This window comes from Aggregatibacter kilianii, assembly GCF_003129965.1.
GTDB classification, from domain to species: Bacteria; Pseudomonadota; Gammaproteobacteria; order Enterobacterales; family Pasteurellaceae; genus Aggregatibacter; species Aggregatibacter kilianii_A.
The window spans coordinates 1-44,163 of sequence record NZ_NRCJ01000020.1; the positions used below are offsets into that span (position 1 = coordinate 1).

The following is a 44,163-nucleotide window of genomic DNA, read 5'->3' on the forward strand; positions in this document are numbered from 1 at the left end:
TATTCCCGCCGGTTTAACAATATTGATGAATTAGAACGGGCAATACATGACTATATTCGTTATTATAACGAGGAACGCATTAAGCCTAAGTTAAACAATTTGAGCCCTGTGCAATACAGAGCTCAATATTTAACTGAAGTTTAGTTATCTGTCCAACTTTTGGGGAGCAGAGCACTTTTATGCCACTAACTCCGTTTGCATGTAAGTTAAGCGATCAATGTCGGTGATGAAGCGGCTGAGATCCTGCTCTTCAGGTTTATGGATGTAAGCTACCTCACCTAGCAATGGGGCGTCCACTTTTTGTTTTAGCGTTTCGATAACTTCGGCGTAATGTCCTAAACCGGGATTGATTCGGTTTGCTACCCAGCCTAATAACGGTAAGCCTCGCTCAAGAATAGATTGCACGGTTAATAAGGTGTGATTAATGCAACCTTCTTTGATACCCACCACTAGAACCACCGGCATTTTTTGCTCGTAAACCCAATCGGCAAAGCTGTAATCTTTATTAATCGGCGTGAGCCAACCAAAAGCACCTTCAACCAAAACAGATTGGTAGCGTGAAGATAAACGCGCCAGATCTGCGTTGAGTTTGCTAATTTTCACGCGTTTGCAACTTTCATTCAGAATGGGCATGGAATGCAAGAAAGTATAGCTGTTTACGTCCTCATAACGCACTTTTTCTTTAGTGCTGTTGATTAACGTTAATACATCCGGGTTATCTTTGGCATCGTAATCGCCCGGCGTCTGCGTTTGATGATCGGGATAAATTACGTCTTCTTGCCCGAATGCAATGGGCTTATAACCGACTACTTGGATGCCGATTTTTTGTAAAGCCTGCATAATGGCTCGGCTGACGACGGTTTTGCCGACATCGGTGTCTGTTCCGGTAACAAAAAAACTGCTCATTGTATTCCCCTTCTCATAATATGGGCTAAATTCTAAAGGAAATTCCAATGAGCAATATTGAGCTAAAACAAAATTTTAGAAATTTATGCTGTTTTCTTCGCTTTTTATTAAAGAAGTCAGCAAACTTCCATCATAAATGCCTTGCTTAATCGCTGAAGCTGCGACAATCGGGCTATTCCACTCATATTTGCCTGTAATCACCGAAACTTCGCCGATGTTATCCGGTAAATATAATTTTAATTTACGGTTAAGCTGTTCGAGTAGCAAATCTTTCAGTTGCAATAGGCTGGAGTTAAGCATAACCCTACGGGCTGAAAAAATATGAACCAGATTCATTAAAATATACGCCAAGCAATCGGTAATATGCTCCAAAATCCGCAAGGCATTTTTATCCTTCAATTGAACCTGTTCACATAGAAAGTTAATTTTATCGGAATTATTGCCGAACACATTATTGGGATAAAGCGCATCGACAAACTGTGCAATAGCCCGATGCGTGATTTGGTGTTGCACCTGATAGCGTTCAATTTCAGGTAAATCGTGATTAATAAGCGCCTGTAATTCATTTAATCGCGGCACAATTAAATGATTAATGTTGATTTTGTCCTGCTCCCGACTAAACAACAGCTCGCCTTTTGATAAAACACTTAAATTAATTTCGTCATCCAACTGCAAAAACAATACGTCATCGCAGTTAATCACGTTCCCCAAGGTGGACTCCGCCAATAGCCAGGTTTTGAAATATTCGGCGATCAAAATAGGAATGTTGAAATAAGGAGTAAATAAAGATTTTAAATCCAAAGGAGTAAACTGCTTGCGCCCGAGCTTAATCAGATGCCCGTTTTTATCCAGCTCGCCGCCCACCGTGACAGAAAAAGTTATCGGGCGGGCAAGAGAGAGGCTTTCTGCCAAAAATTGTTTTACGCTTCTTACTAAAAATTTATCCAAGTGTTTTAAGTCATTTTTTAGCAAAGGAAAAACACTTTGTTCAATAATTACGCCATCCAATTCACTTAAAATAATTTCAAAGCGATCTTCCATTAAGGTGGCGCACAATGCCTGCCAATAAAAAGGCGAAACACACAAAGCAATGGCCGGGCGCCCGCGATTGTCGGTATTTCTTGAGGTTTTCTCCATAATCAGGCGTTTTTCAATAAGAGAGCGACTCAACGAAGTAATAGACGCCGGCGCTAAGCCGGAAAGTTTGGAGAGTTCAATGCGTGAAATTTCTTCAAATTGTTCGATGAGACGATAAATTTTACCAAGTTGAACCAGGCGTGATGGGGTTTTATCTTCCTTTTTCATTAAATCATTCCATATTTTTTATAAATAATTCATTTAATAAAATTATTTATACCAGTTCGTTACTTTTACTCAAGGAATTTACGTTAAATCTGTGCCCCTTGTCACAAAAATAAAAACTTCCGATAGATTTTGGCAATTTTTCTAACTTGAGGTAAACTAATCCGGTTTTCAAAAAATGTATTGATTTTGAGGTATATATGACAAAAATTGCATCAATTGTAGATGTGCTGCAAGGCAAAATTGCAATTGGCGAAAAAGTGACTGTGCGTGGTTGGGTGCGCACCCGTCGCGATTCCAAAGCAGGCCTATCTTTCCTCGCCGTTTATGACGGCTCTTGCTTCGCCCCCATCCAAGCTATCGTAAATAATGACATCGAAAACTATGAAGCCGAAGTTTTGCGCCTAACCGCAGGCTGCTCCGTGATTGTAACCGGCACGCTGGTGGAATCCCCGGCGGAAGGCCAGGCGGTTGAACTACAAGCGGAAAAAGTGGAAGTAACCGGCTGGGTAGAAGAGCCGGAAACCTACCCGATGGCGGCAAAACGTCACTCCATCGAATATTTACGCGAAGTGGCGCATTTACGCCCGCGTACTAATATTATTGGTGCGGTTGCCCGCGTGCGTCATTGCTTAGCACAGGCAATTCATCGTTTCTTCCATGAACAAGGTTTTTATTGGGTCGCTACCCCGTTAATTACGGCGTCTGATACGGAAGGTGCAGGCGAAATGTTCCGTGTTTCCACGTTAGATTTGGAAAACTTACCGCGTACCGACAAAGGTGCGGTGGATTTTAGCCAAGATTTCTTCGGTAAAGAATCTTTCTTAACGGTTTCCGGTCAGCTAAACGGCGAAACTTACGCTTGTGCATTAAGTAAAATCTATACCTTCGGTCCGACATTCCGCGCCGAAAACTCCAACACCACCCGTCACTTGGCGGAATTCTGGATGATTGAGCCTGAAGTGGCTTTCGCCACGCTCGCCGATAACGCAAAACTTGCCGAAGACATGTTGAAATACGTTTTCCGTGCTGTGTTAACAGAACGTCGCGATGATTTAGAATTCTTTGCCAAACACGTTGACGGTGATGTCATTAATCGTTTGGAGCGTTTTATTAACTCTGATTTCGCCCAAGTAGATTACACCGATGCCATTGAAATTTTATTGAAATCCGGCAAAACCTTTGAATTCCCGGTTTCTTGGGGTATTGACCTTTCTTCCGAACATGAACGCTATTTGGCGGAGGAGTATTTCAAATCCCCTGTTGTAGTGAAAAACTACCCGAAAGACATTAAAGCCTTCTATATGCGTTTAAATGACGACGGCAAAACCGTTGCGGCAATGGACGTATTAGCACCGGGAATTGGTGAGATCATCGGTGGCTCACAACGTGAAGAACGTTTAGATGTGTTAGATAAACGCATGGAAGAAATGGGCTTAAATCCGGAAGATTATTGGTGGTATCGTGATTTACGCCGTTATGGCACTGTGCCGCATTCCGGTTTTGGTCTAGGCTTTGAACGTTTAATTGTTTATGTGACAGGGTTACAAAATATTCGTGATGTGATCCCGTTCCCACGGGCACCTCGTAACGCGAATTTCTAAATTCATTACTAAAACAAAAATCGCCTTGCTATTCAAACAAGGCGATTTTTTTATATCAGTAAAAACACTTTAAGAAACAACCGCACTTTTGAGGTTTCAGGTAACAAAAAAGATACCAAAGTGCGGTATCTTTTTTTAGTGTTTTTTTAATTTGGTGACCGAACGGCTATTTGATAATGCGTAAGTGAGAGGTAGATTTTTTCTCTGTGCTTTTTGGCTTTTCAGTTTTATCCACCACATGCTCAAAACTTGTCGGTTGTTCTTCAGTTTGCTCCGGATGATCATAAGCGACTTCCGGTTCAAACATCACGCCGTCACCATTCTCTCGAGCATAAATTGCTAAGGCGGCGCCAAGGGGGATATAAATATCTTGTGGCACACCACGAAAACGTGCGTTAAATTGAATAAAATCATTGGTCAACTGCAGGTTTCCGGTGGCATTAGCAGACAAATTCAACACGATTTGCCCGTCTTTGACATACTCTACCGGTACTTTCACGCCCCAGTAAGTAGCATCCACCACTAAGTACGGCGTGAAGTCATTATCAATTAACCAATCGTAATAAGCCCTTAATAAATAAGGGCGTTTTGGGGATGATTTATATTCCATTCAATGACCTATTATTTCTCATCCATTAAATTTTTCGGTGCCAATTCGCCTACAGATTGCAGGAAAGAATCACGTTCAAACACACGGGACATATAGGCTTTAATCGCTTTGCTGCCTGCGCCGGTGAACTCCACACCCAGCTCCTGCATACGCCATAATAACGGTGCTACATAGCAGTCGATTAAACTGAACTCATCGCTCATAAAATAAGTGTGCTGGTTGAAAATCGGCGCCACGGCAAGGATTTCTTCTTTCAATTGTTTCAATGCACTCGCGCGTTCCGCATCGGACAAATCGTTTTGCGCTTTTTCTAAGGTCGGATACCAATCTTGTTCAATTCGTAACATCAGCAAACGGCTCTTACCACGCGCCACCGGATAAACCGGCATGAGCGGCGGATGCGGAAAACGCTCATCCAAATATTCCATAATAATGCGGGAGTTAAATAAAACAAGATCGCGATCAACCAAAGTCGGTACGGTGCCATACGGATTGAGTTCCATTAAATCTTCTGATAATACTTGCGGATCTACAATTTCCGTTTCATAAGCTACGCCTTTCTCTGCTAATACGATGCGCACTTGGTGGCAATAAATATCGGTTTTGTTTGAAAATAGCGTCATTACAGAACGTTTATTTGCAGAACTTGTCATCTATTCCTCCGACGACTCAAAATAATTTAAACTATTCGATTGGTATCACCCGATACCAAGAAAAACGGTCGCTTATTCTAGCATAAAGCGACCTATCTTTTCCAAGAAAAGCACGAGATTTTGCGTTTATCCAATAAAAAATCTCCGTTTCATCGAAGAAATGGAGATTTTTTGCTGAGGTCTAAATAGATTATGTGTTATTTCCATTTATCGGCAGCGGCATAATCACTGTCGCGCCCTTCAATCCAACGCTCGCCTTTTTCCGTTTGTTCCTTTTTCCAAAACGGCGCTTTGGTTTTTAAATAATCCATAATAAATTCATTGGCATGATACGCATCGCCGCGATGTGCCGAAGCCGTTCCCACCAACACGATTTCATCACCGGTTTGTAACAAACCAACCCGATGGATAATAGAAATCTTCTGTAAATCCCACCGCACTTTTGCCTGTTGCGCAATGTCCATCAGCGCCTTGTGAGTCATAGCGGGATAATGCTCCAGATACAAACTGCTGACCTCATCGCCCAAGTTCATATCGCGCACTTTACCCACAAACATCACTGTGGCACCTACGGCATTATCCTCGCTCAACCAGCGATATACCGCATTTTGATCGAACGATTGTTCCTGCACGGCAATTTGAATATCGTCCATTTAGCCTCCGGTCACCGGCGGGAAAAAGGCAATTTCATCACCATTGTTGACCGCACTTTCCAGCGGCATAAGCGTCTGATTAATGGCGACCAACAATTTATCCGATTGCAACGCCAACGCCCATTTATCACCTTTTGCGGCTAAATGTTGGCGCAATGCTTCTGCCGTCGTGAAATTTTCTTCAATATCAAGAGAATCCAAACCGATTAACTCACGGGTTTGCGCAAAAAATAACACGCGTAACATTATTTTTCCTCCGCGATAAAATGCCCGGATTTTCCACCGCACTTTTCCAACAAACGCACGGTTTCAATCACCATATCTTTTTGCACCGCTTTGCACATATCATAAATGGTCAATACGGCGACACTGGCGGCAGTTAAGGCCTCCATTTCTACACCAGTTTTACCGGTTAATTTACATAGGCTTTCAATGCGAACCTGATTGGTTTCAGGCAATGCGGTCAGGCTGACTTCCACTTTGGAAAGTAACAGCGGATGACACAACGGAATCAGCTCCCAAGTACGTTTTGCCGCTTGAATACCGGCGATTCGGGCGGTGGCGAACACATCGCCTTTATGATGTTGTCCGGACAGGATCATTTGTAGGGTTTCCGGCGCCATACGAATATAGGCTTCGGCGCGGGCTTCACGGACGGTTTCGGCTTTGGCGGAAACATCCACCATGTTCGCCTCGCCATTCGCGTTAATATGAGTAAATGTGGTCATGATAATTAAAAAGTGCGGTTGTTTTTAGACATGTTTTTAGTATCGGCGAGAATTAACCGCCGATACTGGCTAAATGATTACGAACGCCACTGTCGCCGATATGCAGATAATGATGTTCTCGCTTACCTTGTAACGCAGAGAAAATTCTTGATTGCAAAAGAACTTGTTGCTCATCTGATTGTAACAAATCGCGCAAATCAATACCTTCCTCACCAAATAAACAGAGATGCAGTTTCCCTTTAGCAGAGACCCGCAAGCGATTACAGCTGGCACAGAAATTTTTCTCATAAGGCATAATCAAACCGATTTCCCCCACATAATCGGGATGGCGGAAAACTTTCGCCGGGCCATCAGAACGGGCTTTGACCTGTAATTGCCAGCCTGCGTCTAATAATTTCCGCTCCAGAACCAGCCCGGATAAATGATATTTTTGGAAGAACGTATCCATTTCACCGGTTTGCATTAATTCAATGAAACGCATTTGGATCGGTTTATCTTTAATCCATGCCAAAAATCCGGAAAAATCTTTATCATTCAAGTCCTTCATTAATACGGAGTTGACTTTGATTTTTTGATAACCGCATGCGAAAGCACGATCAATCCCGCGCATAATGTCATCAAATTTATCTACGCCGGTGATCCGTTGGAACATTCTGGCATCTAAGCTGTCAACACTGACATTAATGGATGTGATCCCGGCATGTTTCCAGCGTTCGACATCTTTGAATAAGCGAAAACCGTTGGTTGTTAAAGCGATTTGTTTAATGCCGTCGATTTGGCTGATGGTTTCGACAATCGGTAGGAAATCTTTGCGTAAGGTTGGCTCGCCACCGGTAATACGGACTTTTTCCGTTCCCATAACACTAAAGCCACTTACCACGCGACGAATTTCGTCCAACGTTAAAAAGCTCGGTTTATTGGGCTCAGGTTGATAACCGTTAGGCAGACAGTAATTGCAACGAAAATTACACATATCAGTAATCGACAGTCGCAAATAATAGTATTCGCGTTGGAACGCATCAACAAGTTGAGTCGTTCCAACATTTTTGATTGGAATGGTTTGCATGTGACACCTTTCTAAAAACGGAGAGGATAAATCGTTTCCAACGTATCCCTGAATAATACAAACGTCGTATTATTGGCATTACCACCCTATTTTGTGGCCAAAACGTAGGTGAAGTAAGCTCGGAGTTATATGCGTTAAGTTAAATTTTCTGTATTGTAAAAGATAAAATTTAGCAAATGCAATCAATTAATTTGATCTAGATTATAAAATAACAAAATTCTTTAAAATCAATTATATATAAAAATATATAGCGTTAATAAAAATAACAAGAAAAAGGTATTTATCTACCCCATAATAATTATAAACTTGCTACTTGAAATAAATTCTTAGCATTGCCGGAAATAAAATAAAGGAAAATAAAAATGGCGGACTTCAACGGCTATCAACAACACGAAAATCTAAGTAAAATCAAAAAAATCGTGGCGATTGGCGGAGGACATGGATTAGGTCGGGTAATGTCCGCATTAAGTTTTATGAACGAACGTCTCACCGCCATTGTCACCACCACCGATAACGGCGGTTCCACAGGACGCATCCGCTCCGATCAAGGCGGCATTGCCTGGGGCGATTTACGCAACTGCCTCAACCAAATTATCACGCAACCCAGCACCGCTTCCGCTCTTTTTGAATATCGATTCAGCGGCAATGGCGAATTAGCAGGGCACAATCTCGGCAATTTGATGTTAAAAGCGCTGGAAGATTTACATATCCGTCCCATGGAGGCCGTTAACCTGATTCGTGATTTGCTTAATGTCAAATCCTTCATTGTTCCTATGTCTGAACAACCTGTTCACCTCGCCGCCGTTTTAGGCAGCGGTTCCAGCGTGGTGGGTGAGGTGCGTGTGGATAGTTTAACCGAACTGCCGAAATCTATTTTTCTCCTGCCTCATGTGCAAGCTACGCCGGAAGCCATTAACGCACTAAAAGAAGCAAAAGTTATCCTGTTCGGACCGGGCAGTTTTCTAACCAGTATTCTGCCGCCGATTTTGTTGCCTGAGGTTATCGAACAATTACAACAAAGCCGTGCCAAGAAGATTTTTATTGATAATCTTGGTGTCGAACACAGCCCCGCCGCAAAACTTTCCCTTGCCGATCGCATTCAATGGATAAACAATATCATCGGCAAACCGATCATTGATGCCGCCATCGTGCCATTCGACAGCGTGTCCTTGAATTGCCCTCAAGAAAATCAATCTAACATCAAAATCCTCGCTGGTCGCCTCAATGCCGACGATATTTCCTACCGCCACGATCGCTCCCTCCTCTGCTCCGCCATTGACGAGCTTTTAGGCGAACTACTGGAATCACAAGAATACGAAGAGCACCCGGAGGCGATTAATATTTAATAAAAAGTGCGGTGAAAAAACACTGAGAATTTTCACCGCACTTTTCTGCTGAAAATCAATCCATCAAGCTTTCAATAAAATAAAATGCTCAATAAGCTTAATCATGAGTTCTTTCTGTTCAGGCAAACTTTCCGCCACAAGCAAGGCTAGCGCCACTAGTGTATTATCGTTAATCAGCTGTTCCACCGGCTTTGCTAACAAATGCTGATTCAGACGCAAATACCATAAAAACAAAAAAGATCCGGTGCGCTTATTGCCGTCGGTTAACGGATGATTTTTGATAATAAAATACAACAAATTCGCTGCCCGAGCAGCAACGTTCGGGTAAAAGAGCGTATCGCCGAAGCCTTGTTCAATGGTTGCAACGGCGGAAGCCAGTCCGGAATTTCGTTGCTGTCCGAATAACGCCGTCGCCTCGCCTTTCGCTATTAACGCCTGCTTTAATTGGGAAATCGCCTGTAACACATTATCCAAAACTAACGGAACCATATTATCCTGCTTATTTTGATTCGCGGTTAAACTTTGTTCGTCATAAGCCTGTAACAAGCTCCAACTGCGCGCATACTCCCGCACCACCACTAATACCGCTTTACCCTCATCGGATAATAATGCTTGATTATTTAACGTTTGCCCAAGCAACCTAATCACTTGCTCAAATTCAATGCCGCGTTCTTGTAACCGCCGTTCATTTAACGCATAACCCAGCACCAAATATTGCTTCAAAGTTTGTGTCGCCCATTGTCGGAATTGCGTCGCCCGCTTAGAGCTGATGCGATAACCGACAGAAATAATGGCATCGAGGTTGTAATATTTTCTCTTACGTTTAACCTGACGCTCCCCTTCTTGCTGAACTTGTAAGAAATCCTTACAAGTTGAATTTTCCTCTAGTTCTAATTCCTCATAAATATTTTTAAGGTGCATCGTAATGTTCTGTACCTTAACTTCAAACAATTCTGCCATTTGCGCTTGTGTCAGCCAAACCGTCTCCTTCTCAAAAGATACAGTTAACGAAACCTTCCCGTCCTGACTGGTGTAAATCTGAATTTGGTTAGTCATTTCATTTATCCTTTGTCGCAATATCGACCCAACAATCGACAATAGATTACAAGAAAAATAAAACACCGCCAAAACGCACCGCACTTAAATCGCTACGCAGATCACAAAATTCACATTTTTTACTTAATAAAAACAGATAATTAAGCATAATGATGAAGTTTATTTCATCAGGAGGTTTATCATGCAAAAAATGTTACTGCTCAGTGGTTCAAGATATGGCAATACGGGTTATTTGGAACACGCGATTCCGTGGTTACGGGATTTTCTCGCACCGTATCAGGGCAAAAAAATCGCCTTTGTACCTTATGCCGGTGTGCGCCAAACTCACGATCAATATGAACAAAAAGTGCAACAAATTTTGGCGCCGTTAAATATGGACATTCAATCGGTACACCACGGCAAGCCGCACCGCGCCATTATTGAGCAGGCTGACGTTATCGCTATCGGTGGCGGGAACACGTTTTGTCTGTTAAAACAAATGTATGAGCATGATTTGTTAGGGATTATTCGTGAGAAAGTAAAAAGCGGCACGCCGTATTTCGGTTGGAGCGCCGGTGCCAATATGGCGAGCAAATCGATTATGACTACCAACGACATGCCCATTACTTACCCGCCGTCTTTTGATGCGCTGAATTTGTTCCCTTATCAAATTAACCCGCATTTTATTTCCGGTAAAATGCCGGGGCATAACGGCGAAAGCCGTGAAGAACGTTTTGAGGAATTTTTACTGGTGAATCCGACAGCGCAAATCTATGCTATGCCGGAAGGCTCGGCGTTTTTGATTAGCGGTAATCAAGTTAAAATTCTCGGCGAACATAATATTGTGCATTTTAGTGAAAAGATGCTGCGTCGTGAAATTCCTGTCGGATCGGTGTTTGAAATTTAATCGTTAAAAAAGTGCGGTTGGTTTTCAGATTGTTTTTCGGAGATGAAAAACGCGTTGAAAACCAACCGCACTTTACTCGTCTAAAACCTAATCCGCCAGGCTTTCATCATAATACACCTCGCCTATCATTAACGGACGTGCGGTGCGTACAAGCGCGGCGCGGGTGAATTTATAGCCCGTAACATCATCCGGCTCACATAGCATATCCACGCTGATAAAACCCGACGGATGCTCAATCGTGATTACGCTGCCGGTGTCTTTATACAGTTCGGCGGCAATCGTGCCTTCAATTTTAGCGGCGGCGGAGACGCAAATGGAACCGGTAACCGCATGGCTGGCATGGCATTTGTCCGGCACGAAATAGCGGGAGGTAATGTTGCCTTTGCCGGCGGGGCGGGAAAGAATACCGATCTTCGGAATCACTTTATTCGACACATCGCCCAAGCCCATCAATTCGCCCGCTTTGCGTCGGATCGGTTCGATAATCTCAAACAAGGCGGGATTGGCGTCCAGTTCCGCCTTGCTTTCTTTCCCCGTTAAACCTAAATCTTCGGCATTAAACAACACCATCGGCATGGCGACATCAATACAAGTGACGCGATAGCCGTTAATCTCATCCTGTTTATTGCCGGTAGGGAAAATTTTGCCGGTTTTCGCCCCTTCGATTTGGCTGAAATTCAAGTTTACCGGTGAGCCGGAACCCGGTACGCCCGAGACTTCAGCCGTGCCGTCATACTTCAACTGCCGATTCGGACTTTGTGCCGACACTTCAATTAGGCTGCTGGTATTCACGTTGTTTACCACCACGCTGGTGATGCCGTCCTGCAATTCAATCAGCCCTTTTTCAGCGGCGAAACAAATAATGCCGGAGAGAATATTGCCGCATGACGGCGCGGTATCAACGACTTTTTTATCAATGCCGACTTGAGCAAAAAGATAGTCTAAATCCACCCCTGCCTGTTGTGATTTAGACACAATCGCCACTTTGCTGGTGACGCTGGTTGCGCCGCCTAAGCCGTTTATTTGCGTAGCATCGCCGGAACCCATGACGGTCATCAGAAATTTATCACGTTCCGCAATATCTGTAGGTAAATCTTGTTTTAAAAAATACAACCCTTTGGATGTGCCGCCGCGAATAATCATACAAGGAATTCGTCTCACGCTAGTCTCCTGTTCAATAAAAAAACGCAAGAAAAACGCACCGCACTTTATGACGAAACATAAAAAAGCGGTGCGAGACTCAATTAATTAAATAAGCCCATATTGTATAAGGCAGACCACCAGCCGAAGCCGATAGTGATATGAATAAGCAAGGTGACTGCCGCGCATACGGCGCCTGTAATCCAGAAGGATTTTACGTCGTGATAACCTAATCCATAAATGACCGCAGCAGGTGCAGAACCGTAGTGTGTCACCATACTGCCGTAGCTGTTGGAAAAGAGTAAACCGAGGGATAGTAATATCGGGTCGGCACCGGCGGCTAAGCCTACGGCTGAAAAAACAGGGACCATCGACGCCACATAAGCCCCGCCCGAAGCGAATAAATATCGCACCAGCACGCTTAACACCAAAAGCAGAATTGTCACGAACATCGGGTTAACGCCTTCGCCGGAAATAATGTTCCCCATGGTGACGGATAACCAGCCGAAAAAGCCCGCTTTATCCAATACCGTCGCCAATCCCAATAAACCGCCGTACCAAGTGAAGGTTGTCCAGCCGCCTTTGTTTTTAAGCATATCTTCCCAGCTCAATACGGAAGTGAGGATAATCAGCGCCATCGCCGTAATCGCGACCGTCGCAGCGGAAATGCCCAAAAAGTCGGAGAAAACCCAACCGAATACCGCACCGAAAAAGAGCACGATAAGCGTTTTTTCACGGCGACTCATCGGTCCCATTTCTTCCAAGCCTTTTTGTGCAATTTCTTTGTTATTCACTTCTTTTAACTCAGGCTTATAAAGGAAATACACCACCACAGGCATGAGAAGCAGCGCGATAAACCCCGGTATGCACGCAGCGAGAAACCATTGTGTCCAGTTATAATCAATATGCAAAATCGGGCGCATAAGCTCCAACGCCACCGCATTCGGCGCCATGCCGGTTAAGGTAATGTAACCGGTGGTTTTTACCACCATATAAGTGTTAAGCAAAAGATAATGCCCGGCTTTGCGCGGAGTGGTTTCCGGCTCCGAACCTAAGGAAACCGCGGTAGATGCCATAATCGGTGCCATGATGCCGCCCCCACGTGCGGTGGTTGAAGGCATTGCGGGAGAAATCAGCAGATCTAAAAAGGCGTTCACATAGCCCAAACGTAATGTAGTGCTACCGAACGCCCCGATCATTTTATACGCGATTCGACGCCCAAGCCCGGTTTGAACGAAGGCTCCGCTCATGGCAAAGGCGGCGAAAATCAACCAGGTTGTACCCGATTTATACCCGTCTAATACCGCGCCCTCTTTTAACGCGATTTTCGTGCCGTTCACCGTTTCCGCCGGTGTGTTGGCAATAATAATGGAGGCTAAGGCAACCGCCGCCAATAAAATCGGCGGTGCGGGAAAAGGCTTAAGAATTAAGGCGATAATCGTGCCGATATAGACACCAAGCAAATGCCAGCCAATCAGCGACAAGCCCTCCGGCGCGGGAAAAAGATAAGTTAACAGCGGAAATGCCAGAATAATGGCATAGTGAATAAGCTTTTTGGTATTCATAGATACACTCCGACAAGAAAAATAGATAGAAACAACTAGTCATATAGTTGAATTATTTATACCTACTGTCAATGTGGATATTTATCTTTTTTATGAATTTGTGATTTATGTCAAAAAAAGAGCAACCTTACGGCTGCTCTTAAAGAGGTTTGAGTTGTAACGACAATAAAAAGTGCGGTTAAAAAAACATGTATTTTTTGAACCGCACTTTTCCGCCTACGCACTACGTAATGATCGTTTCGTAGTAATAATTCTCCGCCAAGCCATAGGTTTCGCGGTATTCCACCGTGCTACCGTCCAAACCTTTTGCGGCACGACAGACACGAACGACGGCGTTTTCTTCATTGTCGGTTAAATACGGATCGGCATGTTTAAGCAGAAAATTCATCTGTTCTTTTGCCGAAATCACCATTTGTCCGCAATGTTCAAAATAAAACGGGTAAAGGCGGGATGGAAATTGTTCCGGCGACAATTGGAGAAAACTGCCGAATTTTTCTTCGGACAACCAGATTTTATCACTCAGAATCACGCGCTCTCCATCCACACGAACCCGCTCCAGATAAATCAACGGCGCGTCAACCGCTAATCCTAAAATCGCATTAATCTTTTCATCAGAGGGAACGCGTTTTACAACTTTAACCACACCCGAGAGTTTATCATTTTCATTGTCTTCCTCAGTGAAAGCGTAAAAACGAATCAGAGAAGATTTAATAAATGCGGGATGCTTCAAAAACGTGCCCTTGCCTTGATGTTTAATCAGAACGCCTTCTTCCACCAAAACTTCCACCGCTTTGCGAATGGTGCCGATTGATACGCCGTATTCATTCGCCAATTCCTGTTCGCTTGGAATAGCTTTGTCAAATAGCCAGTTTTGATTTGCCAAAAATTGTTGAAGTTCATATTTGATCTGGATATAGCGAGGCATTTTGTACGCATTGGCATAATTCGCGTCGTAACTTTGTATCATGTAATAACCTTAAAAAATGTGTTGACATACACGATAAAAGGGATTACCGTGCATGACATATAGTCATATATATGTTTAATTGATTTCCTTGCGTTTATTCTATATTGGAGTGGTCATTATGTCTAATTTCTTAGCACAATATCAATCTCACGTTGCCGAACGCGCCGCTTTGGGCATCGCGCCTAAGCCGTTGGATGCACAACAAACCCGAGCGCTTATCGAATTGCTTAAAGCGCCTGTTGCCGGCACGGAAAAAGAATTACTTGCCTTATTTGAAAATCGCGTACCGCCCGGTGTTGATGAGGCGGCGAAAGCCAAAGCGGAATTTCTCACAACACTTGCCAATGGCACGGAATCCTGCCCGTTAATTTCTAAAAAACGCGCCGTCGAATTGCTTGGCACCATGAGCGGCGGCTATAACGTTCAGCCGTTAATTGATTTACTGGACGATAATGAGCTCGCTCCGCTTGCCGTTAAAGCCCTTTCTTTCACGCTGCTGATTTTTGACAGTTTCCAAACGATCGCCGAAAAAGCCAAACAAGGCAATGCCTTTGCGCAACAAGTGTTGGCGTCGTGGGCGGCGGCGGATTGGTTCACTTCACGCCCGAAATTAGCGGAAAAAATTACCCTCACCGTATTTAAAGTATTAGGCGAAACCAACACGGACGATCTATCTCCGGCGCAGGAAGCTTGGTGTCGTTCCGACATTCCGCTACACGCCAATGCCATGCTGAAAATGCCCCGTGAAGGCATCGAGCCGGATCAGCCGGGTGCGGTCGGTCCGTTAAAACAACTTGCCGCATTAAAAGAAAAAGGCTTTCCGTTAGTTTATGTGGGCGATGTGGTCGGCACCGGTTCCTCCCGTAAATCCGCCACCAATTCCGTGTTGTGGCACATGGGCGAAGATATTCCGTTCATCCCTAACAAGCGCACCGGCGGCTTTATTTTCGGCGGTAAAATCGCGCCGATTTTCTTTAACACGGCGGAAGATTCCGGCGCATTGCCGATTGAATTAGACGTGACCGCACTAAACATGGGTGATGTGATTGATTTCTACCCTTACGCGCAAAAAATCTGTCAACATGGCACCGATGACATCATCACGACATTTGCTTATAAAACGGAAGGCTTACTGGACGAAGTGCGCGCAGGCGGTCGTATCCCGCTTATTATCGGTCGGGCGCTCACCGCCAAAGCACGCGCAGAGCTTGGTTTGCCGGAAAGCGATATTTTTGTGAAAGCGGCAACAATGCCAGATACCCATAAAGGCTTTACTCTCGCCCAGAAAATGGTCGGCAAAGCCTGTGGCATAAAAGGCGTGCGACCGGGGCAATATTGCGAACCTAAAATGAATTCCGTCGGCTCGCAAGATACCACCGGCACCATGACGCGCGATGAACTCAAAGATCTCGCCTGTTTAAAATTCTCCTCGCCGCTTGTGATGCAATCCTTCTGCCATACCGCGCCGTATCCGAAACCGAGCGATATTGAAACCCATAAAACCCTGCCGAAATTCATTACCGAACGCGGTGGCGTTGCACTGCGTCCCGGTGACGGCGTCATCCATTCTTGGCTAAACCGAATGCTGCTGCCGTTTAGCGTCGGCACCGGCGGCGATTCGCACACCCGCTTCCCTATCGGCATTTCATTTCCGGCAGGATCCGGCTTGGTTGCCTTTGCCGCCGCCACCGGCATCATGCCGTTGGATATGCCCGAATCGGTGTTAGTGCGCTTCAAAGGCACAATACAAAAAGGCATTACCCTACGCGATTTGGTGCACGCCATTCCGTACTACGCCATTCAACAAGGTTTACTCACCGTTGCCAAAGAAAACAAGAAAAACATCTTTTCCGGTCGGATTCTTGAAATTGAAGGCTTGGAAACGTTAACCCCGGAACAAGCCTTTGAATTGGCGGATGCCACGGCGGAACGTTCAGCCGCCGCTTGCACGGTGAAACTCAACGAAAGCGCCATTGCCGAATACTTACGCTCCAACATCGTGCTGTTAAAAACGATGATTGCCGACGGTTACAGCGACGCCAACACGCTGGAAAATCGAATAAACGATATGGAAGCCTGGCTGGCAAATCCGGAAATGTTGGAAGCGGATCCCGATGCGGAATACGCCGCCGTCATCGAGATTAACCTTGACGACATCAAAGAACCGATTCTTTGCGTGCCGAACGACCCTGACGATGCACGCTTACTTTCCGACGTACAAGGCAACAAAATTGATGAAGTGTTTATCGGCTCCTGCATGACGAATATCGGTCACTTCCGCGCGGCAGGCAAATTACTGAGTAAATTGAACGGCGAACTCCACACCCGTTTATGGTTGGCGCCGCCGACAAAAATGGACGCGGAAAAATTATGTGAGGAAGGCTACTACAACATTTACGGACGTGCCGGCGCGCGCACCGAAATGCCGGGCTGTTCGCTCTGTATGGGAAATCAAGCTCGGGTGCATGCCAATTCCGCCGTTGTTTCCACCTCAACGCGCAACTTCCCGAACCGTTTAGGGCAAGGCGCGCAGGTGTATCTTGCCTCCGCCGAACTGGCCTCCATTGCGTCCATTCTCGGCCGATTGCCGACGGTCGAAGAATATTTCGATGCCGTTGCGGATTTGGATAAACAAAAAGACGAAGTGTATAACTACCTCAACTTCGATCGCCTGCCAAGTTATGCGGAAAAAGCGGGACAGGTGATTTTTCAGACGAGAGTATAAGCCGCTTAACAGCATATCTTAATAAAAAAGTGCGGTCGTTTTACAACATGTTTTTCAGCTCCGAAAAACAAACTAAAAACCGACCGCACTTTTTGTGGAATGCGCTAGAAAATTATTTCTTGAACACCCTCACGTTATAAAACCCGCTTTCTTTCAAATATAACGCCTGCAATTTGCTCATCACGCCGCGTTCGCAATACAACACATAATTTTTGCTTTGATCCAGTTCGGCGAATTGATTGGAGAGCTTATAAAACGGCAGCAGAATGATCGCCTGATTTTCAATATGTAACGGTTTTTCATCAATTTCTTCCGGGCTACGGATGTCGATAATCACGTCATTGGCGTCCAATACGGACACCGTATCCACGGCAATCACCTCTTTTTCCGCTTGTTCGGCGATTTGGCGAATGTCCAAATATTGCGCGTTTTCCACCGCACTTTCCAACACGGCAAAATTGAAATTGCTTTCTTCCTGTTCAATTTTCGCTTTAACCGCTTTCACCGTCGGATTTTTGGAAATGACGCCGCAAAATTCCGGCATGGATTTGGCAATGTCATCGGTGCCGATGTGTTTTGCCATGGCGATAATTTGCTCTTTATCGTGAGTGATTAACGGGCGCAACACCAACACCTCGGCGGCTTCATCAATTAAACGCAAATTGGTTAAGGTTTGGCTGGAAACCTGCCCTAACGCCTCGCCGGTGACAATCGCCTGAATGTCGAAACGTTGGGCAATTTTCGACGCGGCGCGCACCATCATGCGTTTAAGCACCACGCCCATTTGCCCGTTATCCACGTTTTCCAGAATCTCGCCCACCACACCTTCAAAATTGATCGCCACGAAACGCACTTTGTGGGAACTGCCGTAACGCTGCCAAATGTGATACGCCATTTGTTTTACGCCGATTTCGTGCGCCGCGCCGCCTAAATTAAAGAAACAATAATGCACGCGCGAACCGCGACGCAACAGCATATAACTGGACACGCCGGAATCAAACCCGCCGGAAATCAGCGACAGCACGTCTTCCTGTGTGCCGATTGGATACCCGCCGATACCTTCGTAACGGGCGCGCACCAGCATCATTTTGTCGTCTTCAATTTCAATACGCACCGTCACATCGGGATTTTTCAGCTGCACTTTGGCGCTGGCGATATGCTGATTCAACCCGCCGCCGATGTAACGTTCCGCCTCCAACGAGTTAAATTCGTGCTTACCTTTGCGTTTCACCCGCACGCAAAAGGTTTTGTTTTCCAGTTGCGGCGCCATATCGGACAGGGTTTGTTCGAAAATATCATGCAGGCTGGTAAACGGTTTTTCTTCCACTTGCAGAAAATGATGAATCCCCGGAATGCGTTGCAGTTGCTCGATGAGCATCGGCAAATTCGCTTCGATTTTCGACCGCACTTCAATGTAATCCCAGTGCTTCACCACCGCGATGGTGTCATCGTGTTTTGCCAGTACATTACGAATATTGCCAGTCAGTATTTTTACGAACCGTTTCCGCACGGATTCGCTTTTAATCATGATTTCAGGAAAGAGTTTGACGATAAATTTCATGTTCATTCACTTTTATCTAATAGAAAAATGGGGCGTATTTTAGCAGATAGCGCGGAAATTGCTATTCCGTGAATTGGGTTTTAAATTCACCCAATATAAACATTTACATAATGATTATTTATAACGTGACCCTCATCACAAAAATAGAAATAGGCTCATGATTTCTAAGGGAATCAAGAAAAAGAGTGAGTTTCGCTTGATTGAAATCAAGGTATTTTTCTTGGGACAACTTAGAATCCATGCTAACTCATTGTAGTTATAAATTCTTTTTAGTTATTTAAACGATGAAATGTCGGAGTGATTATGTCAAAAACAACAAAAATTGTGACCGCACTTTGCCTGATGGGGATCGGCGCGGGTGCGTTATGGGGGACACAATTTGTCATGCACGAAACCAGCTCGCCTGAATTTTGCGTGAGTTGCCATTCTATGGAACATCCGCAAAAAGAATGGGAAGGCTCCAGCCATTTTGCCAATGCCAAAGGCATTCGGGCGGAATGTGCGGATTGCCATGTGCCGCAGGAAGGCTGGCATTATGTGAAAGCCAAATTCATTGCGTTGAAAGACGTTTGGTATGAAATGCAAGGCAAATTGGACAGCAAAGAAAAATACGAAGCACACCGTGCGGAAATGGCGCAACGGGTGTGGGACGACATGAAAGCCACGGATTCGGAAACCTGTCGTAGCTGCCATAGTTTCGACGCTATGGAATTGTCCCGACAATCCAAGTTGGCAAAACAAACCCACATAGACGCCAAAGCCAACGGACAAACCTGTATCGATTGCCACAAAGGCATCGTGCATTTTCTGCCTGAAGTACATGCGGATCAATCGGCGACAGCCTCCGGTGCACCGAAAGGCGGTCAAATTACCGAAAACACCGCTTTATACGCCACTGAAATGGTGAAAGCGCAAGGCGCGAAAGGCGGCGAGGTGCGTCTCATGCCGTTTGCCGAAGTGACGCAATGGCAGGCACAAGGGGATCAAATTCACGGCACGTTGCACGGCTGGCAACAAACCGGTGCGGAATCTGTGGTGTATTTGGATTTAGGCAAACGTATTACCGTGGCGTTGGTGGACGAAGACGCGCGCAATAATGCACAAGTGCTGCAAACCAAACATGATGAGGTGACCGATTCCGAATGGAAAGAAGTGAATTTTGCCGTCAATGTGGCGAAAGAAAAAATGTCTTCCGATTTGACCGCACTTAATCAATACGGTAACAATTTGAATCAAACCCATTGTAGCGGTTGTCACGCAGCAATCGGCGCGGATCATTACACCGCAAACCAATGGATCGGCGTGGTGAATTCCATGAAAGATCGCACTTCCATGAATAAAGATGAAGTGCGCGCTCTAACAATTTATTTACAACGTAGCGCCAAAGATATGAATTTAAAACAATAGGGATAGTCATCGAAAAATCCCACATCTTGGTAATGTTAAGTTTAATGACGACAAAACGAGGCTTAAATGAAAAACAACGTTAATCAAACCCGCCGTGACTTTTTGAAAAAAACCTCTCTCGGCGTAGCAGGTGCATCTCTTTCCGGCGGCGTAGTCGGTTCTGTGATTTCGCCGAACGCCGCAGCTACGGAAAAAAGTATGCAAACCGTAGTGACCGCCGCCCACTGGGGACCGCTTGGTGTCGTTGTGCAAGACGGCAAAGCGGTGAAATCCGGCCCGGCGATTGAACCTGCCGTACCGAACGAATTACAAACCGTGGTGGCAGATCAACTTTACAGCGAAACCCGCGTGAAATACCCGATGGTGCGCAAAGGCTTTTTAGCCAATCCGGGCAAAAGCGATACCACCATGCGCGGTCGCGACGAATGGGTGCGCGTGTCTTGGGATGAGGCGTTGGATCTCGTTCACAATCAATTGAAAAAAGTACGTGATGAACATGGTCCGACAGGCATTTTCGCCGGTTCTTACGGCTGGTTTAGCTGCGGTTCTCTGCACGCCTCCCGTACGCTGTTGCAACGTTATATGAATGCCACCGGCGGTTTTGTGGGTCACAAAGGCGACTACTCCACCGGCGCGGCGCAAGTGATTATGCCTCACGTGCTCGGCACCATTGAAGTGTATGAGCAACAAACCAGCTGGGAATCCGTGTTGGAAAACAGCGATATTATCGTCCTTTGGTCGGCAAATCCGCTCACTACTATGCGCATTGCGTGGATGTCCACCGACCAAAAAGGCATTGAATATTTCAAAAAATTCCAAGCCACCGGCAAACGCATTATTTGTATCGACCCGCAAAAAAGCGAAACCTGCCAAATGCTGAATGCGGAATGGTTGCCGATCAACACTGCCACAGACGTGCCGTTAATGCTAGGGATTGCGCACACTTTGGTGCAAGAAGGCAAGCACGATAAAGACTTCCTGAAAAAATACACCGCAGGTTATAGCAAGTTTGAAGATTACTTATTAGGCAAAACCGACGGCGTGCCAAAAACCGCCGAATGGGCGAGCAAAATTTGTGGCATTCCGGCAGACAAAATCAAACAATTGGCGAACGACTTCTCTAGCAAACGCACTATGCTCATGGGCGGCTGGGGGATGCAACGTCAACGCCACGGCGAACAAACCCATTGGATGCTCGTCACTCTTGCTTCCATGCTCGGACAAATCGGCTTGCCGGGCGGCGGTTTCGGTTTGAGCTACCATTATTCCAACGGCGGCGTACCGAGTGCAACCGGTGGCATTATCGGTTCTATCACTGCCAGCCCGTCAGCGGAAGCCGGTGCCAAAACTTGGTTGGACGACACCTCCAAATCCGCGTTCCCGTTGGCGCGTATCGCCGATGTATTGCTCAACCCGGGCAAAAAAATCCAGTATAACGGCACAGAAATCACCTATCCGAACATCAAAGCCGTGTATTGGGCGGGTGGCAATCCGTTCGTTCATCACCAAGACACCAACACCTTGGTAAAAGCCTTCCAACAACCGGATGTAGTGATCGTCAACGAAGTGAACTGGACACCAACCGCACGTATGGCGGATATTGTGTTACCTGCCACCACCAGTTACGAACGTAACGACCTCACCATGGCGGGCGACTATTCCATGATGAGCATTTACCCGATGAAACAAGTGGTGCCGCCGCAATTTGAAGCGAAAAACGACTACGACATTTTCGTCGAATTGGCAAAACGCGCCGGCGTGGAAGAACAATACACGGAAGGCAAAACGGAAATGGAATGGCTAGAAGAATTCTATAACGCCGCCTTCACCGCCGCGCGTAACAATCGCGTTGCCATGCCGCGTTTTGATAAATTCTGGGCAGAAAACAAACCGTTGAATTTTGAAGCCGGTGACGCGGCGAAAAAATGGGTACGTTACGGCGAATTCCGTGAAGATCCGTTACTCAATCCGCTCGGCACGCCGTCAGGCAAAATCGAGATTTATTCCGATGTGGTCGCCAAAATGAACTACGACGATTGCAAAGGCCATGCCAGCTGGATGGAACCGGAAGAATTTGCCGGCAACGTGACGGAAGAATACCCGCTCGCCTTGGTGACACCGCATCCGTATTACCGCTTGCATAGCCAATTGGCGCATACTTCCCTACGCCCAAAATACGCGGTGAACGATCGTGAACCGGTGATGATTCACCCGGAAGATGCTGCAGCGCGTGGCATTAAAGACGGCGACATCGTGCGCATTCACAGCAAACGCGGACAAGTGCTTGCCGGTGCTGTGGTAACGGAAAACATCATCAAAGGCACGGTAGCGCTTCACGAAGGCGCATGGTATGACCCGATGGATCTCGGCGAAAGCGAAAAACCGTTATGTAAAAACGGCTGCCCGAACGTGCTCACCCGCGACGAAGGCACCTCCAAACTGGCACAAGGCAACTCGCCGAACACCTGTATCGTGCAAGTGGAAAAATTCACCGGCACAGCGCCTGAAGTGACGGTATTCAAACAACCGAAACACGCAGCATAAAAACGCCGTAAAAAATAACCGCACTTTTCATTCGTAGGGGCGGGTCCTGTGCCCGCCCGAATTTCAACGGGGCATTCACGGGCGGGCACAGGGTCCGCTCCTACAAAATTCTGTTTGTTTTTAGCGTGTTTCATAACCCCGCCACCTTCTTCCATTTCCGGATCTTACTGCGAAAATTGGTAAATGGCGCCACCGTATTTATATGAATCCATTTCCATAACGCCCATTTGGCAGATGTAGTTGCCCAACGACGTTGTTCAGGTTGAAATAATTCGGTTTCACTTAAGGTGTCGATCCAAGTGTATAATTTCGCCACGGACTGTTTCAATAAACGCTGTTGTTCCGCTAAAGAATATTTACTGTAAACATGATAAAAATGTTGATACAGCTCGCCGAGATGATTCCATTTATATCCCTCCGCCGGCGTATGTACGGTTTTTCCTACCTGTTCATCACGTTCCCAACCGAGCAACGAATTCACCCAACCCAATTGATAAGACAAATGTTCGGAAGGTGTTTTATCCTCAGCGATCAAACGCTGATCTTTCATTGATTCGTCAATATCTTCAAATTCAAGCAAATATTTTTGTAACGATGTTTGAATAGCTTCAATCAATTCACTTTTGTCTTGATAACTTCGCATAATGTCTCCTTGAAAAACGCCGTAAAAAACGACCACACTTTATCTATACGTAGGGTGGTGGGTTAGCAAACCCACCCTACAAGTGCGGTTTGTTTTCAAAACGTTTTTTAGCGCTCGTCCCCTTCCTTGCTCAACTCCCCGCTCAACGCCTCAATTTCCTGCTTCAACGCATACGGCATATGTCGTGGTCCGCGGACGGCGGTGACGCCGAATTGTGCTATTTTTGCGCGGGGGATCAGGGTTTTGTCGTATTCTTTCAGACAACGAATTTTCATGACTCGTTTCACCTGTAAATCGTCCGTGCGTTTTTTGCGGTACGGAATATTCACTTCCAGCACCAGGCATTTGTAGCGAATGGCGCCGGTGGGTTCGGTGACGTACATATACACGATGTCGTCCACGGCGATATTATTGCTCTGTTTCCAATAAATTTCGCCGCCTTCGCGCAAGTCTTTTTCCACGTCGTAATATTTCGGATTGGCGGGTACGATCCATTCCGTATAACGGGCGATACCCAGTTTCTTTTTTGTCGGTCGGGTGGCGGTGAGATCGAAGCTGGCATTGAGCAAAAACAACATCGTTTCTTTATCCACAGAACCATCCAGCAAAATAGTCAGCCAGTGATTTTTATTCATGTGATACGTCGGCAGAAAACCCTTCTGCGGCAAAAACAAGCTGAGCATTTCAGGGGAACATTTCACGTTCATCACAGGGATTTTCCCCGCGCCGGTCAGCCCTAATGACGCTTTTTCCACATTCATGAGAATGGCATACCATTTGCGATTATCCTGATGGCGCAACACGGCATAATCGGGGTAGGTTTTCCAAAGGTGTTCGGGCTGCGTGCCGTATTGTTTCAAGACATAATCAAATACCTGTTTAGCTAAATCTTGTTTTGCCATGTTGTTTCCCTTTTCGTTGTGAGCAAAGTATTTTACGCCCGTTTTATAAGAAAGGTATGAATAACCCTAATTTTATTAAGCCTTATCTTAACATTCTTTCAATACAGGCATATTATGGCTCAAAGGAATAGAAATTGAATAACGGATTATTCGCCATCGAGATGCCTATCTCGACAATGATTGTTCACACACCTTAGGAGTTATAAATGGAAGGTAAAACAATAACGCCGGTGGAAGTCAAACTCGGCTTCAAATGGCAGGGATTATTGCTTGCCGTGCTGGTCGGTTTGGCGATTTGGTTGATTCCGACGCCGGAAGGGCTATCCGCCAAAGCTTGGGGCATGCTTGCCCTGTTCGTTGCAACCATTGTGGCGATTATCGCCAAAGCTATGCCCATGGGCGCGGCAACCTTGGTCGCCTTGGTCGTTAGCGGCTTAACCGGTTTAACGCCGTTATCGCCGGGCAAAGGCGAGGTGGGCATGTTATCGGGCTTCGCCAACGGCACAATCTGGTTAATTGCCATTGCCATGTTTTTATCCCGCGCGGTGATCAAAACCGGCTTGGGCAAACACATTGCGCTCTATTTCGTTGCGCGCTTCGGTAAAAAAATGATGGGCGTGGCTTACGGTATGGCATTAGCTGATGTGGTTATCGGCCCGGGTATTCCGTCCGCTTCTGCCCGTGGCGGCGGTATTATGTATCCGATCATGCAGTCCATTGCCGATGCCTATGATTCTAAACCCGGTCCGACCGCCAGACGTGCAGGCGCGTTTCTCGCCATCGCCGTGTCGCAAATCGACACTATCGTGTGCACCATGTTCCTCACCGCCATGGCGGGCAACCCGTTAATCGCAGAGCTCGCCAAAGGGCAAGGCGTTGAAATCACTTGGATGACATGGTTTCTGGGCGCCATCGTACCGGGCGTGATCAGCCTCATCGTATTGCCATATTTCGTTTATTTAATCTACCCGCCGGAACTCAAAGACACACCGAAAATGGCGGAAATGGCGCGTGAAGAATTGCGTAACATGGGTCCGATGAGCAAAGCGGAATGGATTTTAGCGTTAGATTTCATTTTATTGCTGTTCTTATGGACGGTGGGCGATTTGGTCTTCCATATTCCGGCGACGGTTTCCGCCTTTATCGGTTTGGTAATTTTATTACTTACCAACATCATGAGCTGGAAAAACATCGTTGCCGAAACTACCGCTTGGGACACCATGTTCTGGTTTGCGGTGTTGGTGATGATGGCGAATGCCTTAAATAAATACGGCGCCATCGCCTGGATCTCCAGCCACATTTCCTCTTCCGTCGGCGCGTTCAGTTGGCCGGTCGCCTTTACGATTTTAGTCTTGGTGTATTTCTATACCCGCTACTTCTTTGCCTCCGCCATGGCGCACATCTCCGCCATGTATCTGGCATTCGTCGCAGCAGCCATCGCGGTCGGCACCCCACCGATCATCGCCGCCCTCGGCTTAGGCTACACCTCCACCCTCTCCATGAGCTTAACCCAATACGCCGGCGGCCCCGGCCCTGCACTTTACGGCTCGGGTTATAACTCAACCGGTCAATGGTGGGGAGTCAGTTTCGTCACTTCCATCGTTTCACTCATCATCTGGTTCGGTGTAGGTGGGTTATGGATGAAGTTGTTGGGTTGGTGGTAATTGATAAGATCAATATTGGTACAAATGATGCACGTCCCCTGATGTGCATCTTTTTATCTACGTTCACAGAACTTCAATACGCAAATTTATCTCGAAAAACGACCGCACTTTTCCCTTTCTGATATTGAGCAACCCCATAAAAATCGCTATTATTCGCCTCAATAAACTGTCTTTTAAGGGAGAGGATTATGACAAGTCTTGTATTAACCGATATTGTCGCCAGCATTACCGAACTAAAAACCAACCCGATGGCAGTGCTTCGTGAGGCCGACGGAAAACCGCTGGCGATTTTAAACCGTAACGAACCCGCTTTCTATTCTGTCCCGCCTGCGATTTATGAATATCTGATGGAACTCGCCGACGATGCCGAATTGGCAAAAATCGTGGAAGAACGCCAGCATGAAGAAAGCTATCCTGTGGATTTAGAGGATTTGCTACGATGACTTATGCCATTGAATTTATCCCGTCATCCGAAAAAGAATTCCGCAAATTACACTGCATGAAAGATTGCTACAAAATAAAATTGCGCAATGTGGGGTATCGGTTGGTTTATCAAGTCATTGATGAACGCATTGTCGTTAAAGTGATCGCTGTCGGAAAACGCGAGCGGAATTTCGTTTATAACAAAGCAAAAAGCAGACTTTAAGTCTGCTTTTTCTTATAGCTAGCTAAAGTTTGGCTATAAGAAAAAATCTGCCGCACGGCTGCGGCAGATTATGGGTTAAAGTAAGCAGGATTATTGTTGGGTGGCGCCGAAAGCGACTTCATATCTTCCTACAACATAGATTTTGCCGTTTTCCTTAATTTCCTCCATTCCCGGGGAAGAATTAAAGTGCGGTCATAATTTCAATCTATTTTAACACTTATTTTTCCGTGTGAATGAGTCGTTGGTATGCCGCACAGCCTTTGACATCACCATTATTACAAGCCTTGCCAAACCAGTTTTGGGCTAAGGTACGATTTTATGCGACACCATGTCCATCCTCATAAAGCATACTAAGGTTAAATTGGGCTTTGACATAGCCTTGTTCCGCCGCCTTTTGAAACCATTTAAACGCCTCGGCATAATCCTGTTTCACACCCTCGCCGTGATAATAGGCATCCGCAAGATTAAATTGCGCTACAGCGACGCCTTGTTCTGCAGCTTTGCGATACCATTTTACGGCTTCTTCATTATTTTGTTTTATGCCCTGACCAAAACTATAAGCATTGCCAAGATTATATTGCGCATTGGCATAGCCCTGCTCTGCCGCTTTTTTAAACCAGTCGAACGCCTCAACATGATCTTGTTTTACCCCTTTACCTTTCAAATAAGCATTACCAAGGTTAAATTGCGCATTCGGCACACCCTGTTCTGCAGATTTGCGATACCATTTTACGGCCTCTTCATCATTTTGTGCGGTGCCTCGACCGAAACTATAAGCACTGCCAAGGTTAAATTGGGCTTTAGCATAACCCTGTTCCGCCGCTTTTTTATACCATTTAAACGCTTCGGCTGAATCCTGCTTTATGTCTTTTCCGTTGTAATATTTATTACCAAGATGAAACTGTGCTTCCGCATTGCCCTGTTCGGCACGTTGAATCAACTCGTCAATCGGTAAGGTTTTGGTGTCTTGCGCCAAAGCGATTTGCGGAAGGCCGGCGGCGAAAAGTGTTGCGATAAAAAATGTTGGTAGAAATCTCATGGTTGTTCCTTATTTTAGTGGTGAATCAAAAAGTGCGGTCGTTTTTCAAGATGTTTTTGGGCTTAATCCGCCAAAAACAACGGCCCCATGGGCATTTTCGGCAACTCAAACTTGTCTGAATAAATCACATTCACTAAATACAATCCTTCCGGTTTGGCGGTGGGCGCGGCGAGAGTACGGTCTTTTTGCGCTAATAACCACGCCAACCATTCCACCGGTTGATTGCCGCACCCCACTTCAATCAGGCTACCGACGATATTGCGTACCATGTGATGCACAAAAGCATTGGCTTGGATATCCACGATAACGTATTGCCCCTGACGGGTGACGTTCAGATGATGTACGTTGCGCCATGGCGTGTTGGATTGGCATTGGGCGGCGCGGAAGGAGCTGAAATCATTTTCGCCGAGTAACACCTGTCCCGCCCGGTGCATTAATTGGTGATCGAGCGCCAAATGGCAATGGGTGACGCCCTGCGGCAAAATCGCCGAGCGCAGTTTGTTGCAATATAAAATGTAACGGTAACGCCGTGCCGTAGCACTGAAACGGGCGTGGAAATCATCGTCCACGATTTTTGCCCATCGCACGGCGATGTCGTCGGGCAGATTAGCATTCACACCGAAACTCCAAGCTTTTTCCGGGCGTGCGGCATTGGTTTCAAAATGAATAACCTGTCCAGTGGCGTGCACGCCGGAATCCGTGCGACCGGCACAGAAAATACCGATGTCCTCATTGGCAACGGTGGAAATCGCCCGTTCCAGTTCCGCCTGTACGCTGGCGACTTTTTCCTGTCGCTGCCAGCCAAAATAATGTTTTCCGTCGTACTCCACACCCAATGCAATTTTCATATTTCGCCTTCATGTTCTCTAAAAATGGCGTGCATTATAACAAGGCTTGACAGAACGTAAAAACATTCTGAAAAAGCACCGCACTTTTCTTCATCGCGGTTCACCACTTAAACAATTCAGCTTTAAATTGAAATAAGAATGGTTTTCATATAAGATTGCGCGAATTTTGTGCTATTTATTTTTGGGGTAACCCCGTGTTTCAACTCGATCAAATTTCTTTTTCAATTCCTCAACGCACCCTGCTTTTCCCGCTTTCGCTCACCTTTGAAACAGGCAAAGTATACGGCTTAATCGGGCACAACGGTTCTGGCAAATCCACCTTAATTAAACTCATGGCACGTCAAACTAAAGCCAACGGCGGGTCGATTTTATTGGATAACAAAGACATTTCGCATTGGAGCAGCCGTGATTTCGCTAAACGCGTCGCCTACTTGCCGCAACATTTGCCAACCGCCACCAATCTTACTGCCCGAGAGCTGATCGGCATGGGGCGCTATGCCTGGAACGGTTTATTCGGACGTGAAACGGAAGCGGACAAACAGGCGATTGAGCAGGCGCTGAAACTCACTCACACGGAAAAATTCGCTGATCAGCTGGTGGATACCCTGTCCGGCGGCGAACGTTCACGCATTTGGCTGGCGATGTTGTTGGCGCAGCAAAGCCGTTTTTTGTTATTGGACGAACCCCTTGCGGCGCTGGATATTGCCCATCAGGTGGAAGTGATGCAACTGGTGCATAAATTAAGCCGTGAGCTCAAACTCGGCGTGGTCATTGTGATTCATGACATCAACCTCGCCGCGCGTTTTTGCGATCATCTGGTGGCGCTGCACAGCGGCAAACTGCTGGCGCAAGGCGATGCGCAACAAATCGTCAATACGCCTTCTTTGGAAGCCATTTACGGGATTCGCTTAAATGTTATCGAACACCCGGAAACCCATCGACCTGTGAGTTTTTATTAATGAAAAGTCCAATCAAAAATTCACTGAAAAAACTGACCGCACTTTTCGGCTCGCTTTGTGCTTTTTATGCCGTCGCCGGCGAACCGCAAACCGGTTATGCCACCGTGGATTGGTCGGTGGCGGAAACCTTAATCGCCTTAGATGAAAAACCGCTTGCCGTGGGCGATATGCAAAGTTATCAAACCTGGGTGATGGAACCCAAATTGCCGGAAAGCACCGTGGATTTAGGCATTCGTCTGCAACCGAATTTCGAACTGATTTCTACCCTGTCACATAGCCTGCAAGCTCAACCTCTCGTTTTTATTAACAGCAATTTCTATGCGTCACTGAATGAAAAGTTACGTCCTTACGGTGAAGTGTATAACGTCGATTTTTACAAAGAAGGCAAAGCTTGGGATAACGTGGTCAGCGCCACTCAACGCATCGGCGAAATTATTCGGAAACCGCAGGCGGTGGAACATCTACTGAAACAATATCAACAGAACATTCAACAATTGCGTCCGCAATTAAGCGCCTTTACCGATCGCCCTGTGGCGTTGGTGCAATTTATCGACACCCGCCATTTGCGCATTTACGGTGAAAATAGCCTGTTCGGTGCGGTGGCGCAACAGCTCGGCTTCAGCAATGCTTATCAGCCCGAGGTTAATTATTGGGGCTTTCAAAATATTGAAATTACCGAACTGGCGAAATTGCCGAAAAACACCCGTTTTGTGGTGATTAAGCCTTACCCGTCCAACATAGCCGCGGCACTGACTCACAATACCTTATGGCAACATTTGCCGTTGGCGAAAGAGCCGTTGATTTTGCCTGCGGTGTGGACTTTCGGCGCCATTCCGTCCGCTCAACGTTTCGCCCATGTATTCGCCGAGGGCTTATTGCACGGAGGTGAAACATGGTAAATCGCAGTAATCTTTTAATATTCGCGTTAAGCCTGATATTTATTCTGTTAAGCGGCGCATTATTACATTTGCAACTGCCTGCCGAAGCCCATTTAACGGATTTATTCCGCGCCAACGACGATCTTGCTATTTTATTGGTGCAAAGCTACACCCTGCCGCGCCTTTGCATGGCGTTACTGGCGGGCGGAAGTTTGGCGTTCGCCAGCCTGTTGTTGCAACAGGTGATGAGTAATCCATTGGCTTCTGACAGCACCCTTGGGATCAGCAGCGGCGCACAATTCGGTTTATTTCTCACGGCAATTTTCGCCCCGCAACTTTTAGAATACGGCGCGGGATTTATCGCCCTGCTCGGCGCGGGACTTAGCCTGTTGTTAGTGATGGGCTTGGCGGCGCGTAAGACCTTGTCGCCGTTATTATTAATTCTCGCCGGTTTGGTGGTGAACCTGTATTTCGGCTCTTTCACCGACATGATGATGTTGTTTTACCCCGAAGAATCGCGCGGCTTGGCGCAATGGGGCGCGGGTTCGTTGGTGCAGGAAAGCTGGCGCGACAGCCAAGGATTGTTGGCTCAAAGTGCGGTCGGTTTTTTGATTATTTTTTTATTGATTCGCCCGCTCACTATTTTGACTTTAAACGACAGCAACGCCCAAAGTCTGGGCGTCCCCGTCGGCAAATTGCGTTTTATCGGCGTGGTGATCAGTGCCTATTTAATCGCCTCCGTAGTCAGCGCGGTAGGCATGCTTGGGTTTGTGGGTTTGGCGGCGGCAACCATCGTCCGTCAACTGGGCGTGCGCACCTTAAAATGGCAACTGATCAGCGCCTTCATGTTGGGCGCGTTGTTACTCGCCATCACCGATGTGATTTTGCAATTGGTGAACTTTTATTATCATGTCAGCTTCCCGACGGGCGCCGTCACCGCCTTATTAGGCACGCCGTTATTGCTTTGGTTGATGTTCCGCGCCTTGCCGCATACGGGGCGCTTAACGGAATCCGGCGGGCAAAAACACCGTGAATTTCGACCGCACTTTATTTGGCTGCTACTCGCTCTGTTCGCGTTAAGCGCCGTCGTTTCCCTGCTCATCGGCAAAGGCGCGCATGGACAATGGGCGGTCGCAGATGTCAATAATCTCTTCGGACAGGACATCCTTGAGCTGCGCTATCCGCGTGTTTTAGTCGCCGTGTGTGCCGGCATTTTGCTTTCCGTCGCCGGCGTCTTGCTGCAACGTCTCACCCTGAACCCCATGGCAAGCCCCGAATTATTGGGTGTATCTTCCGGCGCCGGTATGGGGATTTTGCTGTTAATTTTCCTGCTTCCCGCCCATCAACCATTTTGGTTCTGGCTGGCAGGTATCGGCGGCGCCATTCTGACCTTATTTATTTTATCGGCAATTAATCAGCGCAACGGTATGTTGCCGGAAAAAGTCCTGCTGACGGGGATTAGCCTGTCCGCGCTATTCGTTACCATGAAAAGCATCGCCATTGCGGGCGGCGATCCGCGCGCCAACCAATTAATCGCCTGGACTTCCGGCTCCACGCAAAATGTCGATCCGAGCCTTGCCGAGCCTTTTATTCTGCTGAGTTTGGTTTTATTGGCGTGCAGCCTGATTTTCAGTCGCTGGCTGGAATTATTAACCTTACGGGCACCGATGGCGCAAGCCTTGGGGCTCAATATTAAACATACCCGTTGGATTTTAATTATTTTCAGCGCTGTGCTAACCGCCATCGCCACATTAATGATCGGTCCGTTAAGCTTTATCGGCTTATTGGTGCCGCACCTAACCTCGTTTTTAGGGGTACACAAAGCCAAAGCACAATTACTGATTTCTGCCCTCTTAGGCTGCACGATCATGCTATTCGCCGACTGGCTCGGGCGCCAACTGTTGTTCCCGTATGAAATCCCGGCGGGTTTGGTGGCAACATTATTAGGCGGGACGTATTTCCTGTTTATGATGCGGAAGGTATAACACTCGACGATTTTCTATGTGAGTGCTGTTTTCGACAGGACTCACCGAAAACCTTAAAGGTCGCTTAACGACTTAATTTCACATTTATTTAGGAGAATTCCTTATGAAGAAACGATTTATTTACAGCACCATCGCAAGTGCGGTGCTATTTTCAGTGAATTCCGCCCATGCGGAAGAAACGCAACAACTGGATGCGATTGAAGTCAGCGCCGATGCTTCACAGCAAGGTTTAACTCACGAGTTCGCAGGCGGACAAGTGGCGGCAGGCAGTCGCGCGGGGATTTTGGGTAATAAAGCAAATTTAGAGAATCCGTTCTCCACCACCGCCTACACCAATAAATTCATTCAAGACAAACAAGCGCGCAGTGTTGCCGATGTGTTGCGTAACGATCCGTCTGTACGCGTGGCAAGAGGTTACGGCAATTTCCAAGAATCCTATTTTATGCGTGGTTTCGTCACTAATTCCGACGATATTTTATACAACGGATTATACGGCTTATTGCCGCGCCAATATGTGGCGTCAGAAATGTTTGAACGTGTGGAAGTGCAACGCGGCGCCTCCGCTTTCTTAAACGGCATGGCGCCAGGCGGCGGCTCTATCGGCGGAACCATCGCGTTAGTGCCGAAACGGGCGCAAGCGGAAGATTTAAACCGTTTTAACATCGGCTACAGCACCAGAGAACGGACCAATTTAGGCTCAGATATTTCCCGTCGTTTCGGCGATAACAAAGAATTCGGCGTACGTTTTAACGCGGCGCACACTGAAGGCGAAGGTGCTATCGATAATGATAAAGCGCGCAATACCGTGTTCCATTTAGGACTGGACTGGAAAGGCGAAAAGGCGCGGGTTTCGGCGGATCTGGGCTATCAAAAGAATTATCTGAGCAATCCGCGCCCGAGCGTTACCTTGGCTTCTACCTTAACCGATGTGCCGAGTGCACCGAAAGGCACAACCAACTGGGCGCAACCGTGGACGTATTCCGAGGAACGTGATGTTTTCGGCACCGTGCGCGCCGAATATGATTTTCTACCGAATTTAACCGGTTATGCCGCTTACGGCTTCCGTGACGGAAAAGAAGCCAATGTGTTGGCGAATTTAACGGTCAATAACACAAATGGCGACGGTACGGAATATCGTTTCGATAATACCCGCCGCAATATTATTCATACTGGCGAAGTCGGTTTAAAAAGCCATTTTGAAACGGGTCCGGTAGGACATGAAGTGGTTGTTTCGGCAAATCGTTATCAGGAAAAACGGAAAAATGCGTATTTTATGGATGCCAGATGGGACGCGGCTTCACAATCAACAATCTATAATACCTTTGCAACCAATCTATATAATCCAATCACAACTCAACCTCTGACACCATTTTCCGACGCTTATCGCGGAAATGATCTGAACTCTCCGGCATTACAACATCGCACCGTATTAAACAGCATCGCTATTGGTGATACTTTATCTTTCTTAGATAAAACCTTACAAGTCATGCTTGGTGCCCGTTGGCAACAGATTGTTTCAAAAGATTTTGCCTATAATACGGGAGCGCAAAGCGCATATTACAAAGAAGCCCACATTAGCCCAAGTTTAGGTATCGTATATCGATTCACACCTGAAGTTTCTGCCTATGCAAACTATATCGAAAGCTTATCTCAAGGTGAAACCGCGCCAAGTCGAGCAGTAAATCAAGGGCAAACCCAAAGCCCTTACGTTTCCAAACAAAAAGAAATTGGTTTGAAATATGAATCGCAAGGCGGTTTCGGGGCAAGTTTGGCGCTATTCTCCACGGAAAAACCACGCGGTTACTTAGACGAAAACAATTTCTTTACCACCAAAGGCAAAGATCGTCACGACGGTGCGGAATTAAACCTGTACGGTCAAGTCACAGAAAATACCCGTTTATTGGGCGGTGTGACTTTCTTACATGCCAAACAACGTGATACCGGTGCCTCCGCTACCGATGGCAAATACACTATCGGTGTACCGAAATTCCAAGGCAACCTTGGTGTTGAATACGATTTATCGGCATTGGAAGGCTTAACTCTTGAATCTCGAGTGACCTACACCGGTTCAAGCTACGCTAACGCGCAAAATACGCAAAAAGTGAAAGGCTGGACACGCTTGGATGTGGGTGCACGTTATATTGTGATGATGGGTGAAACGCCGGTGACCTTACGCGCCCGTATTGATAACTTAACCAACAAAAAATACTGGGAATCTGTGGGCGGATACCCGGGTTCCGGTTATTTAGTTGCCGGTGCGCCACGTACATTCTCAATTAATGCGTCTATTGATTTTTAATTGAGCAACAACGGTCGCATGCAATGCGACCTACGCACAAGCACTATTTTATACCTGATAAAAATCTCAAATGTAGGGTCGCATTGTATGCGACCTTTTTTAATTCGGTCTGTAAAAACACCGCCAAAACCGACCGCACTTTTTACCAAATTTTCCATATAAAAAAAGCAGAGATTGCTCTCTGCTTTTCGTAAAACGTATAAAAATTAACGTTTTGAGTATTGTGGACGACGACGTGCTTTGTGCAAACCCACTTTTTTACGTTCAACGCGACGTGCGTCACGAGTCACGAAGCCTGCTGCACGAAGCGCAGGACGTAGGGTTTCATCGTATTCCATCAATGCACGGGTAATACCATGACGGATTGCACCCGCTTGACCGGAAATACCGCCACCTTTAACGGTGATGTATAGGTCTAATTTATCAGTTAATTCAACCAATTCTAACGGTTGACGAACCACCATGCGGGCAGTTTCGCGACCGAAGTACACGTCTAATTCACGTTGGTTGATAACAATCTTACCATTGCCCGGTTTGATAAATACACGAGCTGAAGAGCTTTTGCGGCGACCTGTGCCGTAGTTTTGATTCTCTGCCATATCCTAAACCTCGTGATTAAATGTCTAATACTTGTGGTTGTTGTGCAGCGTGTTGGTGTTCGCTACCCGCATACACTTTTAATTTGCGGAACATTGCACGGCCTAATGGACCTTTCGGCAACATACCTTTAACCGCAATTTCAATCACTGCTTCAGGACGGCGCGCGATCATTTCTTTGAAAGTCGCTTGTTTGATACCGCCTACATAGCCTGTGTGCCAGTAGTAAATTTTATCGCTTTCTTTGTTACCGGTGACAGCAACTTTGTCCGCGTTAATCACGATGATGTAATCACCGGTATCAACGTGCGGAGTATATTCAGCTTTATGTTTACCACGAAGACGACGCGCTAATTCAGTCGCCAAACGACCTAAAGTTTTACCTGTCGCATCTACTACATACCAGTCGCGTTGAACCGTTTCTGGTTTTGCTACAAAAGTTTTCATTAATTAATTACCAATATAATAATATTAATACCCAGTGCTTAAAAAAGCACAACCAGTTATCTTAATCCTCACCCCTTCGAGTGCGATCTCAACAAAATAATGCGCGGTGGGAATCCGCAGCATTCACAGGGTCGCGAGATTATACATAAAAATATGTCGGAAGGCTAATTTAATGTACAAAAACTTTATGAATAAAAATAATTCAAAAGGCACTTAGATATAAATTATTCGCCCTTCTCAAACTCATACCCGCCATACACCAAAATAAATCCGGCAAAGACGCCTGTCACGGTGTTGATCCAGGGTTTATGTTGCGTCACGGCGAGCACCGCGCCGATGAAAAATAGCGGAACGGCAAATAACAAGCCTTTCTTCAAACGAAATTTGGCTTTCACCGGTTTATGGCAATGGGAACATTCGGTAATTTTGCTCACCGATTTGGTCAACGTAAAAACGTTTTTCTGACAGTAAGGGCAATTTAACATGGCTTTTCCTTCTTCATATATCTTCAATATTTAACTATCACTCATCTGCAATGCCAATAACTCCCCTAATCCGCTTTGCCGTTGCACCGGATTTTTCACCGCACTTTCCCACACGCTTTGCAACGCAAACACCGTGAGAAAATCTTTGGTGCGGGTAATGCCGGTGTAAACCAGTTCTTTGGAAAGTACGGGGCTGTTTTCCAAGGGTAAAATCAGGAAAGTATGCGGGAATTCCGAGCCTTGGGATTTGTGCACGGTCATTGCAAACGCCGTTTCATGATTCGGCACGCGGCTTGCCAGAACGGTTTTGTAACTGTTCTGCCCTAATTCGAACCACACCCGACCGTTGCCGAGATAAATGCCGATGTCGCCGTTATACAAGCTGACATTGCTATCGTTTTGCGTCACCATAATCGGCTTGCCGACATACCATTCCCGTTCCTGATGAAATTGCAGCAAGCGTTTTTGGCGCAATTTTTCCGCGATGGCAAGGTTTAACTGCTCCACGCCGAATTCGCCCACGCGCAATGCCGTCAAAAAACGGCTTCCGTTAAACGCCGCAAAAATCGACCGCACTTTTTCTTCGTTAACGACGCCATCGGACGGAATTTGTTGTAAGTAGCGGGCATATTCTTCGGTAGCACGCTCCACGATCAATTTCACGCAGGCTTTGCGTTGTTGAATGTCTTCTTTATTGTTTAAATAATATGCAAAATCCGTTAAATACACACCACAGTTTTTCTGTTGATTTTGCTGATATTGTTGTAATAATCGCCAGCTTTCCGCCGCGTTGCCCGAATTCACTGTGGTCGCCAACGCCCCTACTTCCGGATTAGCGCCGAAACGACGGCTGACCTGTAAATAACAAATGCTGTCGCTGATAGGATTTACGTTTTCCGCCGACAGCAAGGCAATCCCTGTCGTCGCCTGTAAATATTGCGCCATTGCCACGCTATATGTCGGTTGTGCCGGGTTCACGAAACGCCCCAATTCGCCCAAAATTGCGCCGGCTTCCACAGAAGCGAGCTGATCTTTGTCCCCCAACAAAATTAACTTGGTTTCCGGTTTTAGCGCGTTGAGCAATTTCGCCATTAAGGTTAAATCGATCATGGAGGCTTCATCCACCACCAACACATCCAGTGGCAACGGGTTATCCGCGTGATAGCGGGTTTCTTCGCTGAAAAAACGCACGCCGAGCAGACGATGGATCGTTTCCGCACTCATGGGAATGTGCAAATTGTCGATAATTTCCCGCCGGTGTTGATCTAATGAAAACGCCTGTTTTAAACGATCCACCGCGTCCACAATGGATTCCGTTAAACGTGCCGCCGCTTTTCCCGTAGGCGCGACCAGTTTAATGCGCAAGCTGTTTTGATGAAGTTCTTGTAAGGTCAATAACAGCTTGGTGACGGTGGTAGTTTTGCCCGTCCCCGGCCCGCCTGTGATTAAACAAAAACGTTGGCGCAATGCCATTGCCACAGCAATTTTTTGCCAGTCGATGCCTTGTTCTTCATGAAAATAGCGATTGAGGATCGGTGCGATTTGTGTTGTTTGTTCGGCTGAAAAAACAGTCTGAAAACGCACCGCACTTTTGAAGTAATCAGCGATACGAAATTCATCTTGCCAAATGCGATAAAAATACAGGCGGTTAAACTGCAACACCAAGGGCGCAATTTGTTGCAACGGCGCGGCGGTGAAAGCGATGTGTTGCGCTTCCTGCAATGTCGCCTGCCATTGAACGACGGGCAAATAATCAATTTTCTGCTGAATTTCAGCTAAATAAACGCGCTCGTTGAAATAATCCTGTAAACCGAACAAATCCTGCTCCGTCGCTTGGTTCAGCAAAATACAGGTGTTGCCTTGGCGGTAACTGAAATTGCATAACGCCGCCAGAAGCACTGCCAAATTTTGCACGGCAGGCGCATAACGGTACGGTTGCTGTTTACGATGAATCAGTTCGGCAAAATAGTAATCGGCGGCGTTGATAATGCCTTTTTCTTTAAGTTGGGATAATAAAGTTAACATCAGAACAAATCCTCCAACGCCTGAATCAACGCGTAATCCGGTTTATCGAAAAACACGCCCTGTTGATTTTCGCCGTTCATGCCGCGTAAAAAACAATAAAACACGCCGCCGAAATGGGTTTCGTAATCGTAGTTGGCGTCACGTTGTTGCAAATAACGGTGTAGCGCCAACGTGTAAAATAAATATTGCCAATCATAATGGTTCGCCAATATGGCTTGCTCAAGGCTTGTGCCAACATAATTCTGCGGTTCCACGCCGAGGAAATTGGATTTGTAATCCAGCAGATAATATTTGCCATTATGGCTAAACACCAAATCCATAAAACCGCGTAACATTCCTTTAACCGATTCAAATTGCAGGGCTTCCGACGGCAAATGGTGATGTTGTTGCAATGCCCGATTAAACGCAGCCACATCGAATACCCGATTTAATTTCAAATAAAACTGCATTTCTTTCACGCAATCCCGAGGGGATAAATTCACCAGTTTTAATGTCGGATCATCGGCGCTTAATGGCGTATGCAAAATGGCGCGTATCCATTGTTGCAAGGACGGCAGCCAAGTTTCCTCTAACTGTAACCATTGGCAGAGTTTTTGGATTTTTTCCTCGTTCAGCGGCTGGCTAAAATCGTATTTCTCCAAGAAACGGTGTAATGCTGTGCCGATTTTAATGCCGTGCGGGAAATCAAAAGGCGAATAGCCGAAAGGATAGGCGGATTCATGGCTTGTAGTTTCCGACACTATTTCTGCTGTTTGCTCGTTAAAATCGTAATCTTTTCCCGCATCAAAAACACTTGGAAAATCGACCGCACTTTCCGCTGCCTGTTGCGCTTTGTAATATTTTTTAGTTTGATGAACCGCCTCAATGGCACTGAAGCTGGTGACCGTCCAGTTTTGTTCAATGTTGCCGGTGAATGTTGCCGCCAATAACGGCGTTGGGTTTTCCGTATGAGCTTGCAACGCTAAGGGTTTTAACGCCGTCGCGTCGGAAATCTGCACGCTACCTTGCGGTGCACGTTCGGCAAGTTTTGCCAATAAGGGGGCGCTGTCGTAGGCATTCGGCTTGTCGTTCGCGCCGATTTCCCCTTGCGTCAGCACATATAACAAACTGCTCCACTTCTTCTCAAAGGTTTTCGGCACGCCGATGACCAGCTGATATTTTGCGCGGGTCAGCGCCACATAAAGCAAGCGTAACTGCTCGGCAAAATCTTCCTGTTGCACCAAATCGCCATGGGTTTTATCAAAATCCCACAGCACCGCTTCCTGCGTCTCATCGTAATAAGTGGCAATGCGATCCGCCCGAAATGTGGTGGAATAGCCGATAAACGGCAACCAAACCAGGTCGTATTCCAAGCCTTTGGATTTATGAATGGTGACGATTTTGACCAACTGTAATTCGCTTTCCAACCGCACCAGTTGTTCTTTTTGCCGATCTTCGCCCTGAATTTGCTTTTCAAACCAACGTAACAATGCCGCTTCGCTTTCATTGAGCGTCGCCGCTTCCTGCAATAATTCCGCCAAATGCAGCAAATCCGTCACCAGACGCTTGCCGTCCACGGTGGGATAGAGTTTTTCGGTGATTTTTTCCTGCAGGAACAATTGGTGCAACATCACCAACACGCCCTGTTTTTGCCAGGTTCTTTGGTAATGAATAAACTTCTCCACCCAATGTTCCCAGCGGTTTTCGTCCATGCGAATTTGCTGAATGTCGGTAGCCGTCTGGGCAAAAATAGCGGTGGCGACGGCATTCAAAATGTGGCGTTCGGAAAACGGATTGAGGCAGGCGGTTAAAATCAATAACAAATCTTTTGCCGCGTGGCTATCGAACACGTTGCTGTCTTCCGACAAATACACGGAAGCAATGCCTAGGCGACGCAATTCGTTTTTCACCAACTCGGCTTCTTTACGGCTGCGCACCAACACGGCGACACTTTCCGGTTTCAGCGTTTTTTCCATTTTTTCCGTTTTTTCCACGGGCTGCCCGTCATCACGAAAAACGGCGGCATTTTCTACCGCACTTTGCAGCCAATGTTGAATGGAAACGGCGCAGGCTCTCGCCATATTTTCTTTCACGGAAGCCTCGTCCACATAAAAACGCACGGCGGGCTCCACCTCGCCATTCAAGCAAAATTGCGCATGATCCGTTCGGGCAGCAACCAGGATAAATTGAATATCTTTGTATAAAAACGGCGGCGGTTCGGCAAAATCAAACAAGCGATTGACGCATTCCACCACGTTTTTATGGGAGCGATAATTTTTCGCTAAATTGAAACGGTGCTGCGCCTGGCGGGCGGCTTGGAAATAGGTAAAAATGTCGGCGCCACGAAATTTATAAATCGCCTGTTTCGGGTCGCCAATCATAATAAAGCCTTTATCAGGCGGATTATCAGATGGCGGCTGTTCCACATAGATTTTGGCAAAAATCTGATATTGCACCGCGTCCGTGTCTTGAAACTCGTCAATCATGGCGAAGGGAAATTGATAACGAATCAGTCGGGCAAATTCCGCATTATTCGGGTGATACAACGCCTCTTTCAACAAACGCAACAAATCGTTAAAACTTTTTTCGCTGTGGTTGAGTTTGTATTCCACCAGTTGCGCATTTAGCACCTGTAAGTAATGAAACCATAAGGCTTGAGACAGCAACGTTTGCTGCGCGGACAGTGCCAATAATTCGTCAATTTCGGCAAAAAGCGGATGGGTCAGAGCGTCTTGGGCTTCCTCGCCTTTTTGTTCATTCATCGCAGCTTGCCCGAAGCGGTAAAAACAGTCCGGGAAATCCGCCGCCTCGTTTTCCGCCCAATGCTTCATGGCGGCAAGCCATTTCGGGCGATTTGCAGAGGTGAAACTGCGACGGTTTAATTTTTGTTCTTTGGCATTTTTATATTTGGTGTTGACTTCCGTTTCAATTAGCGTCGCAATGTCCTCTTCATTTGCTAACCAATCCCGTTTTACTTCCGCGATTTGTGTTTTTAGTGCTTGTGAATAATCGGCAAGTTTCGGAAGAAATTCAGCCAGCGATCCGTCAAAAAAGTGCGGTCGATTTTTCGGGAGTTTTAATTCCGTGCCGGCAAATTTTTTAACGGTTGAAATGATATGGCTCGGTGAAACCAGATTTTTCTGAATAAATTCGGCGACGGCATAAGGTTGCGAATAGAAATGCTCCCGCCAGATTTTCTGCGACAAATGCAACAACAATTCGTCTTCTTCGCCACTTAATTCTAAATTGAAATGAATGCCCGAATTGAAAGCATATTGCATAAGCATTCGGCGACAAAATCCGTGAATGGTATAAATCGCCGCCAAATCCATGTTTTGTTCCGCCAATGTCAGGCGTTGAATGGCAAGGGGTAAATCCGTGAGGGTGGCGGCTAATTCGCGTAAAAAGTCATCTTGTTCAAATACCGCCGTGTCCTGCGTGTGTTGGTAGGCGGTCAATTTCTGTTTGGCATCGTAAATCCGCTCGCGAATTTTGCGTTTCAGCTCTTCCGTCGCCATTTCGGTAAAAGTCACCACCAAAATTTGCTCCACGTTTAACGCGTACGGAAACGCATTCTCCCCCGCCTGTAATAGCAAACGCAAATAAAGGGACCCCATGGTGTAGGTCTTGCCCGTCCCGGCAGAGGCTTCAATAAGGCTAATGGCATTTAACGGAATGGAAGTCGGATTGAGTTGTTGCATGGTTAAGGTTAAATGAATAAAAACGTTGAATAAAATAAGGGCGGAACTCACTCCGCCCGATGTCATTATTAGAAATTAATGACTTTATCTGCCCATAAAGTCCAATTGGATACGTCATCCAATGTGCCGCGTGTCACACCGTCAATAAGTTTGGCGTCTAACAAACCGCGCGCTTTGACACAACTGGTACAAAGTTTAATTTCTGCACCTTGTGCCACCAGAATTTCGATGACTTGTTGCACGTTAGAACCTTCGTTCGGATTTTGACCGGCGAGCCCGCTTAAAATCGAATCGGAGAAACAGAACACTTTGATTTCCACTTCTTTGCCATGTTCTTCCTGTAAATTAACGGCGAAACGTAATCCGTTGAAGCTTTTTTCACTGCCGTATGGCGATTCGTTTAAGATAAAAAGAATTTTTTGCATAATGATTAACCTATCCATATAAATTTAATCAAGAACAATACAGAAACCACCCAAACCGGGGCGTTAACTTCACGCCAACGTCCTGTTCCCACTTTCATCGCGCAATAGCTGATGAAACCGAAGGCGATCCCCTCCGTGATGGAGTATGTAAATGGCATCATGGCGGCGGTAATAAAGGCGGGGGTGGCTTCCGTTAGGTCGTCCCACTGCACTTTAATTAAGCTGGATGCCATTAAAATACCCACATAAACTAACGCACCTGCCGTCGCATACGCCGGCACCATGCCCGCTAATGGCGAGAAGAAGATGGTTAGCAAAAACAACAATCCGACCACAACCGCCGTCATGCCCGTACGTCCGCCCACAGAAACACCCGCGCCGCTTTCGATGTAGGTACTGATGGCAGAGGTGCCGATATAAGAACCGACCACTGCGCTGGCACTGTCCACATACAAAGCTTGTTTCATTTTCGGGAAACGCCCTTTTTCATCACTGAAGCCCGCTTTGTCGGTTACGCCTAATAAGGTGCCGGAAGAGTCGAATAAATTTACCAATAAGAAAGAGAAAATAATGCCGATCAGTGCAGTATCTAACGCGCCTGCGATGTCAACCTGCCCTACCACTTGAGTTAATGGCGGCGGCATGGAAACCAGGCTGTGGAACGCCACGTTTGGATCAAAATACAAGGCAAGTGCGGTCACTGCAGCGATTGAAATTAACACGCCGGAATAAATATTGCGTGCCGCCAATACCACGATAATAAAGAAGCCGAGAATGCCAAGTAGTACTTGCGGGCTGTGTAAATCGCCCAAGGCAACTAAGGTTTGCGGGTTCGCAACCACCAACCCCATATTTTTAAAGCCGATTAAGGCGATAAAGAAACCGATACCCGCGCCGATACCCACACGCAAACTGAGCGGAATAGACGCCATCAACCAATAACGGATTTGGAAAATGGTTAATAACAATAAGCCGACGGAGCCCCAGAAAATCGTGCCCATGCCCACCTGCCAAGAATAGCCGAGCTTGCCCACCACCACATAAGCAAAGAACGCATTCAAGCCCATTGCCGGCGCCAACGCGATGGGTAAATTACTGAACAAGCCCATGGCGATCGTGCCAAAACCGGCGATTAAACAGGTGGTCACGAATACGACTTGCTTATCCATCCCCGCATCACCCAACACGGACGGGTTCACGAAGACAATATAGACCATGGTGAAAAAGGTGGTGATCCCGGCAATAATTTCGGTTTTTGTCGAGGTTCCTTTTTCGTTTAATTTAAAGAATTTTTGTAGAAAAGATTGATTTTCCATTGCGATTTCCAATCAGAGACAAAATAAAAACGATGAAAAACAGAATCATAAGAAAGGTGTTTTTCCGGCTGATTTTAGCAAAAGATCAGAGAGAGTTCGACCGGTTTGGAGAAATAAAAAATGAAATTAAATAGGAGTGAATCGTAAGAAAAGATAAGATGGTGCGACCGGCTGGACTCGAACCAGTGACCCCCACCATGTCAAGGTGGTGCTCTAACCAACTGAGCTACGGTCGCAATGAAAAGTGCGCTAATGATAGCTAGCTTTTCGGGTTAAAACAAGTTTTTTATTTGATTACGTTGATGACTGCAAAAAAATTAACCAGTTCATTATGAAGATAAAAAACGCAGAAAAAACAAACCGCACTTTGATCTACACCCCAAAAGTTGGACACCCAAACCAACTCATTAAGGTGCAGATTTGTATGGGCAAACATTATTCAATCGAATTCAAACATCACATCATTAAACTGATTTTAGAATCACATTGGGGCATTCGTGAGGTCGCCCAACGATTTCACATCGCCTCCCATTCTTCCGTCGTGGCTTGGTTGCAACGCTTTGAAAAATACGGTATCAATGGGCTTTCCCGTCAATATTATCAACC

General features: G+C 46.4%; 39 protein-coding genes, 1 tRNA gene and 1 riboswitch. Of the genes, 15 read left to right on the top strand and 25 right to left on the bottom strand.

Annotated elements, in window-relative coordinates; translation table 11 throughout:
- On the top strand, nt 1-144 hold a 144-nt coding region (locus DK430_RS12190; protein ID WP_162616849.1), incomplete at its 5' end, for an IS3 family transposase.
- 33 nt (nt 145-177) lie between these two features.
- Here DK430_RS12190 and bioD read toward each other — a convergent pair.
- Nucleotides 178-906, bottom strand: a complete 729-nt coding sequence (gene bioD, locus DK430_RS12195; protein WP_109079330.1) for a dethiobiotin synthase — start codon at nt 904-906, stop codon at nt 178-180.
- 75 nt (nt 907-981) lie between these two features.
- Nucleotides 982-2,211, bottom strand: coding sequence for an ROK family protein (locus DK430_RS12200; RefSeq protein WP_109079331.1), 1,230 nt, complete (start codon nt 2,209-2,211; stop codon nt 982-984).
- A 197-nt stretch (nt 2,212-2,408) separates the two neighbouring features.
- Here DK430_RS12200 and asnS point away from each other — a divergent pair, with 197 nt between their 5' ends.
- Nucleotides 2,409-3,812 carry an asparagine--tRNA ligase gene (gene asnS, locus DK430_RS12205; protein WP_109079332.1) on the top strand — a complete coding sequence of 468 codons (1,404 nt, stop codon included), beginning with the start codon at nt 2,409-2,411 and terminating at the stop codon, nt 3,810-3,812.
- A gap of 166 nt (nt 3,813-3,978) precedes the next feature.
- Here the strand turns inward: asnS and DK430_RS12210 are convergent, their stop codons facing one another.
- From DK430_RS12210 to moaA, 6 genes are all read right to left on the bottom strand, one after another.
- The gene (locus DK430_RS12210; RefSeq protein ID WP_109079333.1) at nt 3,979-4,422 is read right to left on the bottom strand and encodes a ClpXP protease specificity-enhancing factor; all 444 of its coding nucleotides are present in this window, start codon (nt 4,420-4,422) and stop codon (nt 3,979-3,981) included.
- 11 nt (nt 4,423-4,433) lie between these two features.
- Nucleotides 4,434-5,075: a stringent starvation protein SspA gene (sspA, locus tag DK430_RS12215; RefSeq protein ID WP_109079334.1), complete on the bottom strand. Its 642-nt coding sequence runs from the start codon at nt 5,073-5,075 to the stop codon at nt 4,434-4,436.
- Between the two features lie 197 nt (nt 5,076-5,272).
- Nucleotides 5,273-5,728 (bottom strand): molybdopterin synthase catalytic subunit MoaE, encoded by a 456-nt coding sequence (gene moaE / locus DK430_RS12220; protein WP_109079335.1) that lies wholly within the window; start codon nt 5,726-5,728, stop codon nt 5,273-5,275.
- A complete protein-coding gene (gene moaD / locus DK430_RS12225; RefSeq protein WP_109079336.1) occupies nt 5,729-5,974 on the bottom strand; it encodes a molybdopterin synthase sulfur carrier subunit in 246 nt (81 codons plus the stop codon).
- Nucleotides 5,974-6,456 carry a cyclic pyranopterin monophosphate synthase MoaC gene (moaC, locus tag DK430_RS12230; RefSeq protein ID WP_109079337.1) on the bottom strand — a complete coding sequence of 161 codons (483 nt, stop codon included), beginning with the start codon at nt 6,454-6,456 and terminating at the stop codon, nt 5,974-5,976. Before moaC ends, moaD begins: the two co-directional genes overlap by 1 nt.
- Nucleotides 6,457-6,508: 52 nt before the next feature.
- On the bottom strand, nt 6,509-7,522 hold the full coding sequence (moaA, locus tag DK430_RS12235) for a GTP 3',8-cyclase MoaA (protein WP_109079338.1): 1,014 nt from the start codon (nt 7,520-7,522) through the stop codon (nt 6,509-6,511).
- Nucleotides 7,511-7,659, bottom strand: a riboswitch (molybdenum cofactor riboswitch). It overlaps the preceding gene by 12 nt.
- Nucleotides 7,660-7,884: 225 nt before the next feature.
- Between moaA and DK430_RS12240 the strand changes: the two genes are divergently transcribed.
- Nucleotides 7,885-8,868: a gluconeogenesis factor YvcK family protein gene (locus DK430_RS12240; protein WP_109079339.1), complete on the top strand. Its 984-nt coding sequence runs from the start codon at nt 7,885-7,887 to the stop codon at nt 8,866-8,868.
- A 63-nt stretch (nt 8,869-8,931) separates the two neighbouring features.
- Here the strand turns inward: DK430_RS12240 and DK430_RS12245 are convergent, their stop codons facing one another.
- The gene (locus tag DK430_RS12245; protein WP_109079340.1) at nt 8,932-9,924 is read right to left on the bottom strand and encodes a virulence RhuM family protein/type II toxin-antitoxin system death-on-curing family toxin; all 993 of its coding nucleotides are present in this window, start codon (nt 9,922-9,924) and stop codon (nt 8,932-8,934) included.
- A gap of 181 nt (nt 9,925-10,105) precedes the next feature.
- Between DK430_RS12245 and pepE the strand changes: the two genes are divergently transcribed.
- Nucleotides 10,106-10,810, top strand: coding sequence for a dipeptidase PepE (gene pepE / locus DK430_RS12250; protein WP_109079341.1), 705 nt, complete (start codon nt 10,106-10,108; stop codon nt 10,808-10,810).
- An 87-nt stretch (nt 10,811-10,897) separates the two neighbouring features.
- On the opposite strand, the gene DK430_RS12255 is transcribed toward pepE, so the two are convergent.
- The 3 genes from DK430_RS12255 to DK430_RS12265 form a co-directional block, all read right to left on the bottom strand.
- Nucleotides 10,898-11,971 (bottom strand): 4-oxalomesaconate tautomerase, encoded by a 1,074-nt coding sequence (locus DK430_RS12255; protein WP_109079342.1) that lies wholly within the window; start codon nt 11,969-11,971, stop codon nt 10,898-10,900.
- Nucleotides 11,972-12,054: 83 nt separating this feature from the next.
- A complete protein-coding gene (locus tag DK430_RS12260) occupies nt 12,055-13,515 on the bottom strand; it encodes an anion permease (protein WP_109079343.1) in 1,461 nt (486 codons plus the stop codon).
- 223 nt (nt 13,516-13,738) lie between these two features.
- Entirely contained in the window at nt 13,739-14,482 is a 744-nt protein-coding gene (locus tag DK430_RS12265; RefSeq protein WP_109079344.1) for a GntR family transcriptional regulator, read from the bottom strand.
- A gap of 118 nt (nt 14,483-14,600) precedes the next feature.
- Between DK430_RS12265 and acnB the strand changes: the two genes are divergently transcribed.
- Nucleotides 14,601-17,207: a bifunctional aconitate hydratase 2/2-methylisocitrate dehydratase gene (acnB, locus tag DK430_RS12270; RefSeq protein ID WP_109079345.1), complete on the top strand. Its 2,607-nt coding sequence runs from the start codon at nt 14,601-14,603 to the stop codon at nt 17,205-17,207.
- A gap of 112 nt (nt 17,208-17,319) precedes the next feature.
- Here acnB and thiI read toward each other — a convergent pair whose 3' ends face one another.
- Nucleotides 17,320-18,768 carry a tRNA uracil 4-sulfurtransferase ThiI gene (thiI, locus tag DK430_RS12275; protein ID WP_109079346.1) on the bottom strand — a complete coding sequence of 483 codons (1,449 nt, stop codon included), beginning with the start codon at nt 18,766-18,768 and terminating at the stop codon, nt 17,320-17,322.
- Nucleotides 18,769-19,071: 303 nt separating this feature from the next.
- Here thiI and DK430_RS12280 point away from each other — a divergent pair, with 303 nt between their 5' ends.
- Both DK430_RS12280 and torA read left to right on the top strand, forming a co-directional pair.
- Nucleotides 19,072-20,175, top strand: a complete 1,104-nt coding sequence (locus tag DK430_RS12280; RefSeq protein WP_109079347.1) for a NapC/NirT family cytochrome c — start codon at nt 19,072-19,074, stop codon at nt 20,173-20,175.
- Between the two features lie 66 nt (nt 20,176-20,241).
- Complete coding sequence (torA, locus tag DK430_RS12285) at nt 20,242-22,719, top strand: trimethylamine-N-oxide reductase TorA (RefSeq protein WP_109079348.1); 2,478 nt, start codon at nt 20,242-20,244, stop codon at nt 22,717-22,719.
- 130 nt (nt 22,720-22,849) lie between these two features.
- Here torA and DK430_RS12290 read toward each other — a convergent pair whose 3' ends face one another.
- Entirely contained in the window at nt 22,850-23,362 is a 513-nt protein-coding gene (locus DK430_RS12290; protein WP_109079349.1) for a ClbS/DfsB family four-helix bundle protein, read from the bottom strand.
- Nucleotides 23,363-23,469: 107 nt separating this feature from the next.
- Nucleotides 23,470-24,264: an MmcQ/YjbR family DNA-binding protein gene (locus DK430_RS12295; RefSeq protein ID WP_109079350.1), complete on the bottom strand. Its 795-nt coding sequence runs from the start codon at nt 24,262-24,264 to the stop codon at nt 23,470-23,472.
- Nucleotides 24,265-24,470: 206 nt separating this feature from the next.
- Between DK430_RS12295 and DK430_RS12300 the strand changes: the two genes are divergently transcribed.
- From DK430_RS12300 to DK430_RS12310, 3 genes are all read left to right on the top strand, one after another.
- A complete protein-coding gene (locus DK430_RS12300) occupies nt 24,471-25,928 on the top strand; it encodes a DASS family sodium-coupled anion symporter (protein WP_109079351.1) in 1,458 nt (485 codons plus the stop codon).
- Nucleotides 25,929-26,116: 188 nt separating this feature from the next.
- A complete protein-coding gene (locus DK430_RS12305; RefSeq protein ID WP_109079352.1) occupies nt 26,117-26,371 on the top strand; it encodes a type II toxin-antitoxin system Phd/YefM family antitoxin in 255 nt (84 codons plus the stop codon).
- A complete protein-coding gene (locus DK430_RS12310) occupies nt 26,368-26,574 on the top strand; it encodes a type II toxin-antitoxin system RelE family toxin (RefSeq protein ID WP_109079353.1) in 207 nt (68 codons plus the stop codon). The genes DK430_RS12305 and DK430_RS12310 overlap by 4 nt, the downstream gene beginning before the upstream one ends.
- Nucleotides 26,575-26,890: 316 nt before the next feature.
- Here DK430_RS12310 and DK430_RS12315 read toward each other — a convergent pair whose 3' ends face one another.
- The gene (locus DK430_RS12315) at nt 26,891-27,613 is read right to left on the bottom strand and encodes a tetratricopeptide repeat protein (protein ID WP_239496822.1); all 723 of its coding nucleotides are present in this window, start codon (nt 27,611-27,613) and stop codon (nt 26,891-26,893) included.
- A 62-nt stretch (nt 27,614-27,675) separates the two neighbouring features.
- Nucleotides 27,676-28,461, bottom strand: coding sequence for a tRNA pseudouridine(38-40) synthase TruA (gene truA, locus DK430_RS12320; protein ID WP_109079354.1), 786 nt, complete (start codon nt 28,459-28,461; stop codon nt 27,676-27,678).
- A 194-nt stretch (nt 28,462-28,655) separates the two neighbouring features.
- Here truA and DK430_RS12325 point away from each other — a divergent pair, with 194 nt between their 5' ends.
- The 4 genes from DK430_RS12325 to DK430_RS12340 all read left to right on the top strand — a co-directional run bounded on the left by DK430_RS12325 (nt 28,656) and on the right by DK430_RS12340 (nt 34,582).
- On the top strand, nt 28,656-29,420 hold the full coding sequence (locus DK430_RS12325) for an ABC transporter ATP-binding protein (protein ID WP_109079355.1): 765 nt from the start codon (nt 28,656-28,658) through the stop codon (nt 29,418-29,420).
- Nucleotides 29,420-30,319 (top strand): ABC transporter substrate-binding protein, encoded by a 900-nt coding sequence (locus DK430_RS12330; RefSeq protein ID WP_109079356.1) that lies wholly within the window; start codon nt 29,420-29,422, stop codon nt 30,317-30,319. Before DK430_RS12325 ends, DK430_RS12330 begins: the two co-directional genes overlap by 1 nt.
- Nucleotides 30,313-32,283, top strand: a complete 1,971-nt coding sequence (fhuB, locus tag DK430_RS12335) for a Fe(3+)-hydroxamate ABC transporter permease FhuB (protein WP_109079357.1) — start codon at nt 30,313-30,315, stop codon at nt 32,281-32,283. The genes DK430_RS12330 and fhuB overlap by 7 nt, the downstream gene beginning before the upstream one ends.
- A 103-nt stretch (nt 32,284-32,386) precedes the next feature.
- The gene (locus tag DK430_RS12340) at nt 32,387-34,582 is read left to right on the top strand and encodes a TonB-dependent receptor (protein WP_109079358.1); all 2,196 of its coding nucleotides are present in this window, start codon (nt 32,387-32,389) and stop codon (nt 34,580-34,582) included.
- Between the two features lie 206 nt (nt 34,583-34,788).
- Here DK430_RS12340 and rpsI read toward each other — a convergent pair whose 3' ends face one another.
- From rpsI to DK430_RS12380, 8 genes are all read right to left on the bottom strand, one after another.
- The gene (rpsI, locus tag DK430_RS12345; RefSeq protein ID WP_006718334.1) at nt 34,789-35,181 is read right to left on the bottom strand and encodes a 30S ribosomal protein S9; all 393 of its coding nucleotides are present in this window, start codon (nt 35,179-35,181) and stop codon (nt 34,789-34,791) included.
- Nucleotides 35,182-35,197: 16 nt separating this feature from the next.
- A complete protein-coding gene (gene rplM, locus DK430_RS12350; RefSeq protein WP_109079359.1) occupies nt 35,198-35,626 on the bottom strand; it encodes a 50S ribosomal protein L13 in 429 nt (142 codons plus the stop codon).
- A gap of 224 nt (nt 35,627-35,850) precedes the next feature.
- Nucleotides 35,851-36,111: a hypothetical protein gene (locus tag DK430_RS12355; protein WP_109079360.1), complete on the bottom strand. Its 261-nt coding sequence runs from the start codon at nt 36,109-36,111 to the stop codon at nt 35,851-35,853.
- A 30-nt stretch (nt 36,112-36,141) separates the two neighbouring features.
- Entirely contained in the window at nt 36,142-38,136 is a 1,995-nt protein-coding gene (gene recD / locus DK430_RS12360) for an exodeoxyribonuclease V subunit alpha (RefSeq protein WP_109079361.1), read from the bottom strand.
- The gene (recB, locus tag DK430_RS12365) at nt 38,136-41,816 is read right to left on the bottom strand and encodes an exodeoxyribonuclease V subunit beta (protein WP_109079364.1); all 3,681 of its coding nucleotides are present in this window, start codon (nt 41,814-41,816) and stop codon (nt 38,136-38,138) included. Before recB ends, recD begins: the two co-directional genes overlap by 1 nt.
- 68 nt (nt 41,817-41,884) lie before the next feature.
- Nucleotides 41,885-42,241: a DsrE/DsrF/TusD sulfur relay family protein gene (locus DK430_RS12370; protein WP_109079362.1), complete on the bottom strand. Its 357-nt coding sequence runs from the start codon at nt 42,239-42,241 to the stop codon at nt 41,885-41,887.
- Nucleotides 42,242-42,246: 5 nt separating this feature from the next.
- A complete protein-coding gene (locus tag DK430_RS12375) occupies nt 42,247-43,557 on the bottom strand; it encodes an NCS2 family permease (RefSeq protein WP_109079363.1) in 1,311 nt (436 codons plus the stop codon).
- Nucleotides 43,558-43,716: 159 nt separating this feature from the next.
- Nucleotides 43,717-43,793, bottom strand: a tRNA-Val gene (locus DK430_RS12380).
- Nucleotides 43,794-43,981: 188 nt separating this feature from the next.
- Here DK430_RS12380 and DK430_RS12385 point away from each other — a divergent pair.
- Nucleotides 43,982-44,163, top strand: a 182-nt coding sequence (locus DK430_RS12385; RefSeq protein WP_162616850.1) for a helix-turn-helix domain-containing protein, incomplete at its 3' end; no start/stop codon positions are given.

Excerpts from the sequence above, each read along its gene's own strand:
- DK430_RS12265 (WP_109079344.1), bottom strand. The coding sequence starts at position 14,482 with ATGATACAAAGTTACGACGCGAATTATGCCAATGCGTACAAAATGCCT.
- recB (WP_109079364.1), bottom strand. The coding sequence starts at position 41,816 with ATGCAACAACTCAATCCGACTTCCATTCCGTTAAATGCCATTAGCCTT.
- rpsI (WP_006718334.1), bottom strand. The coding sequence starts at position 35,181 with ATGGCAGAGAATCAAAACTACGGCACAGGTCGCCGCAAAAGCTCTTCA.
- moaC (WP_109079337.1), bottom strand. The coding sequence starts at position 6,456 with ATGACCACATTTACTCATATTAACGCGAATGGCGAGGCGAACATGGTG.
- DK430_RS12315 (WP_239496822.1), bottom strand. The coding sequence starts at position 27,613 with ATGAGATTTCTACCAACATTTTTTATCGCAACACTTTTCGCCGCCGGC.
- recD (WP_109079361.1), bottom strand. The coding sequence starts at position 38,136 with ATGTTAACTTTATTATCCCAACTTAAAGAAAAAGGCATTATCAACGCC.
- torA (WP_109079348.1), top strand. The coding sequence starts at position 20,242 with ATGAAAAACAACGTTAATCAAACCCGCCGTGACTTTTTGAAAAAAACC.
- DK430_RS12240 (WP_109079339.1), top strand. The coding sequence starts at position 7,885 with ATGGCGGACTTCAACGGCTATCAACAACACGAAAATCTAAGTAAAATC.
- DK430_RS12305 (WP_109079352.1), top strand. The coding sequence starts at position 26,117 with ATGACAAGTCTTGTATTAACCGATATTGTCGCCAGCATTACCGAACTA.
- pepE (WP_109079341.1), top strand. The coding sequence starts at position 10,106 with ATGCAAAAAATGTTACTGCTCAGTGGTTCAAGATATGGCAATACGGGT.
- fhuB (WP_109079357.1), top strand. The coding sequence starts at position 30,313 with ATGGTAAATCGCAGTAATCTTTTAATATTCGCGTTAAGCCTGATATTT.
- DK430_RS12200 (WP_109079331.1), bottom strand. The coding sequence starts at position 2,211 with ATGAAAAAGGAAGATAAAACCCCATCACGCCTGGTTCAACTTGGTAAA.
- bioD (WP_109079330.1), bottom strand. The coding sequence starts at position 906 with ATGAGCAGTTTTTTTGTTACCGGAACAGACACCGATGTCGGCAAAACC.
- DK430_RS12300 (WP_109079351.1), top strand. The coding sequence starts at position 24,471 with ATGGAAGGTAAAACAATAACGCCGGTGGAAGTCAAACTCGGCTTCAAA.
- DK430_RS12355 (WP_109079360.1), bottom strand. The coding sequence starts at position 36,111 with ATGTTAAATTGCCCTTACTGTCAGAAAAACGTTTTTACGTTGACCAAA.
- DK430_RS12340 (WP_109079358.1), top strand. The coding sequence starts at position 32,387 with ATGAAGAAACGATTTATTTACAGCACCATCGCAAGTGCGGTGCTATTT.
- truA (WP_109079354.1), bottom strand. The coding sequence starts at position 28,461 with ATGAAAATTGCATTGGGTGTGGAGTACGACGGAAAACATTATTTTGGC.
- DK430_RS12245 (WP_109079340.1), bottom strand. The coding sequence starts at position 9,924 with ATGACTAACCAAATTCAGATTTACACCAGTCAGGACGGGAAGGTTTCG.
- DK430_RS12295 (WP_109079350.1), bottom strand. The coding sequence starts at position 24,264 with ATGGCAAAACAAGATTTAGCTAAACAGGTATTTGATTATGTCTTGAAA.
- acnB (WP_109079345.1), top strand. The coding sequence starts at position 14,601 with ATGTCTAATTTCTTAGCACAATATCAATCTCACGTTGCCGAACGCGCC.
- thiI (WP_109079346.1), bottom strand. The coding sequence starts at position 18,768 with ATGAAATTTATCGTCAAACTCTTTCCTGAAATCATGATTAAAAGCGAA.
- DK430_RS12370 (WP_109079362.1), bottom strand. The coding sequence starts at position 42,241 with ATGCAAAAAATTCTTTTTATCTTAAACGAATCGCCATACGGCAGTGAA.
- DK430_RS12310 (WP_109079353.1), top strand. The coding sequence starts at position 26,368 with ATGACTTATGCCATTGAATTTATCCCGTCATCCGAAAAAGAATTCCGC.
- moaE (WP_109079335.1), bottom strand. The coding sequence starts at position 5,728 with ATGGACGATATTCAAATTGCCGTGCAGGAACAATCGTTCGATCAAAAT.
- rplM (WP_109079359.1), bottom strand. The coding sequence starts at position 35,626 with ATGAAAACTTTTGTAGCAAAACCAGAAACGGTTCAACGCGACTGGTAT.
- DK430_RS12280 (WP_109079347.1), top strand. The coding sequence starts at position 19,072 with ATGTCAAAAACAACAAAAATTGTGACCGCACTTTGCCTGATGGGGATC.
- DK430_RS12210 (WP_109079333.1), bottom strand. The coding sequence starts at position 4,422 with ATGGAATATAAATCATCCCCAAAACGCCCTTATTTATTAAGGGCTTAT.
- moaA (WP_109079338.1), bottom strand. The coding sequence starts at position 7,522 with ATGCAAACCATTCCAATCAAAAATGTTGGAACGACTCAACTTGTTGAT.
- moaD (WP_109079336.1), bottom strand. The coding sequence starts at position 5,974 with ATGTTACGCGTGTTATTTTTTGCGCAAACCCGTGAGTTAATCGGTTTG.
- DK430_RS12260 (WP_109079343.1), bottom strand. The coding sequence starts at position 13,515 with ATGAATACCAAAAAGCTTATTCACTATGCCATTATTCTGGCATTTCCG.
- sspA (WP_109079334.1), bottom strand. The coding sequence starts at position 5,075 with ATGACAAGTTCTGCAAATAAACGTTCTGTAATGACGCTATTTTCAAAC.
- DK430_RS12290 (WP_109079349.1), bottom strand. The coding sequence starts at position 23,362 with ATGCGAAGTTATCAAGACAAAAGTGAATTGATTGAAGCTATTCAAACA.
- DK430_RS12375 (WP_109079363.1), bottom strand. The coding sequence starts at position 43,557 with ATGGAAAATCAATCTTTTCTACAAAAATTCTTTAAATTAAACGAAAAA.
- asnS (WP_109079332.1), top strand. The coding sequence starts at position 2,409 with ATGACAAAAATTGCATCAATTGTAGATGTGCTGCAAGGCAAAATTGCA.
- DK430_RS12330 (WP_109079356.1), top strand. The coding sequence starts at position 29,420 with ATGAAAAGTCCAATCAAAAATTCACTGAAAAAACTGACCGCACTTTTC.